Origin of the sequence: Streptomyces sp. ACA25 (assembly GCF_028200735.1) — a bacterium.
In the GTDB taxonomy this organism is placed as follows: domain Bacteria; phylum Actinomycetota; class Actinomycetes; order Streptomycetales; family Streptomycetaceae; genus Streptomyces.
Genome location: NZ_JAQKPV010000009.1, coordinates 57,672 through 113,787, shown reverse-complemented (window position 1 = coordinate 113,787; position 56,116 = coordinate 57,672). Strand labels below are relative to the sequence as shown.

The following is a 56,116-nucleotide window of genomic DNA, read 5'->3' as shown; positions in this document are numbered from 1 at the left end:
TCGCGTTCGGAGCGGCGGCCGGACTGTTCGTCCCCGGCGGGCACGGATCCACCTTTGGCGGGAACCCGGTCTCCTGCGCGGCCGCGCTGGCCGTGCTCGACACCATCGAAAGCTCCCAGCTCCTGCAGCGGGTGAAGGACACCGGCGAGCGGCTCCGGGAGGGCATCCAGGGCTGCGGGCATCCGTTGGTGGCCCACGTGCGGGGGGCCGGGCTGCTGCTCGGTATGGTGCTCAGCGAGCCGCTCGCCCCCCAGGTGCAACAGGCGGCTCAGGACGCGGGATTTCTGGTGAATACCGTGGCGCCCGACGTGGTGCGGCTCGCGCCGCCCCTGGTCATCGCGGACGCCGACATCGACGCGTTCCTCCGGGCCCTGCCCGCCGTCCTTGACACGGCGGGTACCCCGGCCGCCGACCGATGTGCCGGAGAGGAACCATGACCGACGAGCAGTACAGCGGGCAGGCCGTGCCGCAGACGCGCGCTGCCCGGCACCGCCGGATCGTGGACATTCTGAACCGGCAGCCGGTGCGCTCGCAGAGCCAGCTGGCGAAGCTTCTCGCCGACGACGGACTCACCGTCACCCAGGCGACGCTCAGCCGTGACCTGGACGAGCTGGGCGCGGAGAAGATCCGCAACGCCGGAGGTGAGCTGATCTACGCGGTGCCCAGCGAGGGCGGGTTCCGCACCCCGCAGGCTCCGCTGGGCGAGTCGGTGAAGGAGGAGCGGATGGCCCGGCTGGCCGGCGAGCTGCTGATCTCCGCCGAAGCCTCGGCCAACCTGGTGGTGCTCAGGACCCCGCCGGGCGCCGCACAGTTCCTCGCATCCGCCATCGATCAGGCGCAGGTCAACGACATCCTGGGGACCATCGCGGGCGATGACACGCTGCTGCTGATCAGCAGGGATCCGGACGGCGGCCAGCCGCTCGCGGACCACCTGCTGCGCCTGGCACAGAAGGGATACTGAGCCTGCCGGCCCGCAGCGGCGGCTCAGCGCGGGGGCACGTGCAGCCCGAACAGGGATCCCTGGTTGTCGCGGCACAGCTTGAATCGGCCGTAGCGTGTCCGGGACTCCTCGTCGCCCTCGATGTCCGGCTCGTCCACCGAGCCGCCCAGCGCCCGGACGCGTTCCAGCGCCGACTCCAGGTCGTCGACCCGGAAGAAGACGTACGGTCCGGCACCCGGGTCCCCGCCGTGCAGGCCCCCCGGGACATTGAGGCCGGAGATCTCCAGCCCTTGCCCGGGGCCCGGCCTGAAGTCCCACCCGAAGAGGGCCTCGTAGAAGGCGCGCCCGCGCGCCGTGTCCTGCACACCGAGTTCCAGGAACGCGATCTCGCCCGCCATCCGGCCTCCTCAATTGGCATGAATGCGAAGTAAGCGCATTATGCCCCTTCTGTCCCCTGAAGTGGGGGAGTGGGGGCAGGTGTGGGGGGTAGCGGCAGGGGCAGTCCGGGCAGCCCGTCCAGGCTGGTGCCCACGTGCTCCTTGCTCTGGAAGTACGCGTCCAGGGTGGTGTCCGTCTCCCGGGCGAAACGGGAGCCGTGCAGCGGCCGGTCGCTCTCGTAGCTCAGAAGCGGCACCGCGAAGCCGCAGGTGTCCCGGATGAGTTCGGCGGTCACCACGATGACGGAGCGCAGGCCGTGCCGCCCCGGGTCGATGTCCGGGAAGTGGGTCAGCAGCCCGGCCCAGCGTGCGTCGTCACGGAAGACCGGTTCGCCGTGGCCGTGGACCCGTACGATGTTGGGAGGGCCGGAGAAGGCGCACCACATGAGTGTGATCCGGCCGTTCTCCCGGAGGTGCGCGATGGTCTCGGCGTTGCTGCCGGCGAAGTCGAGGTAGGCGACGGTGCGCTCGTCGAGTACCGCGAGGGAGCCGGTGAGCCCCTTCGGGGAGAGGTTGACCGTGCCGTCGGCGGAGAGTGGCGCGGTGGCGGTGAAGAAGAGGTGCTGCTCCTCGATGAAGGCCCGCAGCCTTCCGTCGATGCAGTCGTAAGTTTTTCCCATGCGGAGAGTATGGCGGCCCCCGTCGGGCGGGGCCATGGACCTGCATTGACGAACCATGCAGAGTCCTGCATACTTATTCTCATCAGCGTGTGCATCCTAAGGAGACTCCCGTGACCGAGCGCGTCGTACTCGCCTACTCCGGCGGCCTGGACACCTCCGTCTGCATCGGCTGGATTGCCGAGGAGACCGGGGCGGAGGTCGTCGCCGTCGCGGTCGATGTCGGCCAGGGCGGCGAGGACCTGGATGTCATCCGCAAGCGCGCACTCGCCTGCGGTGCCGTCGAGGCCGAGGTCGCCGACGCCAAGGACGAGTTCGCCGAGGAGTACTGCCTTCCGGCGGTCAAGGCCAACGCGCTGTACATGGACCGCTACCCGCTGGTGTCCGCCCTGTCCCGGCCGGCCATCGTCAAGCACCTCGTGGCCGCTGCCCGCAAGCACGGCGCGACCACGGTGGCGCACGGCTGCACCGGCAAGGGCAATGACCAGGTGCGGTTCGAGGCCGGGATCTCCTCCCTGGCCCCCGACCTGACCTGCATCGCGCCCGTCCGGGACTACGCCATGACCCGGGACAAGGCCATCGCCTTCTGCGAGGCCAAGGGCCTGCCGATCGCCACCACCAAGAAGTCGCCCTACTCCATCGACGCCAACGTCTTCGGGCGGGCCGTGGAGACCGGCTTCCTGGAGGACATCTGGAACGCCCCCATCGAGGACGTGTACGAGTACACCCAGGATCCCTCCGTCGCACGCGAGGCCGACGAGGTGATCATCACCTTCGAGCAGGGCGTCCCGGTGGCCGTCGACGGCAAGCCGGTCACCGTCCTGCAGGCCATCCAGCAGCTCAACGCCCGGGCCGGCGCCCAGGGTGTCGGACGGATCGACATGGTCGAGGACCGGCTGGTGGGGATCAAGTCCCGGGAGGTCTACGAGTCGCCCGGCGGTATCGCGCTGATCACCGCGCACCAGGAGCTGGAGAACGTCACCGTCGAGCGCGAGCTCGCCCGGTACAAGCGGCAGGTCGAGCAGCGCTGGGCCGAGCTGGTCTACGACGGTCTGTGGTTCTCCCCGCTGAAGCGGGCCCTGGACGGCTTCATCGAGGAGGCCAACCAGCCCGTCAGCGGTGACATCCGGATGACCCTGCACGGCGGGCGGGCCGTCGTCACGGGCCGGCGGTCCGACCAGTCGCTGTACGACTTCAACCTGGCGACCTACGACACCGGGGACACCTTCGACCAGTCGCTGTCCAAGGGCTTCATCGAGCTCTTCGGCATGTCCGCCAAGATCGCGGCCAAGCGGGATCTCGCCCAGTGACCGGCACGCACGGAACCGGCCCGGCCACCGGGGAGCTGCGGCTCTGGGGCGGCCGGTTCGCCGACGGGCCCGCCGAAGCACTGGAGAAGCTGTCCGCCTCCGTCCATTTCGACTGGCGGCTGGCGCCCTATGACATCGCCGGCTCGCGCGCGCATGCCAAAGTGCTGCACGGCGCCGGGCTGCTCACGGACGAGGAGCTCGCCCGGATGACCGCCGGCCTCGACCGGCTCGAGGCCGACGTGGCCGACGGCAGCTTCACCGGCACGCTCGCCGACGAGGATGTGCACACCGCGCTGGAGCGCGGCCTGCTGGAACGGGTCGGTCCGGAGCTGGGCGGCAAGCTGCGGGCCGGCCGGTCCCGCAACGACCAGGTGGCCACCCTCTTCCGGATGTACCTGCGGGACCACGCACGGACTCTCGGCGGCCTCCTCGCCGAACTCCAGGAGGCGCTCGTCGGTCTGGCCGAGGCGCACCCGGACGTCGCGATGCCCGGTCGCACCCACCTCCAGCACGCCCAGCCGGTGCTCTTCGCGCATCATGTCCTGGCCCACGTCCAGGCTCTCTCCCGGGACGCCGAGCGGCTCCGGCAGTGGGACGAGCGGACCGCCGTCTCCCCTTACGGATCCGGCGCACTGGCCGGCTCCTCACTCGGCCTCGACCCGGAGGCGGTGGCCCGCGACCTCGGCTTCGAACGGGGTTCGGCCGGCAACTCGATCGACGGCACGGCCGCCCGTGACTTCGCCGCCGAGTTCGCGTTCATCACCGCGATGATCGGCATCAACCTGTCCCGGATCGCGGAGGAGGTCATCATCTGGAACACGAAGGAGTTCTCCTTCGTCACCCTGCACGACGCCTTCTCCACCGGTTCCTCGATCATGCCGCAGAAGAAGAACCCGGACATCGCCGAACTGGCGCGCGGCAAGTCGGGGCGGCTGATCGGCAACCTGACCGGGCTGCTGGCCACGCTGAAAGCTCTGCCGCTGGCCTACAACCGCGACCTGCAGGAGGACAAAGAGCCGGTCTTCGACTCCACCGACCAGCTCGAGATCCTGCTCCCGGCCTTCACCGGGATGATGGCCACCCTGACGGTGCACCGCGAGCGGATGGCAGAGCTGGCTCCGGCCGGGTTCTCGCTCGCCACCGACATCGCCGAGTGGCTGGTCAGAAACGGAGTGCCGTTCCGGGTGGCGCACGAGGTCGCGGGGGAGTGCGTCAAGGTCTGCGAAGCCCAGGGCATCGAGCTGGACCAGCTCACCGACCAGCAGTTCGCAGAGATCTCCCCGCACCTCACCCCGGAGGTCCGCGCGGTTCTGGACGTGCCCGGGGCCCTCGCCTCCCGCGACGGCCGGGGCGGCACCGCGCCCTCCGCGGTAGCCGTCCAGCTCGGAGAGGTGAAGGCCGACCTGGCCGTTCAGCGCGCCTGGGCGGACGCCCCGCGCTGAATCGGTACCTGGTGCCCGCCCGCCTGCCGATCGTGCCGGCCCGGGCGGGCACCGTCGGGGCAGCTACTCCCCGGGGAAGCGGAGCCCGATCCGCTCACGCACCGTGTCGAGCGTACGCATCACGGCCAGGGTGCCGTCCAGCGGCACCACCGACGACTCCGTCTCCCCGGCCCGCAGACATCGCATGACCTCTGCGGCCTGGTGCACGAAGGTGCTTCCCGGAGCCGGGCCGGTGATCTCCTCCGGCTCCTCTCCGTCCCGATACAGCACACACCGCTCCGGGTGGAAGAACCCGCGCGGGAACTCGATCCGCCCCGCCGTCCCGGTGACCGCCGCCCGCTGGGGGGTGTCCGCGACCAGCGAGCAGGTCAGGGCAGCAACCGCCCCGGAGTCATAGCCCAGCAGCATCCCGGTGTTCTCGTCCACCCCGCCCCGCAGCCGTGCCCATGCGGTCACGTCAGCCGGTTCCCCCAGCATCAGATGCGCGAACGACACGGGATACACCCCCAGATCCAGCAGGGCCCCGCCGCCGCTCGCCGGGTCGAGCAGCCGGTGGCCGGGAGGGAACGGGCCGGCGAGGCCGAAGTCCGCGTGCACGGCGCGCACCTCACCGACCGCCCCGTCCCGCACCAGCGCGGCCACCTGCCGCATCACCGGGTTGCAGTAGGTCCACATGGCTTCCATCAGGAAGACGCCGCGCTCCCGGGCCGTGCGCACCAGCTCCTGGGCCTCGTCCTCGTTCAGAGTGAAGGGCTTCTCGCACAGCACCGGCTTCCCCGCCTCGAGGCAGGCCAGGACGGCGGCCCGGTGGGCGTTGTGCGGAGTCGCCACATAGATCACGTCCACGTCGGAGTCCGCGGCCAGCTCGGCCCAGCTGCCGTGCGCCCGGGGTATCCCGAACCGCTCGGCGAAGGCCTGTGCGGAGCCGGCCGACCGCGAGCCGACCGCCGCCACCCGGGCATCGGGCACGGTCCGCAGGTCTGTCACGAACCGGGACGCGATCGAGCCGGTGGCCAGAATCCCCCAGCGCACCGGCTCCTGCGTGCCGTCCGTGCCAATGTCCCCCATGTGCTCTCCTCCGGTAGTCGTCCGATGGCCCGCATCGTACGGCCGGAACAGCGCAGGGCGGGCAGGTGTCCGGCTGTCGGCCGGGGACCTGCCGGGACCGCGCTCAGGCCGCCTTCGCCTTGGTGGCGTAGATGTCGACGTACTCCTGACCCGACAGCCGCATCACCGCTGTCATCACCTCGTCGGTGACGGCCCGCAGGACATAGCGGTCGCGATCCATACCCTCGTAGCGGGAGAAGTCCAGCGGGTTCCCGAACCGTACGGTGATGCGGCGGCCGGGGCCCACCCGCGGGAGACCCTTGCCACCCGGCTGCACGCGGTCCGTGCCGATCATCGCGAACGGCACCACCGGCGCCCCGGTCATCAGCGTCAGCCGGGCGATGCCCGTGCGGCCGCGGTACAGCCGGCCGTCGGGGGACCGGGTGCCCTCCGGATAAATCCCGAAGACCTTGCCCTCCTCCAGTACCCGGCGGCCGGTCATCAGTGCCGCCGCACCGCCGCGCGCGCCGTCCCGGTCCACCGGGATCATGCCGACCCCGGTGAAGAACCACGCCATGAGCCGGCCCTTGGCACTCCGGCCGGTGACGTACTCGTTCTTGCCGATGAAGAACACCTGGCGGCCGGTGACCAGGGGAAGGATCATCGAGTCGATGAAGGTGAGGTGATTGCCCGCGAGAATGACCGGACCGGTTCCCGGAATGTGCTCGGCACCCTCGACCCGCGGCCGGAAGAGAATCTTGAGCAGCGGGCCGAACAGCGCCTTGAGCAGACGAAAACGGGACAACGCGTCCTCCGGTCGTGACAGTCCACACGCATACGCGCGTGCACCGGACGATACTCGTGCGAAGGGTCCGTGCGCGACATCGGGGGCGCTGCCGGAGCGCTGCGGGGATCCGTGACCGGGGCGAGCGCCGCGCGGGAGTCGGCAATATCACAGGGAAGCCGGGAGCCGACACGTTCCGTACACCGCCGGATCCTGCGCAGAATGCTCCTGGCGCGGGCCCGGCCCGCACCGTCAGGGCATCCCCGGCCGGAAACGCGACCCTCGCACCTGCGCAACCGGCCACCACATCGTTTGAGGAGGCGTGCGCACATGGGCATGAGCGTCGCGATCGACAGGGCGACCGAACCGGATTCCGAGCAGATCCTCAAGCTCCAGTACCTGTGCTACCAGTCGGAGGCCCAGCTCTACGGCGACTACCGGATCGAACCGCTCACCCAGTCACTGGAGGAACTGCGGGCCGAACTCGCCGACAGCTGTGTGCTGGTCGCCCGGCTCGGCGACGAGGTCGTGGGCTCGGTGCGCGGTATCGTCGACAGCACCGGCACCGCCTGCATCGGCAAGCTCATCGTGCACCCACGTATGCAGCGTCACGGACTGGGCGGCCGGCTCCTCTCCTCCCTCGAGGAACGCCTCGCGCGAGAGGGCACCGCGCTCCGCTACCGGCTCCTCACCGGGCACCGCAGCGAGGGAAACCTCCGTCTCTACCGCAAGCTCGGTTACGCGGCCGTCGACACCGAGCCGGTCTCGCGGACGCTGAGCCTGGTGACTCTGGAGAAGCCCGCCACGGACCGGCCCCTCGCAGCCAGCGCCTGACCGGATTGCCGGCCCTGGGCGGCGGACCGGTGACGGATGCGGTGAGGGACCGTTCGGCCGTGTCGTTCACCGCATCCGCTGCCGGCGCAGCCAGACCAGCCCCGTCACGGGGAGGACGAGGGGGAGGAACACGTACCCCATCCCGTACTCCGACCACACCGTGGCATCCGGGAAGGCGGCCGGGTCCACCACGGTCCAGGTACCGACCGTCAGGACACCGGCCAGCTCCGCTATGCAGCAGCCGAAGGCGAGCCGGCGGGCTGTCTCACCGCCGAGTACCAGGGAGAAGGTGATGAACGCGTAGACCAGGGCGGCCACCGCTGACAGCAGATAGGCCAGCGGAGCCTCGTCGAACCGGGTGGCCAGCTGGTACACCGAGCGAGATGTGGCCCCCACCGTGAAGATCATGTACAGCGTCACCAGCAGCAGCCCCGGGCCGCTGCGGAGACCGGGCCGCACCGGGCCGCCGACCCTGCTCGCGACCACCGTGTGCTCAGCCAACGCCGCCTCCCCAGACGTCATGCAGCCGCAACTGCAGCACAGCGGCGACGAAGGCACCGGCCGCCACCGTCGCCGAGCCCCAGCGGGTGCGCTCACCCAGCGAGACCAGCGCCACCAGCGGCACACAGGCCGGTACCGAAACCAGGTAGGAGACGAAGACCGCCGTGCTGTCCCCGGCCGGGCGCTCTCCGCGAGCGAGCAGTACCACTGCGACGGCCAGCTGCACCACGCTGAGCAGGGTCACCACGCCCATGCCGGCAAAGTGCCAGTCCTTGGTGGGCTGATTTCGGAAGGCCGCCAGCCCGCACCAGGCAGCCAGCGACAGGGCGGCCACCGCCACAGCGACCGTCAGGGGCGTCAGCATGCTGCCGACTCTAGCGGGCAGGCCCGGCAGGACGGCCCCGGCCCCCGCCTCCCGGACTCCACGGACCGCGGCAGTCCACGCGGACGAGGCCGTGCACAGCACCGCTGCCCCGCCTCTCACCGGTGCGTTCCCACCGCCCGCAGCTGCGCCCAACTCGCCCCATGCTGCATGCTGTCCATTCGGACCACAGGCATGGAGCAGCGCATGACTTCCACCTTCCCCGACGTCACCATCAGCACGGAACGGCTCGTGCTGCGCCCGTTCGAGGAAGCGGACATCCCTGAGCTCACCGACATGATGAATGACGAACACAGCGCCGCCTGGACCAGCGCCCCCGCTCCCTACACGGCTCACGACGCCCGGGAGTGGATCACCCTCCGCGCTCCGGCGGAACGGACCGAGGGCCGGGGCATCGTGCTCGCGGTCACCGAGCACCTGACCCAGCGGCTCGTCGGCAGCGTCCACCTGGCAAAGACCGACTGGCGGGCGCTGGCCACCGAGGCCGGCTACGTCGTTGCCCCCTGGGCCCGGGGCGAAGGGTACGCCGCCGAGTCCGTGCTGGCCGCCGCCCGGTGGCTCTTCGGGGACCAGAAGTTCGAACGGCTCGAAGTGCGCACCGCTGCCGGCAACACTGCTTCCCAGCAGGTCGCCCAGAAGCTCGGGTGCATCAGTGAAGGTGTGCTCCGCAATGCCGGCATCGTGCGCAGCCGGACCGAGGACGGTGGCTGGGCGGACATCCGGACCGACCTCATCGTCTGGGGCCTGCTCCCCGAGGACCTGGAAGAGACCCTGGGCAGGTGACGGCCAGGGGGTAGGCTCATCGCGACCCGCCCCGGTACGACTCCGGCGACCCGCCCCGCACCACCTGGGAGAGCCCTGACCATGGCCGACCGTGTCACGGTGATCGGGTGGGACGGCTCCCCTCCGGGCCCGGCAGCGAGTGCGGCCCTCGCTGCGGCCACTCTGGTTGCCGGTGCCCCCCGGCATCTCGCCCTTCCCGGTGTGCCCCCCGGGGCGGAACGCGTGCAGCTCGGCAGCGTCGCCCGGGCCGCGCGCCGGATCAACGCCCATCGCGGCACCGCGGTCGTCCTGGCCGACGGGGACCCCGGCTTCTTCGGAGTGGTGCGCGAGCTGCGCGATCCGGAGCACGGGCTGGAGGTCGAGGTCGTGCCGGCCGTCTCGGCGATCGCCGCCGGCTTCGCCCGGGCCGGCATGCCGTGGGACGACGCCCGGGTCGTGGTGGCCAACCGCCGTACGCTGCGCCGCGCCGTCAACGTGTGCCGGGCTCATCCCAAGGTAGGGGTACTCACCTCACCGGGGGCCGGGCCCGCCGAGATCGCTCTGCTGCTCGGCGACGTCCCTCGCACGTTCGTGATCTGTGAGGCCATCGGCACCGACCGGGAGCAGGTCTCCGTGCTGACGTCGGACAAGGTCTCCCAGCATCGCTGGACGGACCCGAACATTGTCATCGTCGTGGGCGCCGGCTCCGGGCAGGTCACCGGCAGCGGCTGGCTGGCGGGCGCTGAGCTCGCTGAAACCGCCCGGCCGCGCGGGTGGGGACTGCCCGCGTGGAGTTACGGCGCGCTCGTGGAGCAGACCCCGGCCGAGCGGTACGAAGGCCCCCGTGCGGACTCGCGGCCCCCGGCAGAACCGCCTCCGGCGCTCGCGGCGGGCGGGGTGGGCGGGTCCCGCCGGCTGCGGGCGGTGCAGCTGTCCGTGCTCGGCCCTCGGCCGGGGGACCTCCTGTGGGACGTCGGCAGCGGTGACGGCTCAGCCGCACTGGAAGCCGCCGCGCTGGGTTCCGCGGTCATTGCCGTCGACCGGACTCCGGCAGCCTGTCTGCGGGTGACCGACGCCGCCCGTCGGCTGGGCCTTCAGCTCCAGGTCGTGCAAGGCGTGGCGCCTCAGGTCCTGGCCGACCTTCCCGAACCCGATGTGATCCGGGTAGGGGCCGGAGGGACACGTGTTCTCACCGCCTGCGCGGACCGCCGTCCCCAGCGGATCGTGACGCACGCGGTGACCCGGGACGAGGCGGAATCCGCAGGCCGGATCCTCTCCGGAATGGGATACCGGGTGGAATGCACCCTCCTGCAGTCCGTGGAGCTTGACCCTCATGACTGGTCGGAGAACAGCCGTACGGTCGCTTTTCTGCTCTCCGGCGGCCGGGTGTGACGCTCGTCTCGACAAACCCGGACCATTCAGGGTCAGTCGTGCACCCAGGAACGGCACCCCCTGTCATGCCGGGTAGGCTGATGGATCGTTGTGCTGCCCGCATGACGTGACGATTCGTCCCCCGTTGTCCGCAAGGCAGGGGGTGAGGGCTCGTTGCCCGCGTTTGCGCTCGCTCGTCAACCGGACATCAGGCACAGCGCACCCGCCGGGGTGGGAAGGAGCACTAGCGATGGGCGAGGGGTACGCATGACGGACACCGGCCAGGTCCCGGAAGGGGGACAGCCGAGCCAGCCGGACGGACCGTCAGGATCTGCGGAGCTGCCGGCCCAGTTGGGGCACCCGGTCGCACCGGTCCCCGCCACCCACCCCGTTCCGGGTGCGGTCGACGGCCTCGGGGAGCCCGAGGAGCCGGAGGAAGAAGAGGACCTGCTGATGCCCGGCTCGATGGGTGTGTGGGGTGAGGCCGCCCCCGTTCCCCGTCCGGCCGGTCCCCCCGGACGGCGCGACAGGACGAGTACGGGAGACGACCCGGCGGTTCCTGCGTCCGGGGAGTTTCCTCCGTCCTCGCAGGACCATGCCGTGACACCCCCGCGGCGTCCGCTGCACCTGGGTCCGCCCGTGCCCGAACAGTCCGGTGCGGTCCGTCCTCTCGCGGACCGGCAGCCGCCGACGGCTCAGGGCAGGCCGACGGGCCCCGCCTCCGGGGCCGTTGCGGAGGAACCGGCGCCGCCGAAGTCACCACCACCGCCGGACCTTCCGGGCAGTGGCCCTTCCCCGTCGCTCCCCTCCGGCGCCCTGCCCGCCCAGCCGGGTGCCTGGCAGCCCGTGGCTCCCGAACCTGGCCCGGAACCCGTGGCTCCCGAAGCTGGCCCGGAAGCGGTGGCTCCCGAACCTGGCCCGGAACCCGTGGCTCCCGGACCGGCCCCTGAATCCGTCGCACCCGAACCCCGGGCCGGGGACTTCGGCCCCGGCGTGCCGCCCGAGGCGATGACCGGCCCGCCCGTGGCCGGTCCGGCCCCCGAGCCGGATGCCGCCGCGGAACAGACCGCCGGCCTGCCGGCCGGTTCGCCGGAGGCCGTCGAGCCCGGAGCCCCCGGCGCGGAATCGGCCGGCCCGTCCGGCAACGCCCCGGAGTCCGCGGAACGCGGGGACAGCGGGCCGCAGACCCTCGAGCCCGGACCGGCTGCGGCCGCCGTCCAGGAGCCCGGATCGCCCCCGGTCCCGGAACCCGGGGAAGCCGGGCCCGAGCCGCTCGTCGGCGGGGTACCGCCACGGCCGGAGCCGGAGCCCGATGAGGCGTCCCCGCCCGCGGTGCCCGCCCCCCGGGACGGAAGCGCGCCCGAGCAGGCGTCCACCGCGGTAACGCCCGCGGCGCCCGGCTACGCCGAGGCCGAACGGGAAGCGGTGCACCGCCTCATGCGCGACCGCCGGGACATCCGCAACGGTTTCCGGTCCGACCCGATTCCGCACGAGGTGCTGCTGCGGGTGCTGGAAGCCGCACACACCGCCCCCAGCGTCGGCCATTCGCAGCCGTGGGACTTCGTGATCATCCGTTCAGCGGAGACCCGGCAGACGATGCACGAACTGGTCGTCCAGCAGCGGGAGGCATACGCCAAGTCCCTGCCGAAGGCCCGGGCCAAACAGTTCAAGGAGCTGAAGGTCGAGGCGATTCTCGACACCCCGGTCAACATCGTCGTCACCGCCGACCCGACCCGCGGTGGCCGGCACACCCTCGGCCGGCACACCCAGCCCCAGATGGCGCCCTACTCCTCGGCACTCGCCGTCGAGAACCTGTGGCTCGCCGCCCGGGCCGAAGGGCTCGGTGTGGGGTGGGTCAGCTTCTTCGACGAGCGGGAGCTGGTCCGCGCCCTGCACCTTCCCGACCACCTCGAAGTCGTCGCCTACCTGTGTGTCGGCTACGTGGACGAGTTTCCCGACGAGCCGGAGCTGGTGCAGGCCGGCTGGTCCCGCCGCCGTCCGCTCTCCTGGGTTGTCCACGAGGAGTCCTACGGCCGCCGGGCGCTTCCCGGTGCCCAGCCCCACGACCTGCTCGGCGAAACCCTGGAGCAGATCCGTCCACTGGACGCTCAGGCACTCGGCGAGGCATGGGAGCGTCAGAAGCGGATGACCAAGCCGGCCGGCGCGCTCGGCGCGCTGGAAATCATCTCGGCCCAGCTCTGCGGGCTGTCCCGCAGCTGCCCGCCGCCGGTGCCCGAGCCTGCCGCGGTCGCGGTGTTCGCCGGGGACCATGGCGTGCACGCTCAGGGAGTCACCAGCTGGCCGCAGGAGGTGACGGCCCAGATGGTGGCCAACTTCCTGGGCGGGGGAGCGGTGTGCAACGCCTTCGCCAACCAGGTCGGAGCCGAGGTCTGTGTCGTCGATGTCGGCGTCCGCAGTGAGCTGCCCGGCACCCCCGGTCTGCTCCCGCGCAAGGTGCGCGCGGGAACCGCGGACTTCACCTGCGGCCCCGCGCTCACCAGGGAAGAGGTGCTGCGGGCCATCGAGGTCGGCATCGAGACCGCACGGGATCTGGTGGCCGCGGGCAACCGGGCACTGCTGACCGGGGAGATGGGCATCGCGAACACCACGGTGTCGGCCGCCCTCATCGCCGTGTGCACCGGCACCGACCCGGCCGAGGTCACCGGGCGGGGGACCGGCATCAACGACGAAACGCACGCCCGGAAGATCGAGGTCGTGCGCCGCGGGCTGGAGCTGCACCGGCCCGACCCCGCCGACCCTCTCGGCGTTCTCGCCGCGGTCGGTGGCCTGGAGCACGCGGCGATCACCGGCCTGATCCTCGGTGGTGCCTCCCTGCGCGTGCCCGTCCTTCTGGACGGGGTCAGCGCCGGGGCTGCCGCGCTGGTCGCCCGGGCCATCGCCCCCGAGGCGGTATCGGTGTGCATCGCGGGACACCGCAGCGCGGAGCCCGGGCACATGGCGGCTCTCACCGCGCTCGGCCTGCGCCCGCTGGTCGACCTGGACCTGCGGCTCGGAGAGGGCACCGGGGCCCTCCTGGCCCTCCCGATCGTGCAGAGCGCGGCCCGGGCGATGCGTGAGGTCGCCACCTTCGACTCGGCCGGCGTGACCGACAAGAACTGACCCGTACGGCGCGGCCCGTCCGGATGCTCCCGCCCCCTCATGCGGACGTGAGGCAGCGAACAGCGTTCCGCCGGACCGCGCCGTAAGGTGGGCCGGCAGAGCTCTGCCCGTCCCGATCCAGCCGCTCCGGTGCCGCAGCGGCGCACCTTCCTGAAGCACCGAGGAGCCAGGTTCCGCCGATGTCCGAAAACCCTGCATACCCCGTCGGACTGCGCCTGTCCGGCCGGCGCGTCCTCGTACTCGGCGGCGGCACCGTCGCCCAACGCAGGCTGCCCGCGCTGCTCGCCGCCGGAGCCGCCGTCCACCTCGTGTCTCCCGCGGTGACTCCCTCGGTCCAGGCCATGGCCGAGGCGGGGGAGCTGCTGTGGGACCGGCGCGGCTACCGTTCCGGCGACCTGGAAGGTGCCTGGTACGCCCTCATCGCCACGGACGACCCGGAAGTGAACGCCGCCGCCTCAGCAGAGGCGGAGGAGCGCCGGGTGTGGTGTGTGCGGAGTGACGACGCCGAGGCCGCCACCGCTTGGACCCCGGCGACCGGGCGCACCGAGGGGGTCACCGTCGCCGTTCTCACCGGTCGTGACCCCCGGCGCTCCGCGGGCGTGCGGGACGCCATCGTCGAAGGGCTGCGGGACGGGACACTCGCCGCCCCCCGGCACCGCAGGCGCTCGGCGGGAGTCGCTCTGGTCGGCGGCGGTCCGGGCGACCCGGACCTGATCACCGTCCGTGGGCGGCGGCTGCTTGCCGAGGCCGATGTGGTGATCGCCGACCGGCTCGGCCCTCGCGACCTGCTCGACGAGCTCCCCCCGCACGTGGAGGTCATCGACGCAGCGAAGATCCCCTACGGCCGGGCCATGGCCCAGGAAGCCATCAACAAGGCGCTCATCGAGCACGCCAGGGCGGGGAAATCCGTGGTCCGGCTCAAGGGCGGCGATCCCTACGTCTTCGGGCGGGGCAAGGAGGAGGCCGAGGCACTGGCGGTGGCCGGCATCCCCGTCACCGTGGTCCCGGGCATCTCCAGCTCCATCAGTGTCCCCGCCGCGGCCGGAATCCCGGTCACTCACCGGGGAGTGGCCCACGAGTTCACCGTGGTCAGCGGGCACGTCGCTCCCGACGACCCGCGCTCCCTGACCGACTGGACAGCATTGGCCCGGCTGACGGGCACGCTCGTCCTGCTCATGGCCGTGGAGCGGATCGGGCCGATCGCCGGCACCCTGATGCGGCACGGCCGGCCGCCCGGGACTCCCGTCGCGGTCATCCAGGAGGGCACCATGGCGGCGCAACGCCGGGTGGACGCCACGCTGGCGACCGTCGCGCAGCGGGTCGCGGCGGAGCGGATCCGGCCCCCCGCAGTCATCGTCATCGGTGAGGTCGTCGAGGTGGGCCGGGACACGGCGGCGGACGAGTCACGGTGACCACGCCCGTCCTGATCACCGACCCGGCCGACCCCCGGCTGGCCGACTACACCGCGCTGACCGACGTCGCGTTGCGCCGCAGGCGGGAGCCGGCCGAAGGGCTGTTCATGGCCGAGGGCGAGAAGGTCATCCGCCGCGCCCTGGCGGCCGGCTACCCGATGCGCTCCATGCTGCTCACCCCGAAGTGGGCGCGGGCGATGGAGGAGATCACCGAGGGCAGCTCCGCACCGGTGTACCTGGTCAGTCCGGAAACCGCCGAACAGGTCACCGGGTTCCACGTGCACCGCGGCGCGCTGGCCGCCATGGCGCGCAAGCCGCTGCCGGATACCGGCACGCTGCTGGCCGCCGCCCGGCAGCGCCGCGCGGCGCACCGGGTGGCGGTCCTGGAGGACATTGTCGACCACGCCAATGTGGGGTCCGCCTTCCGGGCCGCCGCGGCGCTGGGGGTCGGTGCCGTCCTGGTCACCCCGCGATGCGCCGATCCGCTGTACCGGCGGGCCGTAAAGGTCTCCATGGGCGCCGTGCTCCAGATCCCGTGGACCCGGATCGACCCCTGGCCGGAGGGCCTCGAGGTGCTGCGCCAGGCCGGTTATGTCTCGGCAGCCCTCACCCCGGCGGAAGGGGCGGTCACGCTCGACGCGCTCGCCGCGGCCCGGCACCCCCGGCTCGCTCTCCTCCTCGGGACCGAGGGGGAAGGGCTGCGCCCTGCCACGGTTGCCGCGGCGGACATTCCGGTGCGCATCCCGATGGAGGCAGGTGTGGACTCCCTCAACGTGGCGGCCGCCGCAGCCGTGGCGTTCTACGCCACCAGGTGAGGCCCCCGGGGCGGCACGCGTCCCGCGACTCCGGCTCCGGCGGCTCAGACCGGCCCCTGGCACCCCTGAGCGGCCGCGATACCCAGCGCCACGAGCAGGGTGACGGTGACGAAGACGAACAGCCGCTGCCGCAGCAGGCGGTGGTCCACCCCGCGTCGCGTGCGCGGCCGGGGCCGCTGCGGCCTGCGGGTGTCCCCGGCCGAGGCCCGCTCGGCGGGCCGGGACGGCTGCCTGCGGCTCCCGGCCGTCCCGAGGGGTTCCGCGGCCCGCTCGGCCGGGGGAGCCTGCGTCCGGCCCGCGAAGTCCGTACCCCGGGCCTCGCGAACCGCGATCTCCTTGAGCCGCAGCGACAGCTGAACCGTACTCGGCCGTTCTCCGGGCGACTTGGCAAGGCAGGCCCGGAGCAGCGGTGCCAGTGCGGGGGGAGCGCCGTGCAGTTGAGCTTCCTCGTGCACGACCCGGTACAGCATGACCTCGGAACTGCCCTGTCCGAAAGGGGATTCGGCCAACGCCGCGTAAGCCAGCGTGGCCCCCAGGGAGAACACATCCGTCGCCGGGGTGACGGCTGCCCCCCGTACCTGTTCCGGCGCCAGGAAGCCAGGTGACCCCACAGCCGTGCCGACGTGCGTGAGGGTGCTTGCTCCGGTCGACCAGGCGATGCCGAAGTCAATGATCCTCGGCCCCTTGGGGGAGAGCAGAATGTTCGAGGGCTTGAGGTCGCGGTGCACCACTCCGGCCTCGTGCACGGCGACCAGGCCCTCGGCGAGCGCGGCGCCGATGGCGGCCGTCTCCGCCGCGGGCAGCGGCCCTCCGTCCGCCACCCTGTCGTGCAGGGAAGGACCGGGAACGTACTGCGTCGCGAACCAGGGCTTGGCGGCGTCGAGATCGGCGGCGACCAGCCGGGCCGTGCACCCGCCGCGGATCCGGCGGGCCGCCGAGACCTCACGGGCGAACCGGGAGCGGAACTCAGGGTCTTCGGCCAGGTCGGGCCGGATGACTTTCAGGGCGACCCGCTGACCGCGGCGGTCCGAACCGAGATAGACCACGCCCATCCCGCCGGCGCCCAGTCGTCGGTGGAGCCGGAATGAGCCGACGACTCGCGGGTCCTCGCGCCGGAGCCGCATCATCGCCATGTCCATCCTCACCGGCCGGTGTTCCTGACGGGGGACAGCTTACGGACTGCGCGGCCGGAGTGCCGAAAGGCCGCGCAGCCCGCCGGGGGAGTGGGGGTCTTCCCTGACGGGTGTCCACCCTGGGGACGAGCCGGGGTGACCGGTGCTCATACCCAGGGTGGCCCGGCAGTCGGTACGCCGGGCTGACGCCCGGGCACCCCGGACGGCCTAGCGTAGTGATCAAGCGGCGGGCGAGATTCTTGTCCCCCGAGGTCACCGCCCGCCGCTCCTTGCACCACCCGACAAGCGACACGGCCGCCGCACGGGCGGAGATGACAGGAGGGGAGCGATGGCGAGCACAGCACCGCATACCGCGGCCTCGGTGAACGGGCGTCAGGCTCCGCCGCAGTACGGGGCGAACCCGGCGGGACGACGGCATCCGCTGGTGGCGCTCGCGATGGTGCTGCCGTTCGCCATCACTCTCGCTGTGGTGTTCGGCGGAGTGGACGCGGTGATCGTGCAGGCGTCGTCCGTGGCCGGAATACTGGGGCGCTGAGCAGCGCCCGGAATCCGGGAGAGCGGCCCCGGGGAGGGGCGGCCGCAGCTCCACGGGACGGGGTGCGGCGAACGGCCGACAGCGCTGGACCAGGGCACCGAAGTCCAGCCGCTGCGGACTTCCGCCGCACGTGCCGAGGGCCGGGAGAGCGTGTGCTCTCCCGGCCCTCGGACCGGTGGACGATACTGGGATTGAACCAGTGACCTCTTCCGTGTCAGGGAAGCGCTCTCCCGCTGAGCTAATCGTCCGGGTGCGGTGGGACAGGCGGTCGGAGTGCGCGATACTGGGATTGAACCAGTGACCTCTTCCGTGTCAGGGAAGCGCTCTCCCGCTGAGCTAATCGCGCGGGGTGGGTCCTCACGGACCCGGTGGACGATACTGGGATTGAACCAGTGACCTCTTCCGTGTCAGGGAAGCGCTCTCCCGCTGAGCTAATCGTCCGAGGTGGAGACGGGATTTGAACCCGTGTAGACGGCTTTGCAGGCCGTTGCCTCGCCTCTCGGCCACTCCACCGGAGGGGTATGGACCCCCTACGAGCGGACGACGAGATTCGAACTCGCGACCCTCACCTTGGCAAGGTGATGCTCTACCAGCTGAGCTACGTCCGCAGTTGCCGCCGATCCGCCTGCGCGTCCCGGTGACGTCATGAACTCTAGCGGATTCCCAGGCCAGCTCAAACTCTGTACCGCTTCCCACCGGTATCCGGCACCGCGGGCAGAAGCTCTGCCCGGTCCCCACGGCCCGGCGTTGCACCGCCCGCCGAAGCGCCTGCAGAGCGGCATAGAATCGGACGTGTGCACGACTTCGCCTCGCTCGCCCGCTTCGGCGGGGTACTGGCCACCGATCTCCTGGATGTGACCGGCGACCCGGAGGCCCTGGAGTCGGCGGGCTGGTGGGCAGTGGCTGCCGACTACGGCGGCGCACTGGTCTGCGCCCGCTTCGGCCGTGTCCGCCCTGCCCCGCCCCCGCCGCCCGGCCGCTGGCGGGGGCCGGACCCTGACCGGTGGACCAGTTCGCTGGACCGGGCCGGCTACCTCGCCGGAGTCCGCCGGATCCGTGCGCACATCGCGGCGGGGGAGGTGTACCAGGCGAACCTCTGCCGCGTCCTGACCGCGCCGCTGCCCGCGCCGGAACCGGGCGGAACGGCCGACATCGACGCGCTCACCGGGGAACTGGCCCGGGGTAACCCCGCTCCGTATGCGGGGACCATCCGGCTGCCCTCGCACGGGGTCGAGATCGCCACCGCCTCGCCCGAGCTGTATCTGCGCCGCAGGGGCGGCACCGTCGAGTCCGGGCCGATCAAGGGCACCGGACGCACGGATGCGGACCTGCTCGACAAGGATTATGCCGAGAACGTCATGATCGTGGACCTGGTGCGCAATGATCTCGGGCGCGTCTGCGTCCCCGGTTCCGTGACCGTGCCCGATCTCTGCGTCACGGAGAAGCATCCGGGACTGGTGCACCTGGTCTCCACCGTCCGGGGCGTGCTGCGCTCCGGAGCCGGCTGGCCCGAGCTCCTGGCCGGCACCTTCCCGCCCGGCTCGGTCACCGGTGCGCCCAAGTCGAGCGCGCTGCGGATCATCGACTCCCTGGAGACCGCGCCGCGCGGCCCTTACTGCGGAGGCATCGGCTGGGTGGACGCCGACCGTGGCACCGGGGAGCTGGCCGTGGGAATCCGCACCTTCTGGATCGACCGGCCGCCGGACGGGCCTGTGCTCCGGTTCGGGACCGGGGCCGGTATCACCTGGGGCTCCGACCCCGCAGCGGAATGGGAGGAGACCCAGCTCAAGGCCGCCCGTCTGCTCGCGGTAGCGTCGGAGGTCCGGCAGGCGGGCGTGCCCGGCGCCGCTCCCGGCGACACGGTGCGAGGTGACCAGCGGTGAAGATCTGGCTGAACGGTGAACTGCGTGATGCGGACGGCGCCCAGGTATCCGTCTTCGATCACGGGCTGACGGTCGGGGACGGCGTCTTCGAAACGCTCAAGACCCTGCATGGCCGGCCCTTCGCGATGACCCGGCACCTGGACCGGCTCACGCGCTCCGCCGCCGGTCTGGGCCTTCCCGAACCGGACCTCGATGAGGTCCGCCGGGCCTGTGCGGCCGTCCTGGAAGCGTCCCGGCTGCCGCTGGGCCGGCTGCGGGTGACCTTCACCGGCGGCCGGGCGCCGCTCGGCTCCATGCGCGGGAAGACCCAGACCCCGACCCTGCTGGTGGCGCACGCGGAGGTACGACGCCGCCCCGACACCACCTCGGTGGTCACGGTGCCGTGGGCCAGGAACGAACGCGGCGCGCTGACCGGCCTGAAGACCACCTCCTATGCGGAGAACGTCATCGCTCTCGCCCGGGCCCGGCAGCACGCGGCCTCCGAGGCGCTGTTCGGCAACACCGCGGGTGACCTGTGCGAGGGCACCGGCACGAACGTCTTCGTCGTCCTCGACGGGGAGCTGCACACCCCGCCGTTGAGCTCGGGCTGCCTCGCCGGTGTCACCCGGGCTCTGGTCGCCGAGTGGACGGGAGCCCGGGAGACCGCCCTGCCGATGGATGTCCTTGACCGGGCGGATGAGATCTTCCTGACCTCCAGCACGCGCGATGTGCAGGCGGTGCGCCGTATCGACGGACGCGAGCTGCCGGGCGCGCCCGGACCGGTCACGGCCAAGGCGATGCGGGTGTTCGACGAGCGCTCCGCAGCCGACCTCGACCCGTGAGCAGGCTCGCGCGGGGCCGGTGCGCTGAACGGAGAGGCCTCCCCAGGTCCGCCGCTAGCAGGTATCCCGGCCCGGCGCGGGTAGACATTCCCGCGTGACCACCACCCTGCGCCCCACCGGTCCCGAGCGGCGTTCCGCGGAGGGGCTCCGCTCCCGGTCCTACGACATCTGCGACAACGGCCGTGCGGTGGGGGCGCTGCGGCTCGCCGCTGATCCGCGCTCCCCGGTGCGCGCCGGCCGGATCGAGGAGCTGGCCGTCGATCCGGCGGAACGTCGCCGGGGCCGCGCCACCGTGGCGGCCCTCACGGCTGAGGAGGTGCTGCGCGGGTGGGGCTGCAAGTGGGCCGAGATTTCTGTCAGCCCGGGCCAGGACGGCGCAGGGCAGCTCACCGCCGCACTCGGGTACGCCGAGTCCGGTCGGAGCCTGCGCAAGCCTCTCGCCGGCGGTCCGCCCGGGCTGCCCCCGGACAGCTCGGCACGGTCCCTGACCCGGGCGGAGTACCCTGCCTGGCTGGCGGCGTGGCGCGCGGCGTTCATCCGGTGCTGGACCGAACGCGGGGGCCGGGAGGCCCTGGCCGCCGCACTCGCCGACGAGACGCACCGGCGGCTTCTGCCGGCCGGGCCCGCGTCGGACGGCACCGCGCTGCGCGTCCTGGTGCACGACGGCACCGATGTGGGCACCCTGTGGGCCGCCCGGGGCAGTGAGCTCGCCGACGCCGCGGTGGAGGGCCACGTGCGCGCCGCTGAGGTCGCCGAGGGCCGGCGTGGAGAGGGGCATGGCCGCACCCTCATGCTGGAGGCGGAGCGGGTCTGCCACGCCGCCGGTGTCCGGACCCTCGGGGTACGCGTCCGCACCGGCAACACCCCTGCCCTGCGGCTCACCGCCTCGCTGGGGTACCTGCCGCTGGCCGTCCACCTGACCAAGCCGCTGTCCTGAGCGGGCTCAGCCGTCCCGCCGCAGCAACCGCTCGGCCTTCTCCGCGATCCTCTCCCGCAGGCCTTCCTGGCTCCTGCCCCCGTCGAACCGCTCACCGCCGATCACGTAGGTCGGCGTGCCGGTGACCCCGAGTGCGGCACCTTCGGCCTGGTCGGCGTCCACCACGAGCAGGTGCCGGCCGTCGACCAGAGCGGTGTCCATCTCCTCGGCGTCCAGTCCGAGCTCCGCGGCCAGTGCGGTCAGCATCCGCGGACCCTGCTTGCCCAGCTCCGCGGTACGGGTCAGGAGGGCGGTCACGAAAGCGTCCTCCTGACCCTGGGCCCTGGCCTCCTCGGCCGCCTGCGCAGCGGTGTGGGCGTACCGGTGACGAGGGAGCGGGAAGTGCCGCAGCCGGATCTCCAGCGCGGAGGGGAACCGCTCCTGCAGCACCTGCAGGTCCCCCAGTGCCCGGTGACAGTCGGGGCACTGGAGGTCGCACCAGAAATCGAGAAGGACGACGGGCGTCTCCGTCACATTGTTCACCGGCACAGTCTCGCAGGACCGGACCGCACGCGGGTCACCGCACTCCGGCGCTGCCTCCCGCTGCCGGGTGACCCCGGAACCCCCCTGATCCCGGCCACCGGCAATGGTTTCGGCAGCGCCGGCAAGGCAGGATGGAAGGATGCTGACGATGATGATTTACGCCGTCTGCGGCACGCTCAGCGCCGTGGGTCTGCTCTTCGCCTACCGCTCCATGCGCCGCCGCCGCTTCGCGGCGGGGCTGCGGACGACGGCCCTCGCGCTGCTGCCGATGGGACTGGCGATGACCGGGGTGATCCGTTTCGTCCTCAACATGACGATCAACCCCATCGCCTGGATGGGCTTCGGTGTCCTCGGCATGTCGGTGCTGCTGGTTCTGATCGCCCGGCTGGTGGACGCAAGGAGCGGGGGCCGGGCCGAGGAGGCACCGGCCGAGGGCCGGAGAGCTGCCGAAGCGGCGCCCGCGGCCCCGGAGCTGCCGTCGGCCGGCCGGAAGAGCAAGCCGCCCGCCAAGGGCGCAGGGGGAGAGGATTTCTCGGACATCGAGGCGATTCTCAAGAAACACGGAATCTAGTGAATTGACGCCCAAATGAGGCGTGTTGGTCAGCGGCACCGGGAAAGGTGCGTCATCATCACCGCGAGATGGCGCACCACACGAGGGAAGAAGTTCCCAGTACACCGAACCACCCCGGACCGCCCGTGCCGGGACCACCGCTGTCCGTACGGCCCGAGCCCCGAGGGTGTCTGTTCGCACTGTCCCAGCCGCCGCTGATCCTCTTTCTGGCCTTCATCGGCGTGTTGCTGTTCCTCACCGGTGCCTACGACCTGTTCCTACTGTGACTCCCGCTGCCGGGCCCGGTAGGCGGCGACGTGCAGACGGTTTCCGCAGGTCCGGCTGTCGCAGTAGCGGCGGGAGCGGTTGCGCGAGAGGTCCACGAAGGCCCGGCCGCAGTCCGGCGCCTCGCAGCGACGCAGCCGTTCCCGTTCTCCCGCCACCACCAGGAAGGCGAGAGCCATACCGCAGTCCGCTGCGAGGTGGTCGGCGAGCGAGGCGCCGGGAGCGAAGTAGTGCACGTGCCAGTCGTGCCCGTCGTGATCGGTGAGCTGCGGCGTGGTCCCTGCCTCCGCGACCATGGTGTTGATCAACTCGGCAGCCTGCCGGGCGGAGGAGGCGGCGAAGATCTGGGCGAACCGGTCGCGGACCTGACGCACCGCGTGCACGTCCCGCTCGCTCAGGCTGTCCGCTTCCACACCGCTGACGGAGTGCGTCACCACGAAATCCCGCAGCGCGGTGAGATCGGGCAGACGGTCGGGTGCCTGGTCCTGCGGAGCGGTGTTCAGCAGGTCTATCGCGTGGTCGAGCGCACACCGGGTGTCGTGGTTGATGAGCACAGAGATCGCTCCCGGGTGTTCGAGCGGCAGCCGGCGCCGTTCGTGCGTGAGTTTCCGGTCGGGAGACTCTAGCCGCTGCCCGCGCGCAGCGGCGCCGCCACAACCCGCAGGAGCGGCTGTGGCGACGCTTTTCGCTGTGTGTTCGTCGCCGGCCCCGCGCCGTCGCCCCGAGTCGGACGGCGCGAGGGACCGGCGGGTCTCAGCTCTCCGCGAGAATGTGGGAGAGCTCGGTGTCGAGGTCGAAGTGACGGTGCTCCGTTCCGGGTGGTACCGCGGCATCGGTCCGCTTCAGGAACGTCTCGAGGGCGCGGGCGGGGGCCTCGAGCAGCGCTTCGCCCTCCGGTGAGCTGAGGGCGATGCAGACAACTCCCTGGCCATGGCTGCGGGAAGGCCACACCCGGACGTCTCCCGTGCCGGTGGGCCTGTGCAGCCCTTCGGCCAGAAGATCGCGGGCGAAGACCCACTCGACGGTTTCCTCGGCTCCGGTGTGGAAGGTCGCGTGGACGGCGTAGGGGTCCGCCGTGTCATACCGCAGCCCCGCGGGTACAGGCAGTGAGGACTCGCTCGATACGACGAGGCGCAGGTGCAGCTCGCAGCTGACCGTGGTGTTCATAAGCGCCAGGGCCTTTCGCTCAGTGTGCGCTCGGGGATTCGCACGTCGGCGAACTCGACATGCCACCTACCGGACAGTTGTAAACCCCTCTGACCTGTTTGTGAGCTTTGAAATCATTCGAATGGAGGAGGCTGGATATGAGATAAGGCCCATCCGGGAAAATCCGAAATGTGTGCGAGTAACAACAGGGCGGCCGCCAGGCTGTCACGGGCGGTGTCCGGCGTGCGGTAAAGTGACGCCCGCACACCGGGGGCGATTAGCTCAGTGGAAGAGCGCTTCGTTCACACCGAAGAGGTCACTGGTTCGAACCCAGTATCGCCCACTCACCTGCCCGAGGGGCCGGAGACACGCGTCTCCGGCCCCTCGGGCGTATCCACCCCGCCTGTCCCGGTCGCTCGCCCCTGCCGGGGAGGAGCGCAGGCAGCGGCTCACCCGGCCGGCGGCCCGCGGGCCGGGCCCCGCTGTCCGCGCCGCCCGCCCCGAGGGGGAGTTCATTTGGACGGCGGCTGAGCTGCCTGTATGGTTCTTCCCGTGCCGCAGGCACCCCAGGGGGCGATTAGCTCAGTGGAAGAGCGCTTCGTTCACACCGAAGAGGTCACTGGTTCGAACCCAGTATCGCCCACCCAGGGAAGGCCGGTCCGTCAGTCGATGGACCGGCCTTCCGCATGACGGGGCCGTCCCGGACCGCAGCCGGGTCCGCCGCAACCGCATCGCGGGAGCGGCCCGTGGCTCGGTACGATTCCGGCAGCGCAGCGCCCGCTGCACCTCAGCCAGGCATGAGTCAGGAGAGACCGGTGTCGGACGTCCGTGTGATCATCCATCGCGACGCAGAGCGGGAAGAGCGCGTGGTGACGACGGGCACCCCGGTCGCCGCACTCTTCGACGGCGACCGGTCCGTCGTCGCCGCCCGGGTCGACGGCGAGCTGCGGGACCTGGCGCACGGGCTCACCGGTGACGAGGAGGTCGAGCCGGTCGGGATCGGCTCGCCGGACGGGCTGGACATCCTCCGGCATTCCGCCGCCCACGTCCTGGCCCAGGCAGTGCAGGAGCTCTTCCCTGACGCCCGGCTCGGCATCGGCCCGCCCATCAAGGACGGTTTCTACTACGACTTCGATGTGGCCGAGCCCTTCCACCCGGAGGACCTCAAGCGCATCGAGAAGCGCATGCAGCAGATCCAGAAGCAGGGGCAGCGCTTCGCCCGCCGGGCGGTGACCGATGAAGCGGCCCGTGAAGAGCTGGCCGACGAGCCCTACAAGCTGGAGCTGATCGGCCTCAAGGGCGCCGCTGCCGAGGCGGCTGAGGGAGCTTCCGCCGAGGTCGGCGTCGGAGAGCTCACCATCTACGACAACCTGGACCCGAAGTCGGGCGAGCTGTGCTGGCGGGACCTGTGCCGCGGCCCGCACCTGCCCAGCACCCGGATGATTCCGGCCTTCAAGCTGATGAGATCGGCCGCAGCCTATTGGCGCGGCAGCGAGAAGAACCCCCAGCTCCAGCGGATCTACGGGACCGCGTGGCCGTCCAAGGACGAGCTCAAGGCACACCTCGAGTTTCTGGCCGAGGCGGAGAAGCGTGACCACCGCAGGCTCGGCGCCGAACTGGACCTGTTCTCCGTCCCGGAGGAGATCGGCTCCGGGCTGGCTGTCTTCCATCCCCGCGGCGGTGTGATCCGCAAGGTCATGGAGGACTACAGCCGCAAGCGGCACGAGGAGTCCGGGTACGACTTCGTGTACAGCCCGCACGCGACCAAGGGCCAGCTCTTCGAGCGGTCGGGGCACCTGGACTGGTACGCGGACGGCATGTATCCCCCCATGCAGCTCGACGGCGGCCAGGACTACTACCTGAAGCCCATGAACTGCCCCATGCACAACCTGATCTTCGGGGCCCGAGGCAGGTCCTACCGGGAGCTCCCGCTCCGCATGTTCGAGTTCGGCACCGTCTACCGCTACGAGAAGTCCGGCGTCGTGCACGGCCTGACCCGGGCCCGCGGCTTCACCCAGGACGACGCGCACATCTACTGCACCCGCGAGCAGATGCCTGACGAGCTGGACGGCCTGCTCACCTTCGTGCTGAACCTGCTGCGCGACTACGGCCTGGAAGACTTCTACCTGGAGTTGTCCACCCGGGACCCGGAGAAGTACATCGGCTCGGACGAGAACTGGGAACAGGCCACCGAGTCGCTGCGTCAGGCGGCCGGGAAGCAGGGTCTGGATCTGGTGATGGACCCCGGAGGTGCGGCCTTCTACGGCCCGAAGATCTCCGTGCAGGCCAGGGACGCCATCGGCAGGACCTGGCAGATGTCCACCATCCAGCTCGACTTCAACCTGCCCGACCGCTTCGACCTCGAGTACACCGCGGCGGACGGCTCCCGGCAGCGACCGGTCATGATCCACCGGGCACTCTTCGGTTCCATCGAGCGCTTCTTCGCCGTGCTGCTGGAGCACTACGCTGGCGCCTTCCCGCCCTGGCTCGCCCCCGTCCAGGCGGTGGGGATCCCGATCGGGGACGATCACGTTCCCTACCTGCAGACCTTTGCCGCCGAGGCGAAGGCGGCAGGGCTGCGGGTCGAGGTGGACTCCTCCTCCGACCGGATGCAGAAGAAGATCCGCAACGCCCAGCGCGCCAAGGTGCCGTTCATGGTGATCGTCGGTGACGAGGACAGGGCCGCCGGTGCGGTCAGCTTCCGTTACCGCGACGGCACCCAGAAGAACGGCATCCCACGGGAGCTGGCCCTTCAGGAGATCGCCGCAGCGGTGGCCGACCGCCGCCAGGTGTGACCCTCGGCGGCCGATAAGCAATATGCTGACCGGCATGAGCAGCGACCCGGAGAACCAGATCGGGGTGGGGACGCCGGACGCCTTCCAGCGTCTCTGGACGCCTCACCGGATGGCGTACATCCAGGGGGAGGGCAAGCCCAGCGGTCCTGGAGCCGGCGACGGCTGCCCGTTCTGCTCCATCCCGGCCAGGTCCGACGAGGACAGCCTGATCATCGCCCGCGCCGAACGGGTGTACGCGGTGCTCAACCTGTATCCGTACAACGGCGGGCACCTGCTCGTGGTGCCCTACCGGCACGTCGCCGACTACACGGAGCTGACCGCCGACGAGACCGCGGAGCTGGCGGAGTTCACCAAGCGGGCGATGACCGCCGTGCGGACCGCAGCCGGCGCGCACGGCTTCAACATCGGACTGAACCAGGGCGCCGTCGCGGGTGCCGGGATCGCCGCCCATCTGCATCAGCACGTGGTGCCCCGCTGGGGCGGGGACGCCAACTTCATGCCGGTCATCGGCCACACCAAGGTGCTCCCGCAACTCCTCGCCGAGACGCGCCGGCTCCTCGCCGACGCCTGGCCGGTCTGACCGCCTCCGGGAGCGGCCCTACATGTTGTACTCGTCGGCCTTCTTCGGGTCGGCACCCTGCACCTGACCGCTGAGGTTCTGCGCCCGGGCGTCGAACTTGCTGATGTCCACGCCGTTCTCCGCGAGCACCTCCAGCGCCGCCTGGTGGGCGACCCGCAGCACCGGGGTGGCGGCCCGCAGCGCGTCATCGGCCATGAAACGGTGCCGCCACGGCTTCACGGCCCAGGTGTGCCGCAGCCCGAACGGCTCGGGAAGCTTCAGCGTGCCGCCGTACTTGTCCAGCCGCTCCGGGAACCAGGTGAGCGGAGCGCGCGCGGCCAGTCGCACCACCTCACGGGCGTGCACCAGGGGCACCGGCTGCTCCTGGGTCTGCCAGAACTTCACCGGGTGCGGGACCTTCTTCGTCTTGGCGGCCGGCTTCTTGTGGAAGAACCCGTGCACCGGGCCGAGAGCGTGTCCGGTGACCTCGATCCGCAGGGTGCGGTGCAGCACCGTGACCGTGATCAGCATCGTGATCACCAGGTCACCGTCCCACAGCACGAACTGCACGCCGAGGTAGTGCCGGTCCCCGCTGTCGAACTGCTGCTCGTTGCAGATCCGCTGGACCTCGATGTTGCTGATCCGGTAACCCTCGGCGCTGGGGCCTTCGGGCCGTGTCACGGAGGTGGCGTTCTCGCCGACGTGCCGCACCACCCAGTGCTCGATGGAGGGCGGCGGGAACCCTCCGGTGTGCAGGGGCCCGCGCTCCAGCATGCGCAGGCGGTCCTGCATGGCCCGGGCGATGTCCCAGCTGCGGAAGGGGTCGATGTCACCGCCCGGCTCACTGGGCTCGAGTTCCTCCGCGAGCTGCCAGCTGCCCCAGCGCACGCCCATCCCCAGAATGCCCTTGGGGCCCGCGTAATAGATGAGGTTGCTGCTCTGCTCGGCACCGATCTTGGCCAGCCCCAGACGCAGCCGCTCTGCCTCGGAGTCGTTGGGGTTCTGCGGTACGGCCTCGGGAATCTGGACTCCCGCCCCGCCACCCCCGAGCAGATCGGCCCAGTGCGCCCGGAGGTTCTGTGCCGCCTTCTCACACACCTGCCGGGCCCAGAACCAGGCGAGTACCGGGGCGGGAAGCATGCTCAGGATGTACAGCCGCCACCCGCCGTCCAGCGGGAGCTGGAAGACGGCGAGGACGATCACCACCGCCACTGCCGCGAGCAGCGCGATCCCGAGGATCCCCGCCCTCCGGTCCTGCGACCCCGCCAGTGTGCGGCGCAGCTGGAACAGCCCCAGCCACATGAGTACGCCGGGCAGGAACAGCACCCCGAAGATCCCCATGATGAGGGTCAGCCGGAGGTCCCGCTGGCGGCGGATGCGCTTGGCGGCCAGGCTGTGCTCCACCACGGTCTGCGGCTCCGCCCCGAAGGACTGGATGAGCGGTGCGCGGCCCTCGTTGAGCATGCGGGTCTCGATGGCCCGGGAGAAGGCCTCCCCGAGGTTCGGCTCGAGCAGGGAGAACTTGGGTGCGGTGACCTCGGCCTGGTCGTTGGGCTCGCAGATCTCCTGCGGGGCACCGTCCCGGTACGCCACGGAGGCCAGGGCCTGACCGACCACCGTGTGCCCGCGGCCGGCCCCCGACAGCGGAATCTGCGCACCCGGGCTGAAGTCGAAATCCACTCCCACCGAGTTCTTGAAGTCCTCGAACCCCGCCATCGGCACCCCCAGCTTCAGAACCGAAGTGACTCCTGACCCGTTCCCTCCTGCCGGGGCGGGCACACCTGCTGCCGCGGGGGTGTCGCGCCCACGGCCGCACTCAGCCTAGTGGCGGGAGTCGGGCCGAGAGGCCCGAAGGGCCCGATTCCGGCCGTCCGCCCGTCCCGCCTCCTCCCGTCCGCCGGGCCGGCCGTCCGCCCGTACCCTCCCGCTCCGCGAGCGCCCGGACCGGAACATGCGCCGGTGCGGGCGCGACTACGATGGGCCCCGCCGGTGGCCGCCCGACCGCCGGCCCGCCGCAACCCCCGGGAAGGCCATGCTCAACAAGTACGCGCGTGCTTTCTTCACGCGTGTCCTCACGCCGTTCGCCGCTCTCCTGCTCCGCATGGGGGTGAGTCCCGACGCGGTGACACTCATCGGAACAGCCGGAGTGACGGCGGGAGCGCTGGCCTTCTACCCGCGGGGCGAGTTCTTCTGGGGAACAGTGGTCATCACCCTGTTCGTCTTCTCCGACATGGTCGACGGCACGATGGCCCGGCAGTCCGGGATCTCCAGCCGCTGGGGGGCGTTTCTCGACTCCACGCTCGACCGCGTCGCCGACGCTGCGGTCTTCGCGGGCCTGGCCCTGTGGTTCGCGGGCCGGGGCGATGACCTGCTGCTGTGCGCGGTGACCCTGTTCTGCCTGGCCGCTGGACAGATCGTGTCCTACACCAAGGCCCGAGGCGAGAGCATCGGGCTTCCGGTGGCGGTCAACGGGCTGGTGGAACGCTCCGAACGGCTCGTCATCACCCTGGTGCTCACCGGGCTGGCGGGCATGGAGATCTTCGGCATTCCGCACATCGGTGTGCTGCTGCCGATCGCGCTCTGGGTCGTGGCGTGCGGCAGCCTTGTCACGTTGATCCAGCGGGTGGTGACGGTCCGGCGGGAAGCGGCCGAGGCGGATGCGGCCGAGGCGGACCGGGGGCGTGAGGAAGCGTGAAGGAGCGGTTGTCCGAAGCCCTGTACGGCCTGGGGTGGAGTACGGTCAAGCGGCTGCCCGAGCCGGCCGCCGTGGCCCTGGGCCGCAGGATCGCCGACGCCGTCTGGCGCCGTCGCGGCACCGGGGTGCTCCGGCTGGAGGCCAACTACGCCAGAGTGGTGCCCGGTGCCGGGCCCGACCGGCTCCGGGAGCTGTCGCGAGCCGGAATGCGGTCGTACCTGCGCTACTGGATGGAGTCCTTCCGGCTGCCGGTGTGGAGCGAGGAGCGGATCCGCTCGGGTGTGCAGGTCACGGACATCGACCGGCTGACCGACGGCATCGCCGCCGAGCACGGTGTGGTGCTCGCTCTGCCGCACATGGCCAACTACGACCTCGCGGGTGCTTATCTCGCCACCGGGCTGAGAACGCCGTTCACCACGGTCGCCGAGCGCTTGCGCCCGGAGAGCCTCTACGACCGCTTCGTGGCCCACCGCGAAGGGCTGGGTATGGAGGTGCTGCCGCACGCCGGCGGGGCCGCCTTCGGAACGCTCGCCCGCAGGCTGCGCAAGGGCGGGCTGGTAGCCCTGGTGGCGGACCGGGACATGTCCGCCTCCGGTGTCGAGGTCTCGTTCTTCGGCGAGACCGCCCGGATGCCACTCGGCCCGGCGATGCTGGCACTGCGCACCGGATCGGTGCTGCTCCCCGCCCATCTGTGGTTCGACTCCTCGCCCGTCATGAAGGGACGGGTGCATCCGCCGGTCGCGGTGCCCGCGACCGGCACCCCCCTCGAACAGGCGGCCGCCATGACCCAGGAAATGGCCGACAGTTTCGCTGCGGGCATAGCCGAACACCCGGAGGACTGGCACATGCTGCAGCGGCTGTGGACCGCCGACCAGCGGCCTGCCGCCGCCACCGGCCCGGAGACCCGGTGAGTGCGGCCCTGCCGGCGGCACCGGTCGGCCGCTGTCCCGGGCGGACCCCAGCACACGCCCGGCGGACCGCCCCGGGCCGAACCCCGAACCGGAAGGTCAGCGCATGAGGATCGGCATCGTCTGCCCCTATTCCTGGGATGTGCCCGGCGGGGTCCAGTTCCACGTGCGTGACCTCGCCGAGCACCTGCTGCGGACCGGTCATGAGGTGTCCGTGCTGGCACCGGCTGAGGAGGACACCCCGCTGCCCTCCTACGTCGTCTCCGCGGGCCGGGCCGTTCCGGTGCCCTACAACGGCTCGGTGGCCCGGCTCAACTTCGGCTTCCTTTCCGCGGCCCGGGTGCGGCGCTGGGTGAACGACGGCGACTTCGAGGTGCTGCACGTTCATGAGCCGACCGCGCCCTCGATCGGCCTGCTCGCCTGCTGGGCCGCCCGGGGCCCGATAGTGGCCACCTTCCACACCTCCAACCCCCGCTCCCGCGCCATGATCGCCGCCTACCCGATCCTCCAGCCGGCCCTGGAGAAAATCAGTGCGCGGATCGCGGTCAGCGAGTACGCCCGCCGGACCCTGGTCGAGCATCTGGGCGGTGACGCGGTGGTCATCCCCAATGGCGTCGATGTCGGATTCTTCTCCGGTGCGGAGCCGAAGCCGGAATGGCAGGGCGGGACGATCGGCTTCATCGGCAGGATCGACGAGTCCCGCAAAGGGCTCCCGGTGCTGATGGATGCCTTCCCCCGGATCCTGGCGGAGCTCCCGGACACCCGGCTGCTGGTGGCCGGGCGCGGGGACCCGCAGGAAGCGGTGGCCGGCCTGCCGCCCTCCCTGCGGGACCGGGTCGAGTTCCTCGGCATGGTCAGCGACCAGGACAAGGCCCGTCTGCTGGCCAGCGTGGACCTGTACGTGGCCCCGAACACCGGCGGTGAGAGTTTCGGCATCATCCTGGTGGAAGCGATGTCCGCGGGGGCGCCCGTCCTCGCCAGTGACCTCGATGCCTTCGCCCAGGTGCTGAACAGCGGTGAGGCGGGGGCGCTGTACGTCAACGGCGATGCCGAGGCGCTTGCCCGGGCGGCGGTCCGGCTGCTCGCCGATCCCGGCGCCCGCGGGGAGCTCCGGGCACGCGGCAGCCGGCACGTGCGCCGGTTCGACTGGTCGACGGTGGGTGCGGACATCCTGGCCGTGTACGAGACGGTGACGGACGGAGCCGTCGCGGTCGCCCCGGACGAGCGCGTCGTGCCGCACGGGTAATCTTCCCTGCGTGACCACCCTGATCTGGATCGTCGTCGTACTGCTGCTCGTCGGCGTCTACCTCAGCTGGACCGCCGGCCGGCTCGACCGGCTGCACGCCCGTCTGGACGCCGCTCGGGCCGCGCTCGACGCACAGCTGCTGCGCAGGGCGTCGGTCGCTCAGGAGCTCGCCAGCGCGGGAGTCTTCGACCCGGCGGCCTCGATGGTGCTGTACCAGGCCGCGCACACGGCCCGCCTGGCCGAAGAGGAACGCCGGGAGTTCGCCGAGAGCGAGCTGAGCCAGGCGCTGCGTGCCGTACTGGCGGAGAGCGCGCAGGTCGACGCGGTGCGGGAGGCCCCGGGGGGAGAGGCCGCCGTGGCCGAGCTGGGCGCGGCGGTGCGGCGGGTGCCGATGGCCCGCAGGTTTCACAACGATTCGGTCCGGGCGGCGCGGGCCCTGCGACGTCACCGTACGGTCCGCTGGTTCCGGCTGGCGGGTCACGCACCGCTTCCGCTCGCTTTCGAGATGGATGACGAGCCCCCCGCCGCGCTGTCCGAGTACGCGGGCAGGAACGGTGGCGGTCCGGTCCACTGACCGTTGATTGGACCTTTCCCCCCGGCAGCACGGCGGGTTCCATGGGACTGCCCTCCCTGCGGCCGCGCGGGCTCGCCGGTCCGGGGCGGTAGCCGAACGCACATGCGATGGCTCCCCAGTAGTTTTCACCGACGAGTGAGGTCGAACCGTGTCCAGCACGTCCCCCAGCACACCACAGACTCCTGAGACCGGCACCGCACGCGTCAAGCGAGGTATGGCGGAGCAGCTCAAGGGTGGCGTGATCATGGATGTCGTCACGCCGGAGGAAGCCAAGATCGCCGAGGATGCCGGCGCCGTCGCGGTCATGGCCCTGGAACGGGTGCCCGCGGACATCCGCAAGGACGGCGGGGTGGCCCGGATGTCCGACCCGGACATGATCGACGGGATCATCGCGGCGGTCTCCATCCCGGTCATGGCCAAGTCCCGCATCGGGCATTTTGTCGAGGCACAGGTGCTGCAGTCCCTCGGAGTGGACTACATCGACGAGTCGGAGGTGCTGACCCCCGCCGACGAGGTGAACCACAGTGACAAGTGGTCCTTCACCACCCCCTTCGTCTGTGGTGCCACGAACCTGGGGGAGGCGCTGCGCCGGATCTCCGAAGGGGCGGCGATGATCCGTTCCAAGGGGGAGGCCGGCACCGGGAACGTGGTCGAAGCCGTCCGGCACATGCGGCAGATCCGCGGCGAGATCTCCCGGTTGAAGGGCCTGGACAACCACGAGCTCTATGCCGCGGCCAAGGAACTGCGCGCGCCCTACGAGCTGGTCAAAGAGGTAGCCGGGCTCGGCCGGCTCCCGGTGGTGCTGTTCTCCGCCGGCGGTGTGGCCACGCCCGCCGACGCCGCCCTGATGCGCCAGCTCGGTGCCGAGGGGGTCTTCGTCGGTTCCGGGATCTTCAAGTCCGGTGACCCGGCCGCCCGCGCCGCCGCGATCGTGAAGGCCACCACCTTCTACGACGACCCCGCGGTCATCGCGGATGTCTCCCGCAATCTCGGCGAGGCGATGGTCGGAATCAACTGCGACACCCTTCCCGAGTCCGAGCGCTACGCCAGCCGCGGCTGGTAGTCCACCGTGCGGCAGGGCGGCCCGACCCCACGGGCCGCCCTGCGCCATGTCTTCCGGAGGTACCGCCGTTGTCCGCCCCCGTCATTGGTGTCCTCGCCCTGCAGGGCGATGTCCGTGAACACCTGACCGCTCTCGCCGGGGCGGGCGCGCAGCCGCGACCGGTGCGCCGGCCGGAGGAGCTCACCGCCGTGGACGGCCTGGTGATTCCGGGCGGGGAGTCCACCACGATGTTCAAGCTGGCCCGCGCCTTCGGCATGCTGGAGCCGCTGCGTGAGCAGGTGCGGGCAGGACTTCCGGCCTACGGCTCCTGCGCAGGGATGATCATGCTGGCGGAGAAGATTCTCGACCCGCGCTCGGGTCAGGAGACTCTCGGCGGCATCGACATGATCGTCCGGCGGAACGCCTTCGGACGGCAGAACGAGTCCTTCGAGGCCTCGGTCGATGTCTCCGGAGTGCCCGGCGGTCCGGTGGAGGGCGTGTTCATCCGGGCCCCCTGGGTGGAGTCGATCGGAGCCCGGGTCCAGCCGCTGGCCGTCCACGAGGGCCATACGGTCGCGGTCCGCCAGGGGAACCTGCTGGCCACCTCCTTCCATCCGGAGCTGACCGGCGACCACCGGGTCCACCGGCTCTTCGTCGAGATGACGGGCGGTGCGAGGGCGAGCTGACGGTAGGATCGCCCCGTCGGTTCTGTTGGTGACAACGAAGGAGCGAGGCTGTGTCCGGCCACTCTAAGTGGGCAACCACCAAGCACAAGAAGGCCGTGATCGATGCCAAGCGCGGCAAGCTCTTCGCGAAGCTGATCAAGAACGTCGAGGTGGCGGCCCGGATGGGCGGCGCCGACCTCGACGGGAACCCCACGCTGTTCGACGCCGTGCAGAAGGCGAAGAAGAGCTCGGTCCCGAACAAGAACATCGACAGCGCCGTCAAGCGCGGCGCCGGTCTCGAGGCGGGCGGGGCCGACTACGAGACGATCATGTACGAGGGCTACGGCCCCAACGGGGTCGCAGTGCTCATCGAATGCCTCACCGACAACCGTAACCGGGCCGCGTCCGACGTGCGGGTCGCGATGACCCGCAACGGCGGTTCGATGGCCGATCCCGGTTCGGTGTCGTACCTCTTCCACCGGAAGGGCGTGGTGATCGTTCCCAAGGGTGAGCTGGCGGAGGACGATGTTCTGCTCGCGGTGCTCGACGCCGGTGCCGAAGAGGTCAACGACCTGGGTGAGTCCTTCGAGGTGCTGAGTGAGGCCACCGACCTGGTCGCGGTGCGCACCGCCCTCCAGGAGGCGGGCATCGACTACGACTCGGCCGACGCCACCTTCGTCCCGACCATGCAGGTCGAATTGGACGAGGACGGCGCACGCAAGATCTTCAAGCTGATCGACGCGCTGGAGGACAGCGACGACGTGCAGAACGTCTTCGCCAACTTCGACGTCAGCGACGAAGTCATGGCCCGGGCAGGCGCCTGACGGTCCGTCGGGGAGCGGAGGCGTGAGCACACTCCGGTGGGCCGGCGGGGCACTCTCCCCGTCGGCCCACCGCACTTCGCCAGGGCTGTCAGCGGCAGCCGGTAGCGTGCGGAGCAGCAGACCGACAAGGGGGCGAAGGGGTGAAGGTGCTCGGCGTGGACCCGGGGCTCACCCGCTGCGGCATCGGAGTGGTGGAGGGCCTGGCCGGCCGGCCGCTCCGGATGGCCGGAGCCGGGGTCGTGCGCACTCCGCCGGACGCCGACGTCGCCCAGCGGCTGGTGCTCATCGAGCGCGGCCTGGAGGAGTGGCTCGACGAGCACCGGCCCGAGGCCGTCGCCGTGGAGCGGGTCTTCAGTCAGCACAACGTCCGCACCGTGATGGGCACCGCTCAGGCCAGCGCCGTCGCCATGCTGTGTGCCGCGCGCCGCGGCCTGCCCGTCGCGCTGCACACACCCAGCGAGGTCAAGGCCGCCGTCACCGGTAACGGCCGGGCCGGCAAAGAGCAGGTCGGCGCCATGGTGACCCGGCTGTTGCGGCTCAGCTCGCCGCCCAGGCCGGCTGACGCTGCCGACGCTCTCGCGCTCGCCATCTGCCACATCTGGCGGGCCCCTGCCCTGAGCCGGCTCCAGCAGGCCCGGGCGGTCGCCCACCGCGCACCGAGAGGCACCCGTTCATGATCGCCTTTGTCGCCGGCCCGGTCGCCGCGCTCGCCCAGGACACGGCCGTCGTGGAGGTCGGCGGCATCGGCATGGCTGTGCAGTGCACCCCCGGCACCCTCGCAGGGCTCCGGGTCGGCCGGCCCGCCCGGCTGTCCACCTCGCTGGTCGTACGGGAGGACTCCCTCACCCTCTACGGCTTCGCCGACGACGACGAGCGGCGGACCTTCGAGCTGCTGCAGACCGCGAGCGGGGTCGGCCCCCGGCTCGCGCAGGCCATGCTCGCCGTCCACTCTCCCGAGGCGTTGCGGCTCGCCGTTGCCCAGGGGGACGAGAAGGCCCTCACCGCGGTGTCCGGGATCGGCAAGAAGGGGGCGCAGAAGCTGCTCCTGGAGCTGAAGGACCGGCTCGGCGGTCCGGCCGGCACCGTCCGGCCCGGCGGAGGCGGGCCCGGCGGGGGTGGGCCGGCGGCCCCCTGGCGCGATCAGTTGCACGCCGCCCTCGTCGGACTGGGTTACGCCGCCCGCGAGGCCGAGGATGCCGTCGGTGCCGTCGCCCCCGAGGCCGAAGCCGCAGCCGCGTCCGGCGGCGCCCCCGATGTCAGCAGGCTGCTGCGCAGCGCCCTGCAGTCCTTGAACCGCGCCCGGTGACCGGCCGAGGCACCCTCGACACCGTGAGGAACAGCCCGTGAACTGGGACGACGAGCCCGCTCCCGCAGCCGGCCCGACGCACGAGGACGGCCGGCTGGTCGGTGCTGTGGCCGACGGCGAGGACACCGCTGTCGAAGCAGCGCTCCGGCCCAAGGACCTCGGTGAGTTCATCGGACAGAAGAGGGTCCGCGAGCAGTTGGACCTCGTGCTCCGGGCGGCCCGGGCCCGGGGAGCCACCGCCGATCACGTCCTGCTGTCGGGAGCTCCGGGGCTCGGCAAGACCACTCTGTCGATGATCATCGCGGCCGAGATGGGGGCTCCGCTCCGCATCACCTCGGGGCCCGCCATCCAGCACGCCGGCGACCTGGCCGCCATCCTGTCCTCCCTCCAGGAAGGGGAGGTGCTGTTCTTCGACGAGATCCACCGCATGTCCCGGCCCGCGGAGGAAATGCTCTACATGGCGATGGAGGATTTCCGGGTCGACGTCATCGTCGGCAAGGGGCCCGGTGCCACCGCCATCCCGCTGGAGCTCCCGCCGTTCACCCTGGTCGGCGCAACCACGCGGGCCGGGCTGCTGCCACCGCCGCTGCGCGACCGGTTCGGGTTCACCGCGCACATGGAGTTCTACTCTCCGGCCGAGCTGGAGCGCGTCATCCACCGTTCGGCCGGTCTGCTCGATGTCGCGGTCGACGGCGCGGGAGCGGCGGAGATCGCCGGCCGCTCCCGCGGAACCCCACGGATCGCCAACCGGCTGCTCCGCCGGGTGCGGGACTACGCCCAGGTCAAGGCCGACGGTGCGGTGAACCGCGACATCGCCGCACGGGCGCTCGCGGTGTACGAGGTGGACGGCCGGGGCCTCGACCGGCTCGACCGGGCGGTGCTGGAGGCGCTGCTCAAGCTGTTCCACGGTGGCCCGGTCGGGCTCTCCACGCTGGCCGTCGCGGTGGGGGAGGAGCGGGAGACGGTCGAGGAGGTCGCCGAGCCCTTTCTCGTGCGGGAAGGGCTGCTCGCCCGCACCCCCCGGGGCCGGATCGCCACCCCGGCTGCCTGGAGCCACCTCGGGCTCGTGCCGCCGCAGCAGACCGGCGGCGGACAAGCAGGGCTCTTCGGAACCTGAGGGCGCGGATATTCCCGGCCAGGGGAATTCCCATGTCATCCTTGACGTTGTTACCCCAGGGGAGCCTCCCTTAGACTTCGCCGACGCCACCCCTTGCGGATGGCGGACCCCACCCAACGCCAGGCCGTTTCCGACCCGGCCATGTTAAGGAATATCCTCCGCCGTGGAACTTCTCTTCCCGTTCGTCCTGCTCATCGGAATCATGCTTCTGATGACCCGGTCGGCCAAGAACAAGCAGCGCCAGGCCGCGCACATGCGCGATTCGATGGAGCCCGGCACCGGTGTCCGCACGATCGGTGGCATGTATGCCCTGGTCAAGGAGGTCCACGAGGATATCGTGGTGCTCGAGATCGCGCCCGGTGTGCAGGCGGTGTATGCCAAGAACTCCATCGGCGCAGTCCTCGACCCCGAGGAGTACGAGCGCGTCATCAGTGGTGAGCCGCCGTTCGACGAGGACGCCCCGGTGGTGCCGGACGACGCTTCGGCGCTGACCGAGGACGGTGTGGTCCGGGAGGACGACCGGGTCGGGCTGGACAAGCCCGAGAACGCCGGGGACACCACGCCGGAGGCCACGCCCGAGGACGAGCCGAAGTCCGACTCCAGGTCCGAGGACTCCCGCCGGGACGGTGAGAACGGGTCCAAGCCCTGACACGGTGATGCCGCCGGTCCCCGACGGGACCGGCGGCTTCCGTCCGTCATCCATTCACCCGTTGCGCCGCGCGGCGACCACCGGGCGCGGGCCGCTGGACAGAGAGAGACGAGAAGGTGGCAGGACCCAACCAGGATTTCAGGTCCCCGAAGAAGGATCTCCGGGCTGCCCAGGCCAAGCCGGGGCGTGCCCTGCTGCTGATCCTGCTGCTCGCGGTGATGCTCACCGGAGGGATGCTCCTCACCGGTGAGAAGACGCCGCGGCTCGGGATCGACCTGGCCGGAGGCACCAGTATCACGCTCTCGGCCACCGCCGACGCGCGCAACCAGGATGCGATCAATCCGACCAACCTGCAGACCGCGGTCGACATCATCGAGCGCCGTGTCAACGGACTCGGTGTCTCGGAAGCCGAGGTCCAGTCCCAGGGCGACCGGAACATCATCATCAACATCCCCCGCGGGACGGATCAGCAGCAGGCCCGGGAGCAGGTCGGCACCACGGCGCAGCTCGGTTTCCGGCCGGTGTGGTCCATCCAGTCGGCCCTCCCCGCCGGGGAGGAGAGCGAGCTCCCTCCCGGCGAGCCGGACGAGGCCGAGGAGGGTCCCGACGGGGCCGGGGACGCCGAGAACCCGGACGACGCGGGGGGCGCCGAGGACGGTGCGGACACCGACGAGGAGCGCACCGACCAGAGCCTGCCCTCGCTGAGCGGGCAGACCGGCGACGCCGCTTCGGCCACCGTGGCGACTCAGGCGTCCTTCCGCACCGAGGACGGCGCGGACGAGGAGGAGGCCGAGGAGCAGGAGGCCGAGGAGCCTGCCGGTCTCGAGGCCGAGCTGGGCGCTCTGGACTGCACCACGGAGGAGGCGCGCGGTGAGGCCGTCCGGGCGGCGGCCAATGCCGAGGAGAGCGACCCCGTCGTCACCTGTGACCAGGAGGGCTTCGTCAAGTACGAGCTCGGTCCGGTGGCGGTGCCGGGCACGGGTGTCGACGACGCCGACGCCGTTCTCGACACCGAGCGCGGCCTGGGCTGGATCGTGACGATGAACTTCAGCTCCGAGGGGTCCCGGCAGTTCGCGGACATCACCGCGGAGCTGGCCACCCAGTTCGAGCCGCGCAACCAGTTCGCCATCGTGCTCGACGGAGAGGTGGTCTCCGCACCGCGTGTCTCCCAGCGGCTCGGCGGCGGCAGTGCGCAGATCGAGGGCAACTTCACCCAGGAGGACGCCCAGGAGCTGGCCAACATCCTCAAGTTCGGCGCCCTGCCGATCACCTTCGAGGAAGCCAACATGACCACGGTGTCGCCCACCCTCGGCACCGAACAGCTCAAGGCCGGCCTGATCGCCGGTGGCATCGGTCTGCTGCTGGTCGCGGGATACCTGTTCTTCTACTACCGGGTGCTGTCGCTGGTGGCGATCGCGAGCCTGATCGTCATGGGTCTGATGACCTACACGATCATGACCCTGCTCGGGCCCGGCATCGGCTTCGCCCTCAGTCTGCCCGCGGTGTGCGGTGCGATCGTCGCGATCGGTATCACCGCGGACTCGTTCATCGTCTACTTCGAGAGAATCCGTGACGAAGTGCGGGAAGGCCGGCCCATCCGGGCGGCCATCGAACGGGCCTGGCCGAGGGCGCGCCGCACCATCCTCATCTCCGACGTGGTCTCCTTCCTGGCAGCCGTGGTGCTCTTCCTGGTTTCGGTCGGCTCGGTGCAGGGCTTCGCCTTCGTGCTCGGTCTGACCACCGCGCTGGACATCATCATCGTCTTCTGGCTGACCAAGCCGCTGGTGACGCTGGCGGCCCGGAAGAAGTTCTTCTACGGCGGCAACAAGTGGTCGGGCCTCGATCCGGCACGACTCGGTGCCAATCCACCCCTGCGGCGGGGCGCCCGCCGCCCCGTGACCGTTCCCGCCGAACCGAAGGAGGCGTGAGATGTCCCGGCTCGGCACGCTCGGCACCAAGATGTACCGCGGCGAGGCGACCTACGACTTCGTCGGCAAGCGGAAGTTCTGGTACGCCATCTCCGTCCTGCTGATCATCGTGGCCATGACGGGCTTGGGGGTCCGCGGCCTCTTCATGGGGGTGGAGTTCCAGGGCGGAGCCGTCTTCACCACCCCGCCCAACGCCAGCCTGTCCGTGGAGGAGGCCCGGCAGGTCGCCCAGGACGCCTCCGGAAACGACGCCCGAGTCCAGGAGCTCGGCGGCAACAACTCGCTGCGGATCCAGGTGACCGGCCTGGACACGGAGGAGTCCGACCAGACCCAGCAGGCCCTCGCCGAGGCGCTGGGCATCGACACCCAGGACATCGACGCCGAGGTGGTGGGCCCGAGCTGGGGCGACCAGATGACCAGCAAGGCGCTCCAGGGCATGATCATTTTCCTGGTGCTGGTGAGCGTCTACCTGGCCATCGCCTTCGAGTGGCGGATGGCGATGGCCGCTCTCGTCGCGCTCCTCCACGACCTCATCATCACCGTCGGCGTCTACGCCATCGTCGGTTTCGAGGTCACTCCGGGCACGGTGGTCGGCCTGCTGACGATCCTCGGCTATTCGCTCTACGACACCGTGGTCGTGTTCGACAAGGTCACGGAGAAGACGAAGAACCTCACCAAGCAGTACCGCTACACGTACTCCGAGCTGGCGAACCAGGGGCTCAACGCCACGCTGGTGCGTTCGGTGAACACCTCCATCGTCGCGCTGCTGCCGGTGGGGGGTCTGCTCTTCATCGGCACCGGGCTGCTCGGTGGCGGGATGCTCAAGGACATCGCCCTGTCGCTGTTCGTCGGTCTCGCCATCGGAACGTACTCCTCGATCTTCATCGCCACCCCGCTGGTCACGGACTTCAGGCTCCGCGATCGCGAGGTCCGGGCGCACGACCGCAGGATGCTCGCCAAGCGGGAGCAGCCCGAAGGGCCGGAGAGCGACGAGGACGGTCCCGGCGGCGGGGGCGGTCCCGGCGGCGGCGATGGCGGCCAGGGCCCGCAGAACGGACCGAAGATCACTGTGACGCGTGCCGGGGCCCCCGAAGGGGCGGGGGTGGGCGGCAGCCATCGGCAGCAGCCCGTCTCCCGGAACCGCGGCCGCGGCCGTCCGTCCGGGAAGCGCCGATGACCGGGGAGAGCCGGACGGCCGCTCCGGCGGTACCGGCCGAGGTGCGCAGCCTGCTGCTGAGCCGGATCCGTGACGTAGCGGACTACCCGCGGCCCGGGGTGCTGTTCAAGGACATCACCCCGCTGCTGGCCGACGCGGACGCCTTCGCCCGGCTCACCGAGGCGCTCGCCGCGGTCTGTGAGCGGCACCAGGCGACCAAAGTCGTCGGGCTGGAGGCCCGGGGGTTCATCCTCGCCGCGCCGGTGGCCGTCCGCGCGGGCATCGGGTTCATTCCGGTACGCAAGGCGGGCAAGCTGCCCGGAGCCACGCTGTCCCAGTCCTACGATCTGGAGTACGGCAGCGCCGAGATCGAGATCCACGCCGAGGACCTCACTCCCGGTGACCGGGTGCTGATCATCGACGACGTGCTCGCCACCGGCGGGACCGCCGAAGCGTCCATCCAGCTCATCCAGCGCACCGGGGCACAGGTGGTCGGTCTGGCAGTGCTGATGGAACTGGCTGTCCTGGGCGGCCGGGAACGGCTGATGCCCTCGCTCGACGGGGTGCCGCTGGAGGTCCTGGTCACCGTCTGACCACACAGTTCCCCCGCCCCGGGCGGCCGGCCCACCGCGATGGCCGACCGTCCGGGGCGGCTTGTTCTCCACAGGCCGATACGAGAGACCCGCCGCCCGGTCGTTACCATGGCAGTCCGATCGTTTCCCGGCCGGACCCTCCGCAAGCCGTCCGAGCCCGGAGGGGTGAGCCCGCACCCTGGGCGCACGCTCACCGGGGAGGGCCCGAGAAGGAGTGCCTTTGCCAGACGAGGCCAAGCCGTTCACCTCCGCGGAGCGGCAGAACCCCGAACCGCCGGCCGCCAAGGCGGCGGCCCCCGCCGACGGCACCGGTGCGACCGCCCCGCAGACGCCGGCCGGGCGCCCCGCGCGCGGTTCCGGCGGTGCGACGGCCATCGAATGGCGCGACGACTCGCAGGGCCGGTCCGCGACCTCCTCCAAGGCTGCCGCTCCGCCGGCTCCGGAGCCCCGGCCGGCACCCGCGGTGTCCGGTATCTCCGGACGCTCCGGCTCCTCCAACCGCGTCCGGGCCCGGCTGGCTCGGCTTGGGGTCCAGCGCTCCAGCCCGTACAACCCCGTGCTCGAGCCACTGCTCAGGGTGGTGCGCGCAAACGACCCCAAGGCCGACACCGCGGTGCTGCGGCAGATCGAGCGGGCTTACCAGGTGGCCGAGCGCTGGCACCGGGGGCAGAAGCGCAAGAGCGGCGACCCTTACATCACTCACCCGCTGGCGGTGACCACCATTCTGGGCGAGCTCGGGATGGACCCGGCCACCCTGATGGCCGGACTGCTGCACGACACGGTCGAGGACACCGAGTACGGGCTGGACAGCCTGCGCCGTGACTTCGGTGACCAGGTCGCGCTGCTGGTCGACGGCGTCACCAAGCTGGACAAGGTCAAGTTCGGGGAAGCCGCCCAGGCCGAGACCGTGCGCAAGATGGTCGTCGCGATGGCCAAGGACCCCCGGGTCCTCGTCATCAAGCTCGCCGACCGGCTGCACAACATGCGCACCATGCGCTTCCTCCAACGGGAGAAACAGGAGCAGAAGGCGCGCGAGACGCTGGAGATCTATGCTCCGCTGGCCCATCGGCTGGGCATGAACACCATCAAGTGGGAGCTGGAGGACCTGGCCTTCGCCATCCTCTACCCCAAGATGTACGACGAGATCGTCCGCCTGGTGGCCGAGCGGGCCCCCAAGCGCGACGAGTACCTGGCCACGGTCATCGACGAGGTCCAGGCGGACCTGGGAGGCGCGCGGATCAAGGCGACCGTCACCGGCCGGCCGAAGCACTACTACAGCGTCTACCAGAAGATGATCGTCCGGGGCCGCGACTTCGCCGAGATCTACGACCTGGTGGGCATCCGTGTCCTGGTCGACACCGTTCGCGACTGTTACGCCGCGCTCGGCACCGTGCACGCCCGGTGGAACCCGGTGCCCGGGCGCTTCAAGGACTACATCGCGATGCCCAAGTTCAACATGTACCAGTCGCTGCACACGACGGTCATCGGGCCGGGAGGCAAGCCCGTCGAGATGCAGATCCGCACCTTCGACATGCATCGGCGGGCCGAGTACGGCATCGCCGCGCACTGGAAGTACAAGCAGCGTGCGGTCGCCGGGAACTCCAAGGTGCGCGCGGAGCCGACGAAGAAGGGCGACAAACGCGGCGACACGGTCAACGACATGGCCTGGCTGCGGCAGCTGATCGATTGGCAGAAGGAGACCGAGGACCCGGGAGAGTTCCTGGAGTCACTGCGGTTCGACCTCTCCCGCAACGAGGTCTTCGTCTTCACCCCGAAGGGCGACGTGATAGCGCTGCCCGCCGGGGCCACCCCCGTGGACTTCGCCTACGCGGTGCACACCGAGGTGGGGCACCGGACCATCGGTGCGAAGGTGAACGGCCGCCTGGTGCCACTGGAGTCGACGCTGGACAACGGCGAGACGGTGGAAATCTTCACCTCCAAGGCGTCCGGAGCCGGACCGTCCCGGGACTGGCTGGGCTTCGTCAAGTCCCCCCGGGCCCGCAACAAGATCCGCGGCTGGTTCTCCCGCGAACGCCGGGACGAGGCGATCGAGCACGGCAAGGACGCCATCGTCCGCGCGATGCGGAAGCAGAACCTCCCGATCCAGCATCTCCTGACCGGCGACTCGCTGGTCACGCTCGCCCACGAGATGCGCTACCCGGACATCTCCTCGCTGTACGCCGCGATCGGTGAGAACCATGTGTCGGCGCAGAGCGTGGTGCAGAAGCTCGTTCAGGCCGTCGGGGGTGAGGAGGCCGCCAACGAGGATGTCGCCGAGACAGCGCCGCCGGTCCCCGCCCGCACCAAGCGGCGGTCCACCGCGGATCCCGGCGTGGTGGTCAAGGGCGTCGACGATGTGTGGGTGAAGCTCGCCCGCTGCTGCACCCCCGTCCCCGGCGATCCGATCATCGGCTTCGTCACCCGTGGCAGTGGTGTCTCGGTGCACCGCGGCGACTGCGTCAACGTGGACTCACTCGCCCAGGAGGCGGGACGGATGCTCGAGGTCGAATGGGCTCCCACCCAGTCCTCGGTGTTCCTGGTCGCCATCCAGGTGGAGGCGCTGGACCGGTCCCGGCTGCTGTCGGACGTCACCCGGGTCCTCTCCGACCAGCACGTGAACATCCTGTCCGCGGCCGTGCAGACCTCGCGGGACCGGGTGGCGATCTCGAAGTTCACCTTCGAGATGGGCGACCCCAAGCACCTGGGGCACGTCCTCAAGGCGGTCCGCGGAGTGGAGGGCGTGTACGACGTCTACCGGGTGACCTCTGCCCGCCGTCCGACCCCGGAGGACGGGTGATCCCGGGTACCGGACGCTCACCCCGGGGCGCCGGGCGGGCCGGGAACCGCTGAGCGAGGCCGGTGGGCCCGGTACGCACCGCGTACCGGGCCCACCGGCCCCCGCCGTGACCGAGAGCGGGAACCCTAGCCGCCGAACTCCTGCAGGCCCTTGAGCGCCTGGTCCAGCAGTGCCTGCCGGCCCGCCAGCTCCTTCTCCAGCTTCTCCGCCTTCGCGGTGTGGCCGGCCGCCCGTGCCTTGTCCGCCTGCGTCCGCAACTTGTCGACGGCCTCCTGCAGCTGTCCGGTCAGCCCGGCGGCACGCGCCCGGGCCTCCGGATTGCTGCGCCGCCACTCGGCCTCCTCCGCCTCCTGCACAGCACGCTCGACGGCCGCCATCCGCCCCTCGATCGCGGCCCGGTCGTCACGCGGGACGTGCCCGACGGCCTCCCAGCGCTCCGCGATCGACCGCAGGGCGGGCCGCGCCGTCTTCACATTGGTGATCGGCAGCAGCTTCTCCGCCTCGGTGGCGAGCTCTTCCTTGCGGGCGAGGTTGTCACGCTGTTCGGCGTCGCGTTCCGCGAACACCTCCCCCCGGGCCTGGAAGAAGACGTCCTGCGCCGCCCGGAAACGGCTCCAGAGGTCCTCCTCGACCTCCCGCTGCGCGCGGCCGGCGGCCTTCCAGTCCTGCATGAGGTCCCGGTACCGCGCAGCGGTGGGCGCCCAGTCGGTGGAACCGGAGAGTGCTTCCGCCTCGGTGATCAGTTTCTCCTTGCGGCGCCGCGCCTCCTCGCGCTGCGCGTCGAGCGCCGCGAAATGCGCCTTCCGCCGCTTGGAGAAGGCGGACCGGGCCTGGGAAAACCGCTGCCACAGCTCGTCGTCCGTCTTCCGGTCGAGCCGCGGCAGCCCCTTCCAGGTGTCGACGAGAGAGCGCAGCCGCTCACCCGCGGACCGCCACTGATCGCTGGCGCCCAGCTCCTCAGCCTCCGCGACCAGGGACTCCTTCGCCTGCCTCGCCTCGGCCGCCTCCTTGGCCTTCGCAGCCTTGCGCTCCTCACGGCGCTGTTCGACCGTGCCGACCAGCTTGTCGAGCCGCTTGCCCAACGCGTCCAGATCCCCCACGGCATGGGCCGCGGCGACCTGCTCACGCAGATGTCCGATGGCCTCCATGGCGTCCTTGGCCGACAGATCCGTCGTGCGGACCCTGCGCTCGAGGAGACCGATCTCCACGTCGAGGCCGGCATACTTGCGCTCGAAATAGGCGAGGGCCTCCTCCGGGGAACCGGCCTGCCAGGAGCCGGCGACCTTCTCCCCGTCGGCAGTCCGTACGTACACGGTCCCCGTCTCGTCGACGCGGCCCCACGGGTCGCTGCTCACAGCGCCTCCTCCACATGATGCCCACGACAGGGCGCGCGGCCCCCGGCATCGTCCACTGTTCTCGTCCGGTCTCGTCCGGCCGGCGGACCGACCCCGAGGGGGTGCCCGCCACCCCGCCAAACATAGGCGACGCGCCGCCCGGCTGTCCGCATCTCGCCGGCCGCAACTTGGCCGGCGCGGTCCTCAACCCCCGCTGACCGTGGCCCTGTCGATGACCACTGTCGCGTGCGGGGCGGTGTTGCCCGTCGCCGGATCCGGGTAGCTGCCCGCCTCCGAGATCCGCTCCAGGACCTCGGCACCTCCGGTGACCGTGCCGAAGGGGGTGAAGTCAGGAGGCAGGGGAGAGTCCTCGTACACCAGGAAGAACTGGCTGCCCCCGCTGTTCCGCCCGGTACCTGTGGCGGCGTCGTACCGGTTGGCCATCGCCACGGTCCCCGCCGGGTAGACGCCGTCCGCGACCGAGGGGTCGTCGAGATTCTCGTCGGGCAGGGAGTAACCCGGCCCGCCCCGCCCGGTGCCCTCCGGGTCACCGCACTGCAGCACCCGGACCGGTCCGGTCACCAACCGGTGACAGCGGGTGTGGTCGAAGTAGCCGTGGCCGGCCAGGAAGCGGAAGGAGTTCACGGTGCGCGGCGCCGCTGCGGCGTCGAGTGCGATCTCGATGTCACCGCAGGTGGTCTCCAGCAGCAGGCTGTACCCGGCCGACGGGTCGATGTCGAGGTCCGGCTCGGTGTCCCAGCGCTCCCCGGACGGCTCGCCCGCGGCCGGCTCCGCGCACGGATCTTCCGGTGCGGCTGACGCCGCCCCCTCACCGCCCTTGCCGGAGTCCAGGGTCATCGCCAGTGCCAGGGCCACCGTTCCGGCCGTCAGCACCGCCACGAGGAGTACGGCGACCGCCGCCGTCCGCCGCCGTCCGCCGTGGCGCGCCGCCGGCTCCCGCCGGGACTCCTGCCGGTGCTGCTTCGCGCGGGCGAGCTGCCTGCGCCGCTGTTCCCTGCTGACCACCGCTCTGGCCTCCTCCCGGATACCGTTCGGTACGAACCGTATCCGGGAGGAGTAACGGTTCGCTGCGGCGGTACCGGCGCCGGTAGGCTCTGACCCGGAGCCGACGTGCCCGAACGGAGGGCCCGGACACGGTCCGGGCCGGGAAAGGACAGGGACGAACGTGCTGATCGCCGGTTTTCCCGCCGGAGCCTGGGGGACCAACTGCTATCTGGTCGCCCCGGACGCCGGCGAGGAGTGCGTCATCATCGACCCGGGCCACGAGGCCGCCGAAGGGGTCGCGGAGACCATCGCGAGGCACCGGCTGAAGCCGGTCGCGGTGATCCTCACGCACGGGCACATCGACCATGTCGCCTCGGTGGTCCCGGTCTGCGGCGCTCACGAGGTGCCGGCCTGGATCCACCCCGAGGACCGGTACATGCTCAGCGACCCGGAGAAAGCACTCGGCCGGGTCATCGGGCAGCAGCTGATGGGTGAGCTGACCATCGGTGAGCCGGACGACCTGCGCGAGCTCACGGACGGCGCGGAGCTGGAGCTCGCGGGCCTGCGGCTGACCGTGGCCCACGCTCCCGGTCATACCAGAGGGTCGGTGACCTTCGCGATGCCGGAGCAGGGGGACATCCCCCCGGTGCTCTTCTCGGGCGACCTGCTGTTCGCCGGTTCCGTCGGTCGCACCGACCTGCCCGGCGGTGACCACACCGAGCTCCTGCAGTCACTGGGCAGGGTCTGCCTGCCGCTGGAGGACGCCACCGTGGTGCTGTCCGGTCACGGCCCCCAGACAACCATCGGCCGAGAGCGCGCGACCAACCCGTACCTGCGGGAGGTCGCCGGCGGCCCCGGATCCGTGGACCTCTCGGCTCCACGACGAGGAATGTGACGACTTCTTCCGTGAGCACTTTTTCCGCCCCCCGGGGCACGTACGACCTGATCCCGCCGGACTCCGCGGACTTCCTCGCCGTCCGCGAGGGCATCGCCGCCCCGTTGCGCCGCGCAGGTTACGGGTACGTCGAGACACCGGGCTTCGAACAGGCCGAGCTCTTCTTCCGCGGCGTCGGTGAGTCCACCGACATCGTCACCAAGGAGATGTACACCCTCACCACCAGGGGCGGCGACGAGCTGGCCCTGCGCCCTGAGGGCACCGCCTCGGTGCTGCGCGCCGCGCTGCAGGCCAACCTGCACCGCGGTGCGCTGCCGGTGAAGCTCTGGTACTCGGGCTCCTACTACCGGTACGAGCGCCCGCAAGCGGGCCGCTACCGGCACTTCTCCCAGGTCGGCGCCGAGGCTCTGGGAGCGGAGGACCCGGCGCTGGACGCCGAGCTGATCGTGCTGGCCGCCGACGCCTACCGGTCGCTGGGACTGCGCGGGTTCCGGCTGCTCCTCAATTCGCTCGGGGACAAGGAGTGCCGACCGGTCTACCGGGCCGTGCTGCAGGACTACCTGCGCGGGCTCGACCTCGACGAGGAGACCCGGGCACGGATCGAGATCAATCCGCTGCGGGTGCTCGACGACAAGCGCGAGCATGTCCGGAAGCAGCTCGCCGGGGCACCGGTGATGAGCGATCACCTCTGCGAGGGATGCAAGGGCTACCACGAGCAGGTGCGTGAACTGCTGGTCGCCGCGGGGATCACCTTCGAGGACGACGCGACGCTGGTGCGCGGCCTCGACTACTACACCCGCACCACGTTCGAATTTGTCCACGACGGTCTCGGCTCGCAGTCCGCGGTGGGCGGCGGTGGGCGCTACGACGGGCTTTCCGAGATGATCGGCGGGCCTCCGCTGCCGTCGGTGGGCTGGGCGCTGGGGGTGGACCGCACCGTGCTGGCCCTGCGCGCGGAAGGGGTGCGGCCGGCACCTGCCGCACCGCCCCTCGTCTATGCCGTGCCGCTGGGGGAGGAGGCCCGGCGCACCCTGTTCGGCCTGGTGACACAGCTGCGCAGGGACGGTGTCGCAGCCGACTTCGCCTACGGAGGGAAGGGCGTCAAGGGAGCCATGAAGGCGGCCCATCGCAGCGGTGCGCGCTACGCGGTCGTGCTCGGGGAGCGGGACCTCGCGCAGGGAGTGGCGCAGCTGAAGGATCTGCAGAGCGGCGAGCAGCGGCCTGTCGGGCTCGAAGCACTGGCCGGAGAACTCACCGGCAGGCGGGAATGAGCGCATTCGCGTGACCGCAACGGGCCGTTGGGCTCTACGCAGCGGAGCGCAGCGGGTGCACAATGTACGGCAGACCGGCTTTCCGAGCTGACCCAGAGGACACCATGACGACCACGGCACCTGCCGGCCCGCCCGCCAAGGGCTCGTCCTCCCGTGCGGAGGACGAGCAGGCGGAGAACCTCGCGGAGTACGAGAGCGCGGACGGCGCACCTCCCCGGGGAGCCGTCGGGGCGAGCCGGCCGTTCGCCTGGATGCTGGTCGTCACCGGCTTCCTCGGCCTGCTCGCCGCCTGGGTCATCACCCTGGACAAGTTCAAACTGCTGGAGAACCCGGACTTCGTCCCCGCGTGCAGCATCAATCCGGTGCTGTCCTGCGGCAACATCATGCAGAGCGACCAGGCCTCGGTCTTCGGGTTCCCCAACCCGATGCTCGGCCTGGTCACCTACGGCGCCGTGATCGCGATCGGGATGGGGCTGCTGGCCGGTGCCCGGTACCGGCGGTGGTTCTGGCTCGGCCTGCAGGCCGGCACCCTGTTCGGGGTGGCGTTCTGTACCTGGCTGATGTACCAGTCGCTGTACGAGATCGGCTCGCTCTGCTTGTGGTGCATGCTGGCCTGGGCCGCCACCGTCGTGATGTTCTGGTACACGGCCGTGCACAACGTCCGGCACGGATTCCTCCCGGTGCCGGAAGGCGTCCGGCGCGGCGTAACGGAGTTCCACTGGGTGCTGCCGGCCATGCACCTGGGCATCATCGGGATGCTGATCCTCACGCGCTGGTGGGACTTCTGGACCGGGTGACCTCCCGGCCCGATGCCCGCCGGGCCGGGAGGCGGACGCCGGGGCCGAGGCGATCGGGCGCGTTTCCCCCGGTGCCCCGCACCTCCCGATGCGGACCCGCGTGGACGGTGCGTGGGGAAGGACTGCTCTAGGGTGGCCGGTGTGGAGCCCGACCTGTTCACCGCCGCCGCGGAGGACCGCCAGGAGAAGGACCCGGCCGCCAGCCCGCTGGCGGTGCGGATGCGCCCGCGGACCCTCGACGAGGTCGTGGGCCAGGGCCACCTTCTGCGACCCGGTTCACCTCTGCGCCGCCTCGTCGGACAGGGCGGCAGCGGCCCGGCCGGGCCGTCCTCGGTCATCCTCTGGGGGCCGCCGGGCACCGGAAAGACGACGCTCGCCCATGTGGTCAGCAAGGCCACCGACAAGCGGTTCGTCGAACTGTCGGCGATCACGGCCGGAGTGAAGGAGGTGCGCTCGGTCATCGAGGGCGCGCGCCGCTCCTCGGGGGCCTACGGCAAGGACACTGTGCTCTTCCTCGACGAGATCCACCGGTTCAGCAAGGCGCAGCAGGACTCCTTGCTTCCGGCCGTGGAGAACCGCTGGGTCACGCTGATCGCCGCCACCACGGAGAACCCGTACTTCTCCGTGATCTCCCCGCTGCTGTCCCGTTCCCTGCTGCTCACTCTGGAGCCGCTGACCGAGGAGGACGTCCGGGGGCTGCTGCGGCGAGCCGTCGCGGGTGAGCGGGGCCTGGGCGGTTCCCTGTCGCTCCCGGCGGACACCGAGGCCCACCTGCTGCGCATCGCGGGCGGTGACGCACGCCGAGCCCTCACGGCTCTGGAGGCGGGGGCCGGTGCGGCGCTGGACCGCGGAGAGCCGGAGATCCGGCTGGAGACGCTGGAGCAGGCGGTCGACCGGGCAGCGGTGGCCTACGACCGTGACGGCGACCAGCACTACGATGTGGCCAGCGCGCTCATCAAGTCGATCCGCGGCTCCGACGTGGATGCCGCTCTGCACTACCTGGCGCGCATGATCGAAGCAGGGGAGGACCCCCGTTTCATCGCCAGGCGGCTGATGATCTCTGCCGGGGAGGACATCGGCATGGCCGACCCGTCCGCCCTGCAGACCGCGGTGGCCGCGGCCCAGGCCGTTGCCCTGATCGGTTACCCTGAGGCGCGGATTCTGCTGGGCCAGGCGACGGTGGCGCTCGCGCTGGCGCCCAAGTCCAACGCCGCCTACCTCGCCATTGACGCGGCCCTCGCCGACGTCCGGGCGGGCCTGGCCGGACCGGTGCCGCCGCATCTGCGCGACGCCCACTACGGCGGCGCGGGGAAGCTCGGCCATGGCCAGGGCTACCGGTACCCGCATGATCTGCCCGGTGGTATCGCCGCGCAGCAGTACGCTCCGGACGCGGTGCACGGCAAGCGGTACTACCACCCGACGCGGCACGGTGCAGAGGCGCGGTACGCCGAGGTGGTGGAGCGGGTGCGCGAACGTCTGACGGGCGAGCCTCCCGCCGGCTGACAGCCGCCGGGAATGGCCGGACCACCGGCAGTGTTCGGTTTGTCGGGAGGGGTACGCCGGCCGGCGGCTGAGGGCTGCCGGGTGCGGCCCGGGGTGCGGCTGATCCGTCGAGGGGCCACGGGACAGCACCACACCCCTCATTCAGATAAGGTAAGCCTCACCTAACTTTTATTGGAGGTCTCGTACGGTGAACCAGCCGCGCCCCAAGGTCAAGAAGTCACGCGCACTCGGTGTCGCTCTGACTCCCAAGGCCGTCAAGTACTTCGAGAAGCGCCCCTATCCGCCGGGCGAGCACGGCCGCGGCCGCAAGCAGAGCAGCGACTACAAGGTACGGCTGCTCGAGAAGCAGCGTCTCCGCGCGCAGTACGACATCAGTGAGCGGCAGATGGCACGCGCCTACGACCGCGCGCGCAAGATCGAGAGCAAGACCGGTGAGGCCCTCATCATCGAACTCGAGCGCCGGCTCGACGCCCTGGTGCTCAGGTCCGGCATCGCCCGCACGGTCTACCAGGCGCGTCAGATGGTTGTGCACGGACATATCCAGGTGAACGGGCGGAAGGTTGACAAGCCGTCCTTCCGCGTTCGCCCGGGGGACACGGTCGGGGTCCGTGAGCGCAGCCGCGGCAAGCATCCCTTCCTGGTGGCGCGGGAGGGCGGCTATGCCCCGGACGGGGAGACTCCGCGATACCTCGAGGTCAACCTGGAGGCTCTCGCCTTCCGGCTCGACCGCGACCCCCAGCGCAGGGAGATCCCGGTCGTCTGTGACGAACAGCTCGTGGTCGAGTACTACGCCCGCTGACCGTGGATCCACCGCACCGGCCGGGGCGCGGGCAGCCGGGGAGAAAGCGGTACGGACGAGGCGGCGGGGCGCGATAAGGTCGGGTTCTGCCGCCACGCCCGGAGCAGACCGCCGGGCGCGGGCGGCCGACTCCATCCGACCCGAGGGAAGCGGTGCAGCGTGTCCGGTGGTGAAGTGGCCGGCATCCTGGTGGCCGTCTTCTGGGCCATTCTCGTGTCCTTTCTCGCCGTGGTGCTGGTGAGGCTGGCTCAGACGCTGAGAGCGGCGACCCGGCTGGTGAGCGCGGTCACGGAGCAGGCGGTCCCCCTCCTCGGGGAGGCGTCGGCCACCATGCGGTCGGCACAGACCCAGCTCGACCGGGTGGACGCCATCGCGTCCGATGTCCAGGAGGTCACCTCCAACGCCTCCGCGCTCTCCTCGACCGTCTCGACCGCGTTCGGCGGTCCCCTCGTGAAGGTGGCGGCCTTCGGCTACGGCGTGCGCCGTGCCCTGAGCCGCAAGACCCCCCCACCCCCGCCCACCCGCCGCAACGTCGTGGCCGGCCGGACGCTGCCGTCCCCGCGCCGCGGCCGCGGCCGCAGAGGCGGAAAGGACTGATCAGTTCCATGTTCCGTCGTGTCTTCTGGTTCAGCACCGGTGCCGCCGCCGGGGTCTGGGCCACCCACAAGGTGCACCGCACCCTCCGCAGCCTGGCCCCCGACTCCCTGGCTCTCCGGGCGGCCGACCGGGCCGTCGTCACGGGGCACCGGCTCAAGCACTTCGCACTCGACGTCCGGACGGGCATGGCACGGCGCGAGGATGAGCTGAACGAGGCACTGGGGCTGACCACGGACCCCGACGGGCCCGTCACCGGGACCGCCGCCCAGCTCCCGCAGGCCCCGGGCCGGGCCCCGGCCGGCGGCCCCCTTCACCGAACGACCGGAAATGAGGACCACTGATGGAGTCGGCAGAAATCCGCCGCCGCTGGCTGAGCTTCTTCGAGGAGCGTGGGCACACTGTCGTGCCGTCGGCGTCGCTGATCGCGGACGACCCGACCCTCCTTCTCGTGCCCGCGGGCATGGTGCCGTTCAAGCCCTACTTCCTGGGTGAGGTCGCTCCGCCGGCGCCGCGTGTCACCAGCGTGCAGAAGTGTGTCCGCACTCCCGACATCGAAGAGGTGGGCCGGACCACCCGGCACGGCACGTTCTTCCAGATGTGCGGCAACTTCTCCTTCGGTGACTACTTCAAGGAAGGCGCCATCAAGCTCGCCTGGGAGCTGCTCACCGGCTCCGTGGCGGACGGCGGCTACGGGCTGGACCCGGAGCGGCTGTGGATCACCGTCTACGAGCGGGACGACGAGGCCGAGCGGATCTGGCGCGAGGTCGTCGGGGTGCCCGCGGAACGCATCCAGCGTCTGGGGATGGGGCCCAACTTCTGGTCCATGGGTGTGCCGGGTCCCTGCGGCCCGTGTTCGGAGATCAACTACGACCGCGGCCCCGAGTTCGGCCCCGAGGGCGGCCCCGCGGTCAATGACGAGCGCTACGTGGAGATCTGGAACCTGGTCTTCATGCAGTACGAGCGCGGGGACGGCGAGGGCAAGGAGGACTTCCCGATCCTCGGCGAGCTGCCCGCCAAGAACATCGACACCGGACTCGGACTCGAACGCCTGGCGATGATCCTGCAGGGCGTGCGGAACATGTATGAGACCGACACCCTGCGGGTGGTCATGGACAAGGCCACCGAGCTCACCGGCGTGCGGTACGGCGCGGCCGAGGAGTCCGACGTCTCGCTGCGGGTGATCGCCGACCACATGCGCACCTCGGTGATGCTCATCGGGGACGGCGTCACCCCGGGGAACGAAGGGCGGGGCTACGTCCTGCGCAGAATCATGCGCCGGGCCATCCGCACCATGCGTCTGCTGGGCGCCACCGGCCCGGTGGCCGGCGAGCTGGTCGACGTCGTGCTCGCCTCAATGGGCCTGCAGTACCCGGAGCTCCTCACCGACCGCAGGCGCATCGAGACGGTGGCGCTGGCCGAGGAGGGCGCCTTCCTCAAGACGCTCAAGGCCGGCACCAACATCCTCGACACCGCCGTCGCCGAGACGAAGGCGGCCGGTGGCTCCGTGCTCACCGGCGACCGGGCCTTCCTGCTTCACGACACCTGGGGCTTCCCGATCGACCTCACCCTGGAGATGGCCGCTGAACAGGGTCTGTCCGTGGACCAGGAGGGCTTTCGGCGCCTGATGCGGGAGCAGCGGGACCGGGCCAAGGCCGACGCACGCGCGAAGAAGACCGGACACGCCGATCTGTCGGCCTACCGTGCGATCGCCGATGCCGCGGGCGTCACCGAGTTCACCGGCTACACGCACACCGAGGGCGAGTCCTCGGTGGTCGGTCTGCTGGTGGACGGGCTTTCCTCACCGGCCGCCCTGGAGGGTGACGAGGTGGAGGTCGTACTCGACCGGACCCCGTTCTACGCCGAGGGGGGCGGTCAGCTCGCCGACACCGGCAGAATCAGGCTGGACACCGGGGCTGTCATCGAGGTCCGTGATGTGCAGCAGCCGGTCCCCGGTGTCAGCGTCCACAAAGGCGTGGTGCAGGTCGGAGAGGTCACCGTCGGTGCGGCCGCCCACTGCGCGATCGACCTGATGCGGCGCCGCTCCATCGCCCGCGCCCACAGTGCCACCCACCTCACCCACCAGGCGCTGCGGGACGCTCTGGGCCCCACTGCCGCCCAGGCGGGTTCGGAGAACGCCCCGGGCCGCTTCCGCTTCGACTTCGGCTCGCCCACCGCGGTCCCCGGTTCGGTGCTCACCGATGTGGAGCAGCAGATCAACGAGGTACTCGGCCGGGAACTCGACGTCACCGCTGAGGTGATGTCGATGGCGGACGCCAAGAAGCAGGGTGCGATCGCCGAGTTCGGCGAGAAGTACGGCGACCGGGTGCGGGTTGTCACCATCGGTGACTTCTCCAAGGAGCTGTGCGGCGGCACGCACGTCCACAACACCGCGCAGCTCGGCCTGGTCAAGCTGCTGGGCGAGTCCTCCATCGGGGCCGGTGTGCGCCGGGTGGAGGCGCTCGTGGGCACGGACGCCTACCACTTCCTCGCCCGGGAGCACACCGTCGTCGCCCAGCTCACCGAGCTGCTCAAGGGCCGCCCGGAGGAGCTGCCGGAGAAGGTGTCCGGGATGCTCGGGAAGCTCCGCGAGGCGGAGAAGGAGATCGAGAAATTCCGTGCGGAGAAGGTCCTGCAGGCCGCAGGCGGTCTGGCACGCGACGCCCGGGACATCCGCGGCGTGGCGCTGGCCTCCGGACGGGTACCGGACGGCACCTCCGCGGACGACCTGCGGAAGCTCGTTCTCGACGTACGCGGACGCATCCCCGGGGACCGCCCCGCCGTGGTCGCGCTGTTCACGGTGGCCAAGGGCCGTCCGCTCACCGTCATCGCCACGAACCAGGCGGCCCGGGAACGCGGACTGAAGGCCGGTGACCTGGTCCGGGCGGCGGCCAAAGCCCTCGGTGGTGGTGGCGGCGGCAAGCCCGATGTCGCACAGGGCGGGGGACAGGACCCGGCCGCCGTGGACACGGCACTCGCCGCGGTCGAACGCCTCGTGGCGGAAGCCGTCTGATGCGACGGGGGAGAAGGCTGGCTGTCGATGTCGGCGAGGCCCGGATCGGGGTCGCCGCCTGCGACCCCGACGGGCTCCTCGCCACCCCGGTGGAGACGGTGCCGGGGCGCGATGTGCCGACGGCCCAGCGGCGGCTCGCCGCTCTGGTCGCGGAACTCGAGCCGCTGGAGGTCGTGATCGGGCTCCCGCGTTCGCTCAGCGGGCGTGAGGGCCCGGCCGCGGCCAGGGTGCGCGTCTTCGCTCAGGAGACTGCGCGCCGTGTCGCCCCGGTACCGGTGCGGCTGGTGGACGAGCGGATGAGTACGGTCACCGCAGCTCAGGGAATGCGGGCCTCCGGCACCTCCGCCAGGAAGGGGCGCTCACGCATCGACCAGGCCGCTGCCGTGGTGATCCTGCAGAGTGCGCTGGAGACCGAACGGGTGTCGGGCAGACCTCCCGGGGAGTGCGTCGAAGTGGTTGTGTGAT

Annotated in this window: 55 protein-coding genes and 7 tRNA genes (1 of these 62 running past the window's edge); 44 read left to right on the top strand and 18 right to left on the bottom strand. The window is 71.0% G+C overall.

Annotation, left to right across the window (positions count from 1 at the left end; all coding sequences use genetic code 11):
* Together PJ985_RS15545 and PJ985_RS15540 are read left to right on the top strand one after the other, a co-directional pair.
* Positions 1-437, top strand: the final stretch of a protein-coding gene (locus tag PJ985_RS15545; protein ID WP_271684505.1) for an acetylornithine transaminase. 787 nt of this gene lie to the left of the window's left edge; the window shows 437 of its 1,224 coding nt (coding positions 788-1,224); its start codon lies beyond the left edge, outside the window; its stop codon occupies positions 435-437.
* The gene (locus PJ985_RS15540; protein WP_271684354.1) at positions 434-961 is read left to right on the top strand and encodes an arginine repressor; all 528 of its coding nucleotides are present in this window, start codon (positions 434-436) and stop codon (positions 959-961) included. Before PJ985_RS15545 ends, PJ985_RS15540 begins: the two co-directional genes overlap by 4 nt.
* A 23-nt stretch (positions 962-984) precedes the next feature.
* Here the strand turns inward: PJ985_RS15540 and PJ985_RS15535 are convergent, their stop codons facing one another.
* Together PJ985_RS15535 and PJ985_RS15530 are read right to left on the bottom strand one after the other, a co-directional pair.
* Positions 985-1,338 (bottom strand): VOC family protein, encoded by a 354-nt coding sequence (locus PJ985_RS15535; RefSeq protein ID WP_271684353.1) that lies wholly within the window; start codon positions 1,336-1,338, stop codon positions 985-987.
* 38 nt (positions 1,339-1,376) lie between these two features.
* Positions 1,377-1,997 carry a pyridoxamine 5'-phosphate oxidase family protein gene (locus PJ985_RS15530; RefSeq protein ID WP_271684352.1) on the bottom strand — a complete coding sequence of 207 codons (621 nt, stop codon included), beginning with the start codon at positions 1,995-1,997 and terminating at the stop codon, positions 1,377-1,379.
* A 110-nt stretch (positions 1,998-2,107) separates the two neighbouring features.
* Here PJ985_RS15530 and PJ985_RS15525 point away from each other — a divergent pair, with 110 nt between their 5' ends.
* Positions 2,108-3,304: an argininosuccinate synthase gene (locus tag PJ985_RS15525; RefSeq protein WP_271684351.1), complete on the top strand. Its 1,197-nt coding sequence runs from the start codon at positions 2,108-2,110 to the stop codon at positions 3,302-3,304.
* Positions 3,301-4,746, top strand: coding sequence for an argininosuccinate lyase (gene argH, locus PJ985_RS15520; protein WP_271684350.1), 1,446 nt, complete (start codon positions 3,301-3,303; stop codon positions 4,744-4,746). The genes PJ985_RS15525 and argH overlap by 4 nt, the downstream gene beginning before the upstream one ends.
* A gap of 63 nt (positions 4,747-4,809) precedes the next feature.
* Here argH and PJ985_RS15515 read toward each other — a convergent pair whose 3' ends face one another.
* Positions 4,810-5,814 (bottom strand): Gfo/Idh/MocA family protein, encoded by a 1,005-nt coding sequence (locus tag PJ985_RS15515; RefSeq protein WP_271684349.1) that lies wholly within the window; start codon positions 5,812-5,814, stop codon positions 4,810-4,812.
* A gap of 103 nt (positions 5,815-5,917) precedes the next feature.
* Complete coding sequence (locus PJ985_RS15510; protein ID WP_271684348.1) at positions 5,918-6,598, bottom strand: lysophospholipid acyltransferase family protein; 681 nt, start codon at positions 6,596-6,598, stop codon at positions 5,918-5,920.
* 309 nt (positions 6,599-6,907) lie between these two features.
* Between PJ985_RS15510 and PJ985_RS15505 the strand changes: the two genes are divergently transcribed.
* Positions 6,908-7,411 (top strand): GNAT family N-acetyltransferase, encoded by a 504-nt coding sequence (locus PJ985_RS15505; protein ID WP_271684347.1) that lies wholly within the window; start codon positions 6,908-6,910, stop codon positions 7,409-7,411.
* A gap of 66 nt (positions 7,412-7,477) precedes the next feature.
* Here the strand turns inward: PJ985_RS15505 and PJ985_RS15500 are convergent, their stop codons facing one another.
* Entirely contained in the window at positions 7,478-7,933 is a 456-nt protein-coding gene (locus PJ985_RS15500) for a hypothetical protein (RefSeq protein WP_443033493.1), read from the bottom strand.
* Positions 7,905-8,276: a hypothetical protein gene (locus tag PJ985_RS15495; RefSeq protein ID WP_271684345.1), complete on the bottom strand. Its 372-nt coding sequence runs from the start codon at positions 8,274-8,276 to the stop codon at positions 7,905-7,907. The genes PJ985_RS15500 and PJ985_RS15495 overlap by 29 nt, the downstream gene beginning before the upstream one ends.
* A 204-nt stretch (positions 8,277-8,480) precedes the next feature.
* Between PJ985_RS15495 and PJ985_RS15490 the strand changes: the two genes are divergently transcribed.
* From PJ985_RS15490 to PJ985_RS15470, 5 genes are all read left to right on the top strand, one after another.
* Complete coding sequence (locus tag PJ985_RS15490; protein ID WP_271684344.1) at positions 8,481-9,077, top strand: GNAT family N-acetyltransferase; 597 nt, start codon at positions 8,481-8,483, stop codon at positions 9,075-9,077.
* 81 nt (positions 9,078-9,158) lie between these two features.
* Positions 9,159-10,448, top strand: coding sequence for a precorrin-6y C5,15-methyltransferase (decarboxylating) subunit CbiE (gene cbiE / locus PJ985_RS15485; RefSeq protein ID WP_271684343.1), 1,290 nt, complete (start codon positions 9,159-9,161; stop codon positions 10,446-10,448).
* A gap of 246 nt (positions 10,449-10,694) precedes the next feature.
* Positions 10,695-13,547, top strand: a complete 2,853-nt coding sequence (gene cobT / locus PJ985_RS15480; protein ID WP_271684342.1) for a nicotinate-nucleotide--dimethylbenzimidazole phosphoribosyltransferase — start codon at positions 10,695-10,697, stop codon at positions 13,545-13,547.
* 179 nt (positions 13,548-13,726) lie between these two features.
* Positions 13,727-14,959: a uroporphyrinogen-III C-methyltransferase gene (gene cobA / locus PJ985_RS15475; RefSeq protein ID WP_271684341.1), complete on the top strand. Its 1,233-nt coding sequence runs from the start codon at positions 13,727-13,729 to the stop codon at positions 14,957-14,959.
* Positions 14,956-15,774 (top strand): TrmH family RNA methyltransferase, encoded by an 819-nt coding sequence (locus PJ985_RS15470; protein ID WP_271684340.1) that lies wholly within the window; start codon positions 14,956-14,958, stop codon positions 15,772-15,774. The genes cobA and PJ985_RS15470 overlap by 4 nt, the downstream gene beginning before the upstream one ends.
* Positions 15,775-15,818: 44 nt before the next feature.
* On the opposite strand, the gene PJ985_RS15465 is transcribed toward PJ985_RS15470, so the two are convergent.
* Positions 15,819-16,913 carry a serine/threonine-protein kinase gene (locus PJ985_RS15465; protein WP_271684504.1) on the bottom strand — a complete coding sequence of 365 codons (1,095 nt, stop codon included), beginning with the start codon at positions 16,911-16,913 and terminating at the stop codon, positions 15,819-15,821.
* Positions 16,914-17,235: 322 nt separating this feature from the next.
* On the opposite strand from PJ985_RS15465, the gene PJ985_RS15460 reads away from it, so the two are divergent.
* On the top strand, positions 17,236-17,442 hold the full coding sequence (locus PJ985_RS15460) for a hypothetical protein (RefSeq protein ID WP_271684339.1): 207 nt from the start codon (positions 17,236-17,238) through the stop codon (positions 17,440-17,442).
* Between the two features lie 176 nt (positions 17,443-17,618).
* On the opposite strand, the gene PJ985_RS15455 is transcribed toward PJ985_RS15460, so the two are convergent.
* From PJ985_RS15455 to PJ985_RS15435, 5 genes are all read right to left on the bottom strand, one after another.
* Positions 17,619-17,690 (bottom strand) — tRNA-Val (locus PJ985_RS15455).
* 26 nt (positions 17,691-17,716) lie between these two features.
* Positions 17,717-17,788 (bottom strand) — tRNA-Val (locus tag PJ985_RS15450).
* A 23-nt stretch (positions 17,789-17,811) separates the two neighbouring features.
* Positions 17,812-17,883 (bottom strand) — tRNA-Val (locus PJ985_RS15445).
* Between the two features lies 1 nt (position 17,884).
* Positions 17,885-17,955: transfer RNA gene (locus PJ985_RS15440), tRNA-Cys, on the bottom strand.
* 22 nt (positions 17,956-17,977) lie between these two features.
* Positions 17,978-18,050 (bottom strand) — tRNA-Gly (locus tag PJ985_RS15435).
* Between the two features lie 186 nt (positions 18,051-18,236).
* On the opposite strand from PJ985_RS15435, the gene PJ985_RS15430 reads away from it, so the two are divergent.
* The 3 genes from PJ985_RS15430 (at position 18,237) to PJ985_RS15420 (ending at position 21,083) form a co-directional block, all read left to right on the top strand.
* A complete protein-coding gene (locus PJ985_RS15430) occupies positions 18,237-19,325 on the top strand; it encodes a chorismate-binding protein (RefSeq protein ID WP_271684338.1) in 1,089 nt (362 codons plus the stop codon).
* The gene (locus PJ985_RS15425; RefSeq protein ID WP_271684337.1) at positions 19,322-20,146 is read left to right on the top strand and encodes an aminotransferase class IV; all 825 of its coding nucleotides are present in this window, start codon (positions 19,322-19,324) and stop codon (positions 20,144-20,146) included. Before PJ985_RS15430 ends, PJ985_RS15425 begins: the two co-directional genes overlap by 4 nt.
* A 94-nt stretch (positions 20,147-20,240) precedes the next feature.
* Entirely contained in the window at positions 20,241-21,083 is an 843-nt protein-coding gene (locus tag PJ985_RS15420) for a GNAT family N-acetyltransferase (protein ID WP_271684336.1), read from the top strand.
* Between the two features lie 6 nt (positions 21,084-21,089).
* On the opposite strand, the gene PJ985_RS15415 is transcribed toward PJ985_RS15420, so the two are convergent.
* On the bottom strand, positions 21,090-21,605 hold the full coding sequence (locus PJ985_RS15415) for a DsbA family protein (protein WP_271684335.1): 516 nt from the start codon (positions 21,603-21,605) through the stop codon (positions 21,090-21,092).
* A 148-nt stretch (positions 21,606-21,753) separates the two neighbouring features.
* Here PJ985_RS15415 and PJ985_RS15410 point away from each other — a divergent pair, with 148 nt between their 5' ends.
* Both PJ985_RS15410 and PJ985_RS15405 read left to right on the top strand, forming a co-directional pair.
* Positions 21,754-22,176, top strand: a complete 423-nt coding sequence (locus PJ985_RS15410; protein ID WP_271684334.1) for a hypothetical protein — start codon at positions 21,754-21,756, stop codon at positions 22,174-22,176.
* A 125-nt stretch (positions 22,177-22,301) separates the two neighbouring features.
* Complete coding sequence (locus PJ985_RS15405) at positions 22,302-22,442, top strand: hypothetical protein (protein WP_271684333.1); 141 nt, start codon at positions 22,302-22,304, stop codon at positions 22,440-22,442.
* Here PJ985_RS15405 and PJ985_RS15400 read toward each other — a convergent pair.
* Positions 22,434-22,994, bottom strand: coding sequence for a CGNR zinc finger domain-containing protein (locus PJ985_RS15400; protein WP_271684332.1), 561 nt, complete (start codon positions 22,992-22,994; stop codon positions 22,434-22,436). The genes PJ985_RS15405 and PJ985_RS15400 overlap by 9 nt on opposite strands.
* Positions 22,995-23,193: 199 nt before the next feature.
* Entirely contained in the window at positions 23,194-23,607 is a 414-nt protein-coding gene (locus PJ985_RS15395) for an SsgA family sporulation/cell division regulator (RefSeq protein ID WP_019434794.1), read from the bottom strand.
* A 250-nt stretch (positions 23,608-23,857) separates the two neighbouring features.
* Between PJ985_RS15395 and PJ985_RS15390 the strand changes: the two genes are divergently transcribed.
* The 4 genes from PJ985_RS15390 (at position 23,858) to PJ985_RS15375 (ending at position 26,961) form a co-directional block, all read left to right on the top strand.
* Positions 23,858-23,929: transfer RNA gene (locus PJ985_RS15390), tRNA-Val, on the top strand.
* Between the two features lie 228 nt (positions 23,930-24,157).
* A tRNA-Val gene (locus PJ985_RS15385) sits at positions 24,158-24,229 on the top strand.
* 172 nt (positions 24,230-24,401) lie between these two features.
* Positions 24,402-26,381 carry a threonine--tRNA ligase gene (gene thrS / locus PJ985_RS15380; protein ID WP_271684331.1) on the top strand — a complete coding sequence of 660 codons (1,980 nt, stop codon included), beginning with the start codon at positions 24,402-24,404 and terminating at the stop codon, positions 26,379-26,381.
* Positions 26,382-26,403: 22 nt separating this feature from the next.
* Positions 26,404-26,961, top strand: a complete 558-nt coding sequence (locus PJ985_RS15375) for an HIT family protein (protein ID WP_271684330.1) — start codon at positions 26,404-26,406, stop codon at positions 26,959-26,961.
* A gap of 18 nt (positions 26,962-26,979) precedes the next feature.
* Here the strand turns inward: PJ985_RS15375 and PJ985_RS15370 are convergent, their stop codons facing one another.
* On the bottom strand, positions 26,980-28,656 hold the full coding sequence (locus PJ985_RS15370; RefSeq protein ID WP_271684329.1) for a hypothetical protein: 1,677 nt from the start codon (positions 28,654-28,656) through the stop codon (positions 26,980-26,982).
* 316 nt (positions 28,657-28,972) lie between these two features.
* Between PJ985_RS15370 and pgsA the strand changes: the two genes are divergently transcribed.
* The 15 genes from pgsA to PJ985_RS15295 all read left to right on the top strand — a co-directional run bounded on the left by pgsA (position 28,973) and on the right by PJ985_RS15295 (position 44,440).
* Positions 28,973-29,635, top strand: a complete 663-nt coding sequence (gene pgsA / locus PJ985_RS15365; RefSeq protein WP_271684328.1) for a phosphatidylinositol phosphate synthase — start codon at positions 28,973-28,975, stop codon at positions 29,633-29,635.
* A complete protein-coding gene (locus PJ985_RS15360) occupies positions 29,632-30,546 on the top strand; it encodes a phosphatidylinositol mannoside acyltransferase (protein WP_271684327.1) in 915 nt (304 codons plus the stop codon). The genes pgsA and PJ985_RS15360 overlap by 4 nt, the downstream gene beginning before the upstream one ends.
* 103 nt (positions 30,547-30,649) lie before the next feature.
* A complete protein-coding gene (locus tag PJ985_RS15355; protein ID WP_271684326.1) occupies positions 30,650-31,789 on the top strand; it encodes a glycosyltransferase family 4 protein in 1,140 nt (379 codons plus the stop codon).
* 19 nt (positions 31,790-31,808) lie between these two features.
* Positions 31,809-32,363 (top strand): hypothetical protein, encoded by a 555-nt coding sequence (locus PJ985_RS15350; RefSeq protein ID WP_271684503.1) that lies wholly within the window; start codon positions 31,809-31,811, stop codon positions 32,361-32,363.
* A 148-nt stretch (positions 32,364-32,511) separates the two neighbouring features.
* A complete protein-coding gene (gene pdxS / locus PJ985_RS15345) occupies positions 32,512-33,426 on the top strand; it encodes a pyridoxal 5'-phosphate synthase lyase subunit PdxS (protein ID WP_271684325.1) in 915 nt (304 codons plus the stop codon).
* 68 nt (positions 33,427-33,494) lie between these two features.
* A complete protein-coding gene (pdxT, locus tag PJ985_RS15340; RefSeq protein ID WP_271684324.1) occupies positions 33,495-34,091 on the top strand; it encodes a pyridoxal 5'-phosphate synthase glutaminase subunit PdxT in 597 nt (198 codons plus the stop codon).
* Positions 34,092-34,141: 50 nt separating this feature from the next.
* Positions 34,142-34,894 carry a YebC/PmpR family DNA-binding transcriptional regulator gene (locus PJ985_RS15335; RefSeq protein ID WP_271684323.1) on the top strand — a complete coding sequence of 251 codons (753 nt, stop codon included), beginning with the start codon at positions 34,142-34,144 and terminating at the stop codon, positions 34,892-34,894.
* Between the two features lie 140 nt (positions 34,895-35,034).
* A complete protein-coding gene (gene ruvC, locus PJ985_RS15330; RefSeq protein WP_271684322.1) occupies positions 35,035-35,571 on the top strand; it encodes a crossover junction endodeoxyribonuclease RuvC in 537 nt (178 codons plus the stop codon).
* Positions 35,568-36,200 (top strand): Holliday junction branch migration protein RuvA, encoded by a 633-nt coding sequence (gene ruvA / locus PJ985_RS15325; RefSeq protein ID WP_271684321.1) that lies wholly within the window; start codon positions 35,568-35,570, stop codon positions 36,198-36,200. The genes ruvC and ruvA overlap by 4 nt, the downstream gene beginning before the upstream one ends.
* A gap of 37 nt (positions 36,201-36,237) precedes the next feature.
* On the top strand, positions 36,238-37,317 hold the full coding sequence (gene ruvB, locus PJ985_RS15320; protein WP_271684320.1) for a Holliday junction branch migration DNA helicase RuvB: 1,080 nt from the start codon (positions 36,238-36,240) through the stop codon (positions 37,315-37,317).
* Positions 37,318-37,480: 163 nt separating this feature from the next.
* Complete coding sequence (gene yajC, locus PJ985_RS15315; RefSeq protein WP_271684319.1) at positions 37,481-37,966, top strand: preprotein translocase subunit YajC; 486 nt, start codon at positions 37,481-37,483, stop codon at positions 37,964-37,966.
* A gap of 116 nt (positions 37,967-38,082) precedes the next feature.
* Positions 38,083-39,894 (top strand): protein translocase subunit SecD, encoded by a 1,812-nt coding sequence (gene secD, locus PJ985_RS15310; RefSeq protein WP_271684318.1) that lies wholly within the window; start codon positions 38,083-38,085, stop codon positions 39,892-39,894.
* A gap of 1 nt (position 39,895) precedes the next feature.
* Complete coding sequence (gene secF, locus PJ985_RS15305) at positions 39,896-41,071, top strand: protein translocase subunit SecF (RefSeq protein WP_271684317.1); 1,176 nt, start codon at positions 39,896-39,898, stop codon at positions 41,069-41,071.
* Positions 41,068-41,643: an adenine phosphoribosyltransferase gene (locus tag PJ985_RS15300; RefSeq protein WP_271684316.1), complete on the top strand. Its 576-nt coding sequence runs from the start codon at positions 41,068-41,070 to the stop codon at positions 41,641-41,643. Before secF ends, PJ985_RS15300 begins: the two co-directional genes overlap by 4 nt.
* A gap of 373 nt (positions 41,644-42,016) precedes the next feature.
* The gene (locus PJ985_RS15295; protein ID WP_443033497.1) at positions 42,017-44,440 is read left to right on the top strand and encodes a RelA/SpoT family protein; all 2,424 of its coding nucleotides are present in this window, start codon (positions 42,017-42,019) and stop codon (positions 44,438-44,440) included.
* A 125-nt stretch (positions 44,441-44,565) separates the two neighbouring features.
* Here PJ985_RS15295 and PJ985_RS15290 read toward each other — a convergent pair whose 3' ends face one another.
* On the bottom strand, positions 44,566-45,795 hold the full coding sequence (locus PJ985_RS15290) for a DUF349 domain-containing protein (protein ID WP_271684314.1): 1,230 nt from the start codon (positions 45,793-45,795) through the stop codon (positions 44,566-44,568).
* Between the two features lie 183 nt (positions 45,796-45,978).
* Positions 45,979-46,800 carry a peptidylprolyl isomerase gene (locus PJ985_RS15285; RefSeq protein ID WP_271684313.1) on the bottom strand — a complete coding sequence of 274 codons (822 nt, stop codon included), beginning with the start codon at positions 46,798-46,800 and terminating at the stop codon, positions 45,979-45,981.
* A 160-nt stretch (positions 46,801-46,960) separates the two neighbouring features.
* Between PJ985_RS15285 and PJ985_RS15280 the strand changes: the two genes are divergently transcribed.
* The 9 genes from PJ985_RS15280 to ruvX all read left to right on the top strand — a co-directional run bounded on the left by PJ985_RS15280 (position 46,961) and on the right by ruvX (position 56,115).
* Positions 46,961-47,674 (top strand): MBL fold metallo-hydrolase, encoded by a 714-nt coding sequence (locus tag PJ985_RS15280; protein ID WP_271684312.1) that lies wholly within the window; start codon positions 46,961-46,963, stop codon positions 47,672-47,674.
* Positions 47,675-47,685: 11 nt separating this feature from the next.
* The gene (gene hisS, locus PJ985_RS15275) at positions 47,686-48,945 is read left to right on the top strand and encodes a histidine--tRNA ligase (RefSeq protein WP_271684311.1); all 1,260 of its coding nucleotides are present in this window, start codon (positions 47,686-47,688) and stop codon (positions 48,943-48,945) included.
* 104 nt (positions 48,946-49,049) lie between these two features.
* Positions 49,050-49,742 (top strand): vitamin K epoxide reductase family protein, encoded by a 693-nt coding sequence (locus PJ985_RS15270; protein WP_443033492.1) that lies wholly within the window; start codon positions 49,050-49,052, stop codon positions 49,740-49,742.
* Between the two features lie 141 nt (positions 49,743-49,883).
* Entirely contained in the window at positions 49,884-51,245 is a 1,362-nt protein-coding gene (locus PJ985_RS15265; RefSeq protein ID WP_271684310.1) for a replication-associated recombination protein A, read from the top strand.
* 187 nt (positions 51,246-51,432) lie between these two features.
* Entirely contained in the window at positions 51,433-52,044 is a 612-nt protein-coding gene (rpsD, locus tag PJ985_RS15260; protein ID WP_271684309.1) for a 30S ribosomal protein S4, read from the top strand.
* Between the two features lie 159 nt (positions 52,045-52,203).
* Entirely contained in the window at positions 52,204-52,641 is a 438-nt protein-coding gene (locus tag PJ985_RS15255; protein WP_271684308.1) for a DUF948 domain-containing protein, read from the top strand.
* Positions 52,642-52,649: 8 nt separating this feature from the next.
* On the top strand, positions 52,650-52,982 hold the full coding sequence (locus PJ985_RS15250) for a DUF6167 family protein (protein WP_271684307.1): 333 nt from the start codon (positions 52,650-52,652) through the stop codon (positions 52,980-52,982).
* On the top strand, positions 52,982-55,651 hold the full coding sequence (alaS, locus tag PJ985_RS15245) for an alanine--tRNA ligase (protein ID WP_271684306.1): 2,670 nt from the start codon (positions 52,982-52,984) through the stop codon (positions 55,649-55,651). Before PJ985_RS15250 ends, alaS begins: the two co-directional genes overlap by 1 nt.
* Positions 55,651-56,115 carry a Holliday junction resolvase RuvX gene (ruvX, locus tag PJ985_RS15240; protein WP_271684305.1) on the top strand — a complete coding sequence of 155 codons (465 nt, stop codon included), beginning with the start codon at positions 55,651-55,653 and terminating at the stop codon, positions 56,113-56,115. Before alaS ends, ruvX begins: the two co-directional genes overlap by 1 nt.
* The last annotated feature ends 1 nt before the right edge of the window (position 56,116 follow it).

What these genes read in the sequence shown, in the direction of transcription:
- PJ985_RS15540 (WP_271684354.1), top strand. Translation starts at nt 434, where the DNA reads ATGACCGACGAGCAGTACAGCGGGCAGGCCGTGCCGCAGACGCGCGCT.
- PJ985_RS15535 (WP_271684353.1), bottom strand. Translation starts at nt 1,338, where the DNA reads ATGGCGGGCGAGATCGCGTTCCTGGAACTCGGTGTGCAGGACACGGCG.
- PJ985_RS15530 (WP_271684352.1), bottom strand. Translation starts at nt 1,997, where the DNA reads ATGGGAAAAACTTACGACTGCATCGACGGAAGGCTGCGGGCCTTCATC.
- PJ985_RS15515 (WP_271684349.1), bottom strand. Translation starts at nt 5,814, where the DNA reads ATGGGGGACATTGGCACGGACGGCACGCAGGAGCCGGTGCGCTGGGGG.
- PJ985_RS15505 (WP_271684347.1), top strand. Translation starts at nt 6,908, where the DNA reads ATGGGCATGAGCGTCGCGATCGACAGGGCGACCGAACCGGATTCCGAG.
- PJ985_RS15500 (WP_443033493.1), bottom strand. Translation starts at nt 7,933, where the DNA reads ATGACGTCTGGGGAGGCGGCGTTGGCTGAGCACACGGTGGTCGCGAGC.
- PJ985_RS15495 (WP_271684345.1), bottom strand. Translation starts at nt 8,276, where the DNA reads ATGCTGACGCCCCTGACGGTCGCTGTGGCGGTGGCCGCCCTGTCGCTG.
- PJ985_RS15490 (WP_271684344.1), top strand. Translation starts at nt 8,481, where the DNA reads ATGACTTCCACCTTCCCCGACGTCACCATCAGCACGGAACGGCTCGTG.
- cbiE (WP_271684343.1), top strand. Translation starts at nt 9,159, where the DNA reads ATGGCCGACCGTGTCACGGTGATCGGGTGGGACGGCTCCCCTCCGGGC.
- cobT (WP_271684342.1), top strand. Translation starts at nt 10,695, where the DNA reads ATGACGGACACCGGCCAGGTCCCGGAAGGGGGACAGCCGAGCCAGCCG.
- cobA (WP_271684341.1), top strand. Translation starts at nt 13,727, where the DNA reads ATGTCCGAAAACCCTGCATACCCCGTCGGACTGCGCCTGTCCGGCCGG.
- PJ985_RS15465 (WP_271684504.1), bottom strand. Translation starts at nt 16,913, where the DNA reads ATGGACATGGCGATGATGCGGCTCCGGCGCGAGGACCCGCGAGTCGTC.
- PJ985_RS15460 (WP_271684339.1), top strand. Translation starts at nt 17,236, where the DNA reads ATGGCGAGCACAGCACCGCATACCGCGGCCTCGGTGAACGGGCGTCAG.
- PJ985_RS15410 (WP_271684334.1), top strand. Translation starts at nt 21,754, where the DNA reads ATGATGATTTACGCCGTCTGCGGCACGCTCAGCGCCGTGGGTCTGCTC.
- PJ985_RS15395 (WP_019434794.1), bottom strand. Translation starts at nt 23,607, where the DNA reads ATGAACACCACGGTCAGCTGCGAGCTGCACCTGCGCCTCGTCGTATCG.
- PJ985_RS15375 (WP_271684330.1), top strand. Translation starts at nt 26,404, where the DNA reads ATGCTGACCGGCATGAGCAGCGACCCGGAGAACCAGATCGGGGTGGGG.
- PJ985_RS15370 (WP_271684329.1), bottom strand. Translation starts at nt 28,656, where the DNA reads ATGGCGGGGTTCGAGGACTTCAAGAACTCGGTGGGAGTGGATTTCGAC.
- pgsA (WP_271684328.1), top strand. Translation starts at nt 28,973, where the DNA reads ATGCTCAACAAGTACGCGCGTGCTTTCTTCACGCGTGTCCTCACGCCG.
- PJ985_RS15355 (WP_271684326.1), top strand. Translation starts at nt 30,650, where the DNA reads ATGAGGATCGGCATCGTCTGCCCCTATTCCTGGGATGTGCCCGGCGGG.
- ruvA (WP_271684321.1), top strand. Translation starts at nt 35,568, where the DNA reads ATGATCGCCTTTGTCGCCGGCCCGGTCGCCGCGCTCGCCCAGGACACG.
- secF (WP_271684317.1), top strand. Translation starts at nt 39,896, where the DNA reads ATGTCCCGGCTCGGCACGCTCGGCACCAAGATGTACCGCGGCGAGGCG.
- PJ985_RS15300 (WP_271684316.1), top strand. Translation starts at nt 41,068, where the DNA reads ATGACCGGGGAGAGCCGGACGGCCGCTCCGGCGGTACCGGCCGAGGTG.
- PJ985_RS15270 (WP_443033492.1), top strand. Translation starts at nt 49,050, where the DNA reads ATGACGACCACGGCACCTGCCGGCCCGCCCGCCAAGGGCTCGTCCTCC.
- PJ985_RS15250 (WP_271684307.1), top strand. Translation starts at nt 52,650, where the DNA reads ATGTTCCGTCGTGTCTTCTGGTTCAGCACCGGTGCCGCCGCCGGGGTC.
- alaS (WP_271684306.1), top strand. Translation starts at nt 52,982, where the DNA reads ATGGAGTCGGCAGAAATCCGCCGCCGCTGGCTGAGCTTCTTCGAGGAG.
- ruvX (WP_271684305.1), top strand. Translation starts at nt 55,651, where the DNA reads ATGCGACGGGGGAGAAGGCTGGCTGTCGATGTCGGCGAGGCCCGGATC.